The sequence below is a fragment of the Taibaiella koreensis genome, from assembly GCF_003545715.1.
Taxonomy (GTDB): Bacteria; Bacteroidota; Bacteroidia; order Chitinophagales; family Chitinophagaceae; genus Taibaiella; species Taibaiella koreensis.
Map to the genome: position 1 here is coordinate 1 of NZ_QVNU01000005.1, position 57,671 is coordinate 57,671.

The following is a 57,671-nucleotide window of genomic DNA, read 5'->3' on the forward strand; positions in this document are numbered from 1 at the left end:
AGGTTACGGCAAAGTAGGTCTCTACGCTGATCTTAAGGTTGTCCTGGTTGGCCAGCACCAGCGTGAGCCGCCGTAGCTCGGGCAGGTTCAGTGGCGGCGGGGTAAACCGGGGATGGAAGCCGCCCACCGACAGCAGGAAGGCCGGCTTGTCGCCCCAGTACAGCCGTAGCGCCATATCCCCGAACAGGCCGAAGGTCAGGATCTGGGAGTCGTACAACGAGGCGTCGAACGACAGGTATTTGTTGGTAAAGTCGATAATGCCCAGGAAGTTCACCTGGATCTTCACGATGGCATTGTCCTTGCTCGGCAGCAGGGCTTTAATTACGCCCAGGATTGCCAGCCGGATGGGTTCTGGGAATTCCACAATAATCCCCAGCTCGATGGTGAGCAAAGTAGGCGTACCCCAGCCGATCTTGGCCATGGGGCCCATCAGGAACTGTCCCTTTTGTACCGGGAAGGCCTGGCCTATGTTACTGATAATGGTTTTGGCATTGCTGATAATGTCCTGCGGGAACAGGATATAATCCAGGGTATTATCGCGGATGCCGGTACGCAGCACATCGGGGTTCATCGTGCGGTGTAATCCCAGGATACCGCCCAGCCCATTGAGCGTAAAGCCCATGCCCAACGGAATAGGACCAAAATCGACGGTAAGGATCACCAGCAGTGAATAACCGCTCTGCCCGGCCGGAAGCTTGGTCGTGAGGATACCGATGGCATTGATACCGATCTTTTCCTTGAACGAGAGACTTAAGGCGCCCAGGTATTCGCCATCGCCGATATACAGGTAGCCGCCGCCGCTGATCACATTGCTCTTGATCTGCACACCCACGCCTTGCGGCCCAATGAAATCAAGATCTACTTTGAAGGGACCGATATTGCCGCCGGTGGGGGCGCTCTTTACCTGGATGCTCGCCCCAAACCCATCGACGCTGCCCAACAAGGGACCTACAGAAAAGCTGACGCCCTGCAGCAGCGCGTCGAAGTTCATGCCGGTATTACCAGGCTCTGTGGTCACCACCAATTTCAGGTTGTCTACTTTGAACAACCCGCTCCCGATGTCGACATGCAACGGAAAAATAGCGGTGATACCACTATTGTTATCGCCTTCGATTACCGCACCGCTGGCCCATTCGATGTGGAAATCATATTCCAGCGTGGCGCCATCGGAGGTGAACAGGAAATGATCGATATCGAATTGCTTGGGGAAGATCTTGGTGAGCAGGGGCAGCTCGCGCTTCATAGTGAAATGCGCAGCAAATCCGATACGCCATACCGTATCTATACGGCCCAACTCGAGGCCGTTCAGCGTGATCAGCAGGTTATCGTTGTTGATCACCGGCAGCCCGCTGGTAGAAGGTACCATCACTTTGATCAAAAAGCCATCTTCGATCGTGATCTCGATATTGAGCGGATTGTATTGGAAGGAAGGAATGGTAAGGGTGCCGTGAACACTGCTGCCGGTAACACTGCCTTCGAAGAAGGTGATGTCGAAAGAGACCAGCTCAATGGTAAGACCATTGACAAAGGTATATTGCAGGTTACCATTGCCTTCGATCCCTATAATGCCGGAAAAACCGGTCTCACTATCGATCACGATATTCCGCCCTGTAATAGCCGGATTGCCGCTGTTGCCCTCGAAGATGGAAGGCAGACCTATCTCCACCTCATCAATGGAAATCACATTATGGTACGCCGACGTTGCGCCTTCCCCTTCCCTGCGGACCATACGATAACGGGCATTTTCAAAATGGATGGTCAACGGTGTATTGCCGATCTGAGCTTTGTCATGAGGTGGCCTGAAGTTGAGCTGGATATTGTCGTCAAAGCCTATCCGGCCCTCTCTTGAGTCGAAATAGACCTGGCCGGCATCGAAGATCAGCATGGTCTTTATGTTCTCATCTTCTTCCACCTCATAGCCGCCGCTGCCATCGGGCTTCATGGGCAGCAATACGGAGCGGGGTATCTCCAACCCCAGGCTGAGCGCCACGGAAGCATAGAGGTAGGGAACAATCAGCTTCTTTACCTCTGATTCCAGGTCGGCATGCAGAAAAGAGTCGAAAAGGCCGGTGATGGAACCCCAGAAAGCCTCCAGGTCGGCGGTAAGGCCCAGTAGATAATCTTCGAAAATGATCTGGCGCAGCGACAGGCCGTTGGTTTCTAATGCTGTAATGATGGCGACCATTGCCGTTTCAGGATCGGGATCCAGCGGTAGCGGGATGCCTGCGCCCTGTGTATTGGCCTGGGTGGCAAAGGTTGTCAGAGGATCGGCGCCCCCGATCAGATTGGTTGCCAGCGTGCCCAGCAATTCCGTACCGTTGATGTTGAATATCTTCAGCACCAGGTTAAAGATGTTTTGCGGCGTAAAGCTGAACGAACCGGGATCGAACAGGTTGACATACTTTAATATCCCCAGGGAAAAATAAAACTGCAGGGGCAATATGGAAAGCGGCGAGCCCGGCGCCGGATCGGGATTGAACACCAGACGAAAGCCGCCGGTGCCCGGTATGTCCACGCCGGCGCTCTGTCCCAGCAGCAGCTCGATCTCCAGGCTGAAGGAGGCGCCGTCGGCGCTCCTGATGAGAATGAGGTTCTGGTAGTAAATGTTTGCCAAAACAGACGACAAGCCGTCGCCAAGAAAACGCAGGCTTTCGGGAAAATCATTTGCGGTGATAAGGTCGCCCAGGCTGGCATAAGTCTGGTATTGTGCCATAATCCATAGTTTTATTCGGTTCTTGTTATTGGTACTTCTGCCTGCGGCCCCTTCTTCCGGTGATTACGGCCTGCCTTTTTCTTCGGTCAGCAATATTCCCTTGTTATCGTAAACCCTCCAGGCGATAAGTTTATTTTGCTGCAGCAATATTTCAAATGTCCCGGCAGTAAAGCGATAGATGATCCATCCGGCCTTCTTCCCCACGCCCTGCTCTTCCCCGAAGGTCCCTGGTGTACGATACGTTACCTGTGCTTTCGATCGTTTACCCCGGCTGTATTCCTCTTCTCTCACCATTACCCCTTCCAGCCAGTAGCTGCGCCGGGTAACCGCTCCGCTTTTATCAAAATTTTCGCCCAGCAACATCTGGTCATCTTTGTAATAAGCCCGCCCTTTCATCTTCTTATCAGGGGCAAACACTTTAAGCACGCCGTTCCTGCGCCCGTTTTTATAAGTCGTCGTCTCAACATCAATCCCATAAAACCGGGTCCACAGGCCCGTTTTTTTCCCTTTGCTGATCGTTCCTTTCAGCTCCAGGGTATCGTTCCTGTATATCTCGTATCGCCCGTCCGGTATGGTTTCCCTCAACTCGTAGCTGAACCCGTATTTAGCGCCCATATCTTCCCGGTGCGTCATGCGGACATATTGACTATCAGACGGTCGTACCAGTGTCAGCGGCTCGTTTCCGGCCTTGCTCCTGTCAAATGCCAGCCGGATAATCGTTTGGGCCTGGGTACAATAACCCTGCACTGCCAGCAGCAGCGTAAGCAGCACCGTGAGGCGCCTTCTACTGCTATTGTGGCACACCGGTAACGCCATTATTGATGGTATTTTTGACAATGGTCAGCATCGTAAAGGTCTTGGCCCCGCTAAAATCTTCATTGCTTACTTCCTGCAGCATGGCGATATGAAAATGCCCTGTAGGCAAGGTATTCCGCTTCTCTTTACGCAGCCTGGCCACTCGGTAGAATATCTCGTTGGACAAATAGTTGCTCCCGGAACCGGCTTCCATCTTCCGGCCTGCTTCCGGCGCCTGGCCCGGAACGGATCCGTCCCGCTCCTCGCCGAATGTATACGCATACTTCCAGTAATAGGCTGCCGGCGGCAGCTCAAAGGCGGGCGGCAATGTAGTAATGATCCATTCCAGGTTCGGATCGGAGATGGGGATCGCACGGCTGTACTGCAGCCTGGTGAAGCCCTGGTTATCCGACGAGCCGCCACGGGTTACGGTGGCATACTTATCGATGTTGTATTCGTTCGGCAACGACTGGCTCACGGTAATGATCGCCTGCACCTTATCGATCCAGGGTCCTATATACCGTTCAACAATACCCAGTCCCGAACCTTCCCGGGGATCGGAGCTGCCGTCGAAATCTTCGTAGCGTACCGGTGCGATAACGGTCTGTATATATGCCTGCCCGTTCGCCGTGGTGGTACCATGCAGGTTCAGCGCTACACAGCCCGAAGGATTGCTCTGCCTCCGGTTGTTGTCCAGCTGGAACGGATCGAAGCCGGTCACCAATATCTTCTTTTTACCGGCGGCCGCTGTAAAGTCAACACCAAGATAGTTACGGCTGGACTCTTCAAACTGCAGCAGCAGGCGCTTCACCAGCTTATCTTCCGGCAGGTAGCCGAAGCCCTGCATCTTCTCCTTGAACTTAACGCTCATTTTGATCCGTGCCCAGTAGAAAGGGCGATCGTCCAGGTCTTCGTGACCGGAGCCCGCATCAGCTTTTGACTTGGCCACTGCCGTATCAAACAAAGCCTTGCCCTGCGTTTTTACCAGGTTCAATGCATTGGTATACAGATTGGCGTCGTCGGCCAGAGGAGTCAGACCATTTTCAAAAGCCGTCACGACCGTTTTCATCGCTACGCTCATGGCTTTGGGCAGATCAAGGAAATACTCCTCCAGGCTCTTGCCACCGGTCTTACGGCTTACGCTCATATTTTCCTCGTAGTTGCGCTGGTAAGGTCCCACCACGATGTCGTTCAGCGTCTTGAATTCTTTGCTGCTCCAACATAGCTTGTCGGTGCTGTACACATAGATCGCAGTGGCCGGGGCGACGGTTTCCTCATGCCCGTTCTTCCCTTTGCCGGTGATCACCAGGCGGCATTTGTAGTAGGTGGTAAAATTCTTGTCTACATCTGTTCCCCCGCCATAATCCCTTTCAGGGACCAGGCTGATATAGCGACGGGTGCCGGGGGCAAAATTGGCGTGGGTGAGGGCCGCGAGTGTTGTATACTGGTCATTTTTAAGGCAAAGCAGGAAGGTGCGGTAACCGTAAGCGGTCCTGATATCCGGCGCGTTGATATAGCCTACCCTGAAGGTTGCCGGCTGCGTAACGCCCACGCCTGCCAACCTGCTGCTGCCGATATTCAGGCCTTTGGCCTTAAACGGCATATTGCTGAACAGCCCCAGGTTTTTCAGGCCGCTGCTGAGCGGGTAGGCAACCTTACCGCTATCCATGGTCTCAATATCCTTACCTTCTGCATACAGGATAATATCGTCGGTGTTCTGCACATAGCTCACCGTAACCGTATACCCGAAGGGCGTCTCCGTGCCCGGTACGGTACCCGATACATATCCGTTCTGCGACAGGTTCCCGGGCTTCTGATCATTGTTGGTCTTCGCCGGAAGCGGGCCAAAGCAATCTTTCAAAGTAAATGCCATAATGTTTTCAATGGTTTAGTCGCATACTGTTGCCGGTAGCTTAAAAAGGAAATACCGGATATATCCGAAGCGGTTAACGATACACCATACGCGTTCTTCATCGGAAACCTGGCGTATGGTCTTATCATAAAAATTATCTACCACGCAGCCCTCAGCAGTAACCGGGTAAGGCAGCTTTAGTTTACTATCCAGGAAGGCCCGGAACCGCGATAGAAAAGCCACCGTGCGGTCGTTGCTATCGCAGCCTGCATAGGAGATCCGGCTAATGACCGGCTGCTGCAGCGGCGCTACGGCATAGCTGATGCCACGCACACAGCGCAGCTGCCCGCAATCTTCCGGATATTGCTCCCCGAAACGCGCCACATACAGCTTCAGGGTATCGTTCCAGACATCTGTATTGGCCGGTGTAAGGCGGATCAGCGGTGGTTGTTTTGCCGCTATACCGTCAAAGGAAGTACGCTCATTTATCCGTATGCTCGTCCTGCCCTCCCTGCAAAGCGCCGGCGCCACGGCCTGCTCCAGGAAATGCTTCAGCACAGCAGCAACGGTATCCGAGAGGTGCTTGTCTTTTCCCTGTCGCTGTACGGTTACCGTCATTGCTCCGTTGCGCCCGCCATAAGCGATCACAAAGCCGAAGCTCCGCCGCTGCATCAGCGCCAGTTGTTCCTTTCCGAAAAAACGGACAATACCTTCCTTTAACGCCTCCCGGTTTTGTTGCGCACACTGCTCTGCCGCCCGGCTTACGACAGCCGGCGATGCCATGCACCACAGCAGCAGGCTATTCTTTGTAAGCCTGCTCAATACCGTAAGGATTCTGCTCATTTTTCACTTTATAGGTCGTATGCTCTGTATTCTGAAATGCTATACTGAAGGCATCGGCTTCCTGCCGGTACTTGATCCTGAAATTATCCGATTGAATATCGGACAACTCGGGTATAGGTGAGTAAGTAAGGTTCATAAAATCATACATATCATGAACAGCCGTCGGCACACCGCCGATGCCCTGCCCCACCTGCAGCAGCACGATGCAATTGAATACCTTGGCTTCGAACTCCAGGTTGACCAGTTTATCTTTTTCATACACCGTTTCCAATACCAGGTTCTGGTAGGCATGGAAGAACTCCTCGATCACGGCATAGTCGTCTATGCTTTCGTCCCTGTATTCGATGTCGCCGCCATTAAGCCCCGGGCGGAACAAGCCTTCTGAGTTGATCGCGGGATTTACGCTGACGGGGAACTGCTGCATACGGTCCAGCTTGCTCATTACCGCATCGAACAGCGGACTGCCGCTGCGCAAAGCTTGTATCCGGCTGATGAGACCGGCGGGCAGCGCCGTCAGATCGATACCCACCTGTTGCTTGTAATAATAATTGAGCCGGATATAGCAGGGCACATTGGCCTTGCTGCCGCCGGTGGCAACATTTGGAAAGCTCAGGCGCAGCTCGCGCATCCAATTGGCATCGGCCGGATCCTTTAATTCGGCGGCATGCAGAAAAGCGCTTTCTTTCGCCCCATCCAGCAGCGACGGGACCGGGATATGCAGCAAAGGCTGCTTGTCCGACGCCATGGTGCGCAAGCGCAGCCGCAACGTATTGGAAGCACCTGCGGCACTTTGTGCAGCCGTATACCAGGTCAGCGGCCAGGATTGGGTATCATAAGATGCTTCGGTCAAAGGATCGGTAGTTCCTTGTGCTACTTTGATCACGCCTGCCGGCGGGTTGGCGAAGTTGCCATCGTAATTGTAGCTGTTGCCATTATCGTCCCTCAGGTCAAGGTATACCCTGTTCAGGTTAAGGTTGAAGCGGCTCAGGATATTGTTGTACAGGTTGGCCCCCGTCTCTTTTACGGGCCCGCCACCCTGCCGCCGGGAAACGCCCTGGTCGTAGAAAAGTCCGTAGAAAGCTGCCGGGTCTATAAAATAGTGTATGTCTTCCCTGGCAGGTTTCTTATCGCCGGCTGGCAGGCTGCCCACATCAATCACCGTATCGCCCTGTCTCAGGAAAGCCAGGTCGTTAAAAGCATGGGCCTGGCTCAGCACGATCTCGAAGCCGCCACCATTGGCAAAGTTCCCTATCCACTCTCCTTCAAGCAGCTGATAGACCTTCAGTGTTTCCCGGTTGTCGAAAATATCGTTCAGCAGGGTGTTGCCCGCCAGGTTGCCGAAACCGATCGCTTCGGGTGTAGGCATTGGTTTTGCCGGTGGGTTGGCGCTGTTGCCGGCATTGAAGCGGGTAACGAAGCGGGTTAGCAGCTCTGTACCAGCTCCTGCATTAATGGTCTCGCTCCCAGGGCTACCACTGAGAAAGCTGCCTTTGTTCAGCCCCCGGTATATAAAATACTGCACTTTCAGCGACCCGAAGAAGACGTCAAAATTGGGCTTCAGGGCCAGGTTGACCCTGGTGGCATCTGTCGCCTGCTGCTGGACAATAAAATTACCCCGGAGCACGCCATAGGCCTTATTGGCGCTGCCAAACTGGAACTTTGACGTGATCCGGAACTGGTCGGTAGTCAGGGGACCAAAGCCATCGGTTTGGATAACGGTAGTATCCGTATCGGTAAAGAAATGCATAGTGATTGGTGGTAAGATTAAAAACGCCTGCCTGCCTCCGGGATCATCGGGATATTTCCTTTATACGGCGCTACCGGATTCAGCTGCCTGGTAAAGTTCTCGAATACTCCTGTTACCACATTCAGGAAAAAGCCAGCAATCTTCCAGGCTTTTACCTGTTAAATCTCCCGTAAGGCTTACTGTCCACCAGCCTTCTCTTAAAGACCATTTGCGGCAGAGAATCCATAAAAAGGGTAAAAGGGACGACGGGCAAAAACGCTCGCAATAAAATCCCAGTCTTCGGGAACATATTTCAAGCATTTTTTCGTTACCAAATAATAACACCAGGATACCCATGCCCCAAACCCGGAAATAAAGCCGCACCTGCGGGAAACAAATATTGGCCCAATACGAAACACAGAAAAACATCATAAATTATAGAAAACAACCAATAGTTTATTCCGTTTGTAATTTTTTAAATAAAGTCTTATTTTCATAGAACCCAAACCCTAAAACACCATGAAGATCAATAATGAGAATAGCCCTGTCCTTGTGGCTTATGCCGAGGATCATGTGGCTGTGCGCAAAGGCATTACCTCCTACCTGCATTACCTGGGCGATGTAAACATCATTATCGAAGCCAGCAACGGTAAAGAGCTGATCACCAAGCTTGAAAAAAGCGATCGGTGGCCCGATATCTGCCTGCTGGATATCAAGATGCCCGAAATGAACGGCTTTGAAACAGTATCGGTGATCAAAAAGAAGTGGCCCGATATGAAAATGCTGATCCTGAGCACTTTCAGTGAAGAATTATATGTCGTGAGGATGATACGCGCCGGTGTTAACGGCTATCTTTCCAAATCCTGCGAACCCACGGAGATCAAGAAAGCGCTGATCGCCATCAGGGACAAAGGCATTTATTATTCCGATCTTTTCCTTCAAAAAATGACGATCGCAGCACAGGAGCACAAGCTGAAGACTGCGCAGCTTACCGAAAAGGAGCTGTGCTTTTTAAAGCATTGCTGCAGCGACCTTACTTATATCGGTATTGCAAAGCTGATGAAATGTACGCCAAAAAGTGTGGAAGGCTACCGGGACAGCTTGTTCAGGAAGCTGCGGGTAAGCAGCAGGGTAAGCCTGGCTTTGTTTGCCGTACAGCTGGGCATTATATTGATCGACAACGGACCGGCCAGGTAGGCGTTTCCGGTATAGCCACAACATCCAATCAGGCCAATCCTAGTAGGTAACAAAGCCAACAGTAAAGCGGACCATCTACCGGCCCGCTTTACTTCATCCTGCTGTAAAGTCTGCCATCAATTACCTGCGATCCTTTTCATAGGGAAAGTCTCTTTACGCGCATTGCCCTTAGCCTTGCCCGATATCTCCGCGATAAGTGCATCCTTACCTGTCTTCCGGTAAGTAATGACCTGCGGAAAATCGTGCTCCGGGTTTTCGAACACCAGTGCTTCACCCTCCGTGTTGATCATCCGAAACTTTACCGGCTTCCCTTCATTCTGGTCCTTTACGACCGGAATATAATACCATTCCCGGTCTTCGCGACATAGCCTTATAGTCTCCAGGACCATCGTATCTTTTCCATGGAGCACATAGCTTCTCCCGGCCAGGGTGCTGTCGTTGAGCCGCAGCCATTCCTCAAAAAGACTTCCCCTGCTGGTCTTGCTTTCCCAGGTACCGGTTAGCCAGGATACTTTTGCCATCGGGTCGGGTTTACCGGGCAGCCAGCTGCTGCAGAGTAGCAGCGCGGCGATACCGGAACAAAGGGTGAGTTGTCGCTTCATATGCATATAGGTGATTTTACAGCACAAATGTATCGTACGCACTGACTGCAGAATTGTACAAATGCGACGGACGCTATTGCTGCCCCTGGAATAACCGGGACAATTCCAGGCGACCATTATAGAACTGTTTCGGCGTATAGCCGGTAAACGCCTTAAAATCGCGGATAAAATGCGCCTGGTCGTAATAATCCCGGTCATAAGCCAGGTGGGTGAGGTTGCTACCCTGTCCTCTAAGCAATAATTGTAGCGCGGCCTGCAGCCTTATGATCCTGGATAGCTGCTTGGGGCTAAGGCCGACAGCAGCGGCAAACCTGCGCTCAAGGCTGCGCCTGCTGATGTCCAGGTTCCGGGCCAGCGCGCCAACAGGCATGCTGCCATCCAGCTCCAGGATCGTGCTTGCTGTGGCCCTAACGATCCGGTCAATAGTGGCCGGGTCGGCAATATGCTGTCTCAGGAATTGCTCCACCAGTCCTATCCTTGCTGCTGCGGTGCCTGCCGCCAGCACAGAACCGGCCAGTAATGATCCCTCCTTTCCGAAAAGTGCGTCCAATGCTACGGCCTTATCTTCGAGCGCCTGCACCGGCTGTGTGCAAAAGGGCATGAACCCGTCGGGCTGAAAACGGACAGCGAAGATTCCCGTCTTACCGCTTGGTTCAATGGTCAAAGGCGCTGTGAGCTGTCCAAAGACAAAGCAGCGCGGCTGCAGGAAGCTATCGCCTGCGGCCGTGTACTGACGATACAGGTCGCCGTAATGAAAGATCATCTCCATGCAGCCATCGGGCACGATAACCTGCTGCTGCGGTTGTTCCTGCTGTTCTGCTTCCAGGGTCCAGCAACATTTGATAAAGCCGGCAAGATCGCCGGAGGGTAAATAGGTTGTATAATGCATAGCCGATGCCACTAATAAAGGCAAGTTAAAACATCCGGGCCATACCGTTGCGGCACTACCATTTTTAACCTAAACCCTATATTTGAATGAAATAAACCTGCTATCGCTTCTGCCATGCGCCGACGTATCTATTTTATCCTGCTTTTCATCCTGCTTGCCGGCATTATTGCCACCGGTATTGTCCTGCACCTTGACGGCCGTTACTGGATATGGAGCATCGCGGGTCTGGTGCTGTATATCTGGTGCAAAGATGTGTTTACCGGCAGCTCCTGGTTTCCGCGCAAGACGCCGGCGCCGGTCCGGAATCCCGGCATAACGGAAGAAGCTTACCAGCTACAGATGAGCAACTATCCTGTGGTTCCCGGCGCCGAAAAGGAGGGCTACCAGGCGCTCACCCGGCTTTGCGTTGCGGAGGCACGGCAAGCGGAGCTGCTGACTTTCTTTGAACAACTGAAGGATTTTTCCCGGGACGAAGATTATGGCGCCACCCTGAACTATGTACAGGAATACCTCGACGATCATCAGATCCATTTTATCATGGGGCTCGACTGGCGGGCAGCCGTCGAAGACCTGGAATGGCGTGTCAGCGCGGCCCTCAACGACAACTTCGGGATACAGCTTTCCCTTCCCCGGCCTGAAGATTATCCGCCACGGACCTCCGTTTCTTACGATGGTGTTTTCAGCGACTACGATGCGCCGCTACGTGCGGCCGGCTTCCAGATCGGGCTCATCAATACCGGCTCCGATGAATACATAGTGCTGATCCATCGCATAGGAGATAAGGAAGCTGTGGCCAGGGCTGTAGGACAGACCGGCTATCCCTATATGGAAATAATACCGCTGCGCTGAGCAGGATAGCGCGTCTCCCCTTATCGAGCTGCCTGAGTCCAATTCCCGCCCCGGTTTCATAAAATGAAAAGCGCTTAATCAATATTTCAGCAGGGAATATCGCTTGGTGAAATATTTCGCGCCAAATCTTTGCGCTCTTTGCGTACAGCTTTGCGACCTTTGCGGTTAACCACCTGCGGCCAGATTTTTTTGTTCGAGCTTAATACTTACCTTTTACTAAAGGTGATCTGTACTTCGCCTTGGTACTTGTTTCATTTATTACCGTTTGCCTCGATGAACATTTGTCTCTTTCTCTAAACCTAGATTTCATATGATTACAAAGGCGGGAGTCTGAACAATATTTTCAACAATATTAAAGTCCGCTGTATCGATTATCATTGCCAATCTCATACTCAACCGGCGATATTTACTTACAGCAATTTGCACAAATGCAAAAAGGTACCCAGCCAATAGCGGATACCTTTTTTTATTACTGGCAGTGGGTGCCAGCCGTGTACTATCGCAACAGGGTTACATTGCCGCTATATTGCTCGGTACGGCCGTTGGCCAGCACCACATTGATCTGGTAAATATAAACGCCTGTAGGCTGCTCCTTATCGTTGAACCGACCATCCCATCCGCGCCCGTTGCGGTTGGATGTCTCGAACACTGACTGTCCCCAACGGTTGAAGACCTTCATCGTAAAGCCGTTCACGCTCTTGCTCAGCAGCTGCCTGGGGAAGAAGTAATCGTTATTGCCGTCGTTGTTGGGTGTAAAGGAATTGGGCACATCGATATAGCAATCCTTGTTTATCACCACGGCGTCGGTTGCGTTACAGTCATAAGGATTGGTCACCGTGAGGCTGTAGGTACCATGGTGGGCGATACGCAGCACACGGGCGGTATCACCGGTGCTCCAGCGATATTGATCGCCGGGAGCCAGGGGCGCCAGGTTAGAAAGGAAGAACGGCGCATTGTCGAGACAGATCGTCGTATCGGGCCCCAGGTTGACCAGTGGCAGCGGATGCACATTGACCGAGTCGCGCGCGCTTTGCTCTTCGCATACGCGGTATTTGGCCTTAAGGGTAATAAAATAGGTTCCCGGCAATTCATAGGCATGCCCGGCAGGATTGATATCGGTGGCAGGGCTGTTGTCGCCAAAATCCCAATCGAGCCCTGTATTACCCGAATGGGTATAGTGGGCCGTTACCTGCACCGATTGCCCGGTACAGATATCATACTGGTCCGGGACAATATCCAGCTGCGGCGTGCTATCGACTACTATGGTGCTATAAAGCGTGTCGCGGCAAGGCAAGGTGTCGTTGGCAATCAGTCTTACCCGGTAGGTACCGGCAACCATATACTGGTGCGCGGGATTCTGTAGCGTGGAGCTGCCGCCATCGCCAAAATCCCAGGAATAACCGGCGGGCTGCAGCGTTACAATAGAGCTATTGCTGAAGCTCACCGTTCCCGCCTGGCATATGGTATCGCGGCTGGACGTAAAGGCCGCCTGCAGCGGATGCCTTGTGTCGACGATCTTAATAGCGCTGTCTTTGCACAGGTAATTGCTGGCGATCAGCTTGACCTGGTAGCTACCCTGGTCGGGATAGAAGTGACGGGGCGATGTTACGGTGTCGGTAACGCCATCGCCAAAGTTCCAGGAGCTGTGTGTGCTGCGTACCGAAGTGTTGACAAAAGATACGGTGTCGCCGTTGCAACCGGGATGAAGCGTGAACCGGTAATCGGGCAATATTGACTCATCTTTTATTTTGATCCGTACAGAATCGGTAAAGGTGCAGCCGCCATGCGCCGCATCTGTGGTCACAGTGATCTTAAAAGTCGTATCCGCTGTTGGATTCACAACAGGATGTACTGTGGTGCCTCCGGAAGAGATGATGCCCGCCGGGGTCCAGCTGACGGCATAATCGACCCAGGAGCTCGTACCGGTAAGGCTTCCGTCCAAGGTACCGGTGTATTTGCCACAGCCAAATAAAGTGTCGTCGGGGCCGGCGCTCACAATCGGCGGCGGTGTGAGCCAGAACGTATCGATCGCATTGCCACCCGATCCGCAGGCCGGCGTGGAAGAGTACAGCACCACGGTGGTAAAGCCATTGGGTACTACAGAAAACTCGGGACCAATGCCGCTGATACTGGCGCTGCCGTTGAGGACAACATGCGAATAAGGTTCACCGCCGCTTGCTCTTATTTTAAGCGTATCGGTGGCCTTACACTGATACAGGGTATCGGCTACGATAGGCGCACCGGTAAAAGGACAGCCACCGAAGTCGATAGCAGAAGGAATATTACCCAGGGAGGTAAGATTGACAGTTGTAGAAGTTGGATCCACTGTACCGGCATATACGGGACTGCTGCCTACAAGCAATTGGTTGCCCGACAGGGAAAAACAGATCGCGGAAGGCGGCCCGCCCAGCACAGTCCATTCGTACAGCAGCGTACCTGAGGAATTATATTTCCGCAGGAAAGCGGAGCCACCCAGGTCAAGCACATAAAAATTCCCTTCACAATCGGCAGCGATATCAAAAACGTTTACTGCCGCAGGTATGGTAGTGATCATAATTGCGTTGCCGGTACCATCGTAACGGAAGATCTGGTTGCCGGTTTTTCCATAAATATAGCCACCGCCGCCGCCTATATCGACCGAACCCGAAGTATGGCCGGTATTGACCCAGGCTGTGCCATCATAATAAACATAATTGGCGCCTACTACAGCATAGAACGTGGGAGAAGGGCCTGTTGCCGAGTTCAGGTTGGGACTTACCGCAAGTGAAATGCCACCGGGAGGAGGAAAGGTATTGAGAATGGGGTTGGTGGCAGATATGGGCAAATAGGTATTCAGGTTGTAGATGGCGCCGTTGTAGATGAAATAAACCATACTGTCACAAACCGGGAATTGCGCCTGACTGTTCTTATGAGCGGCTGTAAGCAGACAACAACATAAGACAGTCCGCCATAGGTATTGAAGCATGTACTTTTTTTTCATAGGCCTTTTCGCTTTTTTCATGATCCTTATCGCTTTCTTGATTATAATATTTACGCCGCAACCGCACCCTTTCCAGGGGCAGGTGTACCATCAACAGGGTCAGCAAAGGGAATTGTATCCAGGTAGCAGCTGGAGTTGATTGCCCGGGTAAATAGACAAGACCACAAAATAATCGGTTTGGTTTGGAAATCCAAGTGATTTGTTCCATGTAGTGAGCAACCGACCTGCTTTCCTTTGTCGCAAGGCATAAACAGCCGTTTGAATTGCCTACTTTTAGTTCATGAATATTATTTTCCACGAAAGGAATGGCTTCAGCATTGCGGAGATCAATGCAGATGGGATCCTGATCGATAATGTAGACGAGGCCCTGCAACTGTTTATGGACCTGAGTTATCAGGGCACTGACCGGCTTGTCATCTATGAACGGAACATCACACCGGCGTTCTTCGAGCTCAGGTCGGGCTTTGCCGGCGCCCTGCTGCAAAAATGCGTCAATTACAAGATCAGGCTGGCAATTGTCGGAGACTTTGATCATTACCCCGGCCAAAGCCTGCGCGATTTTATTTTCGAAAGCAACCAGGGCAACCAGGCTGGCTTCCTGCCTACTGTTGCAGTGGCCATAGAAAAGCTTTCCCGGTAAACATCATCCTGCGGTTACAGCAAAACCGGATATACAAAAGCTGCCTGCTCAACAGCAGGCAGCCTCTTTTTTTATTGCGATCAAACACAAAAGATCACGGTACAGGCGATGCCCAGGGAATGGGTGGTGCAGCCGTACTGGTCGGTATTACCCTGGCAAAGCGTTTTGTCCTTGGTCAGCTGACAAGCGCTGTCGGTAGCGCCACCGGCGGCGCGCAGCTGTTGGCCGGGATGAAGTGGTGCGATCATTTTCTTGTTCAGGGACAGTTTCCGCTGCGAAAGATGTTGCTTTTTCATAAAAATTGCTGTTTGGGTGGTAAAATGTAAAAGTACCCGCAGCCACTGCATTTTTGATGCAGTAACGATCGTTTTAAGATTTTCTTTAGTCGCTATATTGTTCCGGGCACGACGGGTATTGACACCGGTCTGGCGAATATCGAATAGCCTGTATCGCCAACCGTGGACGTCGTAATATTGAAAACCCCGGGGGATGTCTGAAAGTCCTGAGAATACATCCCGGGAGGCTAAAGATGAAGAAGAACCCTGTAAGCTGGATGGTGCACCTGGCGGTAAGGCTTATTGCCGCGCCCTTACTTTTTGCGATTATTTACCTGCTCATCCTGAACGGCCGCTCCGATCCTATGGGGATTGGCATCGCCTACGCTCTTATCGTGCTCCTGATCGCCGGCATCCTGTACTTGGGTATAGAAGCCATAGTGCTTTACCGGAACAAGCAATGGGACAAGCTCTGCTGCAATATACTGTTGCTGGCTATTCCACTGTATAGCATACCCGGCTTCCTGAACGCGAGATAAAGCGCTATTACAAACCCTTGCTGCTGAAACAAGGCTACGGATATCGGCGCAGTGCCCGTGAATATTAACTGGCGACCGGAAAAACCGCCCATCCGGCCTAATATTGTTCTTTAGCTATCCCCTATAGGAACACCTTAGCTTTTAAAAAAACAGACTATGACCAAACCCAGATTCCTTGTCCCGCTACTACCGGTTATAACACTTGTTCTCCTTGTATCCTGCGGAAGCGGCGCTTCCGGCACCCATAACTATTTTGCCGAAACGGAGATCGGGGCGCCCCATTTTGGTAGCGTCACCGTCAATAAGCATCTTAAAGAATTCGGCATTTACTATAACGAGCTGGCCACTGCCGTAACGGTAAAGAATAAAGAAGCGCTTCCTGAGCTTAGCCGGTTATTTTCCGATTGGATCATTAAGGCGGTATCGTTGCGGGAAACACTTCCCCCGGGCGAGCAAAACGCTTTCGACAGCTACCTGGCCCAAACCAATAAGGTCTGGGACGAACAGAAAAACCAATTGCTATGATCGCTTGCTTATAATGGCCGGAACCTGGCAAAGCTTATTTTTACAGCGACAAAACCAAGATACTGTGCCCTTTCTTAACCGCTTCACAATCGTCATTTTCCTCTGGCTGGGCCTATTGCTCTGCTGCGCCTGCAACAACCGCAGTCCGGAACACCCTGCTGACAGAGGGAAGCTACCGGATACCTTAGTCCGCTACTACAATGAGCTGATCATCGCGATAGATACTTTAAATCAGTCGAAGCAAAAGGCCCTTGTGGAAAGCGTTCTTTCCTTACCCAGGGAGCAGGTTGGCCCTTACTATGCTTATTTCAAAGGCCTGCGCTACAAGCTGGCCGGGATTAAGGACAGCGCGCTGTATTGTTACCGGCTGATGCAGGCCGATACCGCTATACCCGGCCTGTACAGCCTGCAGCAGTATGCTCTTTTCAGCGCCGGTATCAGCGGAGAAAGCATTGTTCCTTCGGACAAGGTAGCCGCCATGCTCAAGGTAATACGGCAGGCGGAGCAAGAAAAGAGCATTTTCGTTTACCTGCTTTACGACCTGCTGGCCCAGACTTACTATATCAACGGCAATATAGACAAGGCCGTCGCTTATACCGACCGCTACTTTCAATACCATCCGTTGCATGGAAGCCCCGTGATACAGCAGCGGTATCATGATATATCCTTTATGCTTGCGGCAAAAAGAGAACATGCGCAAGCGATGAAGCAGCACCTGGAGCAGGCCAGGGAACTGGCCCTGCGCCTGGGGGACAGTATGGCGCTGGCACGCACTTACGACTATGAAGGCCAGCTCCACTCCGTCAAAAAGGAACATGCGCAGGCCGTGGCAAGCACCCGGATTTTTTTCAACTACCTGAAACAGCATAACCTCTTAAAAAAATACGCCTTCAATAACCTGGCTACCTCCTTTGTACGGAACCAACAGCCCGATTCGGCCATCTACTACTATGAAGAGGCCATACAATGGGCCAGGCAACATCCCGGCGCCAGCCTCTTCGGCGAATACCAGGGGCTGGCCGAGGTCTACCGGAAGCAGGGCGATTACAAAAAGCAAGCCATTGCGCTCGACTCGGCTATTAATATCTTCGGCCGAAATGTCGCCACTATTGAAGCTGGGAAAATAGCGGAGCTGCAAACACGCTATGAGACCGAAAAGAAGGACCAGGCGATCGCGTCGCTGCAAACCTCCAACAGGCTCAGCCGGAGGCTGATCACGCAGCAGCGCTGGATCTTCCTGGCCACCAGCCTGTTGCTGGGCACCCTGGCGCTCATTATCTACAATAGTTACCGCAGAAAGCTGCTACTGGCCAGAAATGAAAAGTTATCCCTGGAAAACAGGAAGCTGCTGCTGGAACAGAAAGCCTTGCAGCTGCAGCTGGATCCGCATTTTATTTACAATGCCGTGGCCAATATGCAGGGGCTTATCAGCAGCGACAAAAAGAAGGAAGCCAACGCTTACCTGGTCACCTTTTCCAGCCTCATGCGCAATATGCTGGAGCTGAACCGGCAGGACCTTATCTCTGTAGACGAAGAGATCAACGCGCTGGAGCACTATATACGGCTACAACAGATGCGCTTTGAGAACGTGTTTGACTATAACATCGATACCGGAGACCTCGACACCTCAGAAATACAGATACCACCCATGCTGGTGCAGCCCTTTGTCGAAAATGCGGTCGAGCATGGTTTCAAGAATATAGAGTACAAAGGAATGCTGCAAATTACCTTTACGGAAGAAGAGGGCTCGCTGCATATCAGCGTACGCGACAACGGCGTCGGCGCGATGGAGCAAGGTCGGCCGGAAAAAAAATCTTTATCGGGAGCCATTATCAGGGAAAGGCTGGATGTGCTGTTCAATCAGGAAAAAACGGTGGCCTATTTCAAAACGTATTCTTATACCCCGGAGCAAGGGAAAGGCTATCTCGTAGACTTATACATACCTTTGCTTACTGCCTAAAATGATCTGAAATGACTGTATACCTGCTGGAAGATGAGACCAATATTCTGAAACATATCCTGTCGCTGGTGCAGGACATTCCTTACCTGCAGCTGGTGGGCTATAGCGATACCGTAGCAAAGGCACGCCAGGAGCTACCCCGGCTGAAACCGGAGCTTATCCTGGCAGACATACAGCTCAAAGACGGCAACAGCTTTGAGCTATTCAAAGACAGCGATACAGATGCTCATACCATTTTTATCACTGCTTATAACCAGTATGCCATCGATGCGCTTAACCTTGGCGCCTTTGCCTATTTGCTGAAACCTGTGGACACCGCTGTTTTTACCGATACGGTGCACCGGTGCTTTATCAAATCGGAGGCATACCGTTTCAGCAGGCAACAGCTGGAGCTCTCCGCCAGCCACTATGGCGGCAAGGGATCGCTGCAGCGGCTGGCCCTGAAAAGCCTGAGCTATACCCAGATCGTCGATATCGAAGACATCCTGTACTGCCAAAGCGACAAAGGATACACGACTTTCCATCTCAAGAACGACAAGCCGGTGTTGGTATGTAAGGTCATCAAGGAATATGAAGCCCTGCTGCCGAAGGATATCTTTCTCAGGTGCCATCAATCTTACCTGGTCAATACCCGCCATATCAGCAAATATTACAAGGCGGGCTATATCGAAATGGTAAACGGCATTGAAATTCCGATCTCTGAGCGAAAGAAAAGCTATGTACAGGAATTTATTGAAAGAGCCTTTTAAAAAAATAACGACAGGTACTCCCGGTGTTATTGCTTCTCAGGCAGGTATTTCCAATAACGTTTGGGCACGTGCTGCAGGTGCAGCTTCAGGTTTTTGCGGGCCTCGATATTCGTACTCTTGAAATACTGTTGCCATAACCGCTGAAAAAAGGCATCCCGTTCGTCTAACAGGATCGTAATCGATACCTGCGGCAATGCAATCTCCTCCTCCTTCGTCATCTGTACCTCCGACACGGAACGGGTATCGTAAGCGATACCATAATGGCGGCTTACATCGTAGATCAGCCAGGCCTGGTCGGCATAGCGCTTCCGGAAAAAACCGGTCACCAACGGCAGCACGTTGTAATCCGGCTCAATGACCGCGAAATACAGGCCGTCGTTACTTTTGCTGAAACGGGTAAAGGCTTTCCAGCGATGGCGTTCACGATCCACTTTTTTCAGCGTTTGCGCGAAGTACAGCACATCGGTATCCCCATAATTGCCGAGGATGCCAGTGTCGCCCCTGAATAACTGCAGCATAATCTTATAGGCCGACAACCAGGCTTGCGGATCTTCAGACAGGAACACACGAAAAAAATCGCGGGCGCGCTCCTCCCCCAGTCTTCGGGCCAGGCCCTGCTGCACACGCTTCGCCTTCATCGCATCGGTTAGGACTTCCCGATGCTCCCGGAAAAAATCGCTTTGGAAAACACTTGCCGTTATGGGGATAGTGTCGAACGCTTTCCTTTCAAAGCTTTCGAATACCACACAAAGGAAACCGGCATAGCTGCCGTCAAACACATAATACATCTCTCAAAAAAGGCTTAGCTGCGCCGGCGTTTTATTTTGGTATTTACTATGCGCCTGCTCCAGGATCAGGCTTTTCACTTTGGCCATACAAAGATGACCTAAGGTGATGGGCGTATCGGCGCAACGCATAAAATGCCGGGCCCGGTTAAAGGCGATACCCATTTTGCGCAACTGGTACTCGTGAAGCCGGCCGAATTGACGGGCCTGCACGATCTTCGTCGCCGACTGCCGGCCGATACCAGGGATCCTTATAATAGACTTATATGCCGCTACATTGATATCTACCGGAAAAAATTCAGGATGGCGCAGCGCCCAGCTCAGCTTGGGATCAATATCCAGATCAAGCTGTGTATGACCAGCATCCAGTATCTCTTCCAGCCTGAAATCGTAAAAGCGCAGGAGCCAGTCGGTTTGGTAAAGGCGGTTTTCCCGCAGCAGGGGTGGCGCTGTTCCTACAGATGGTAATAAGGTGTTGTTGTTGTTAATGGGTATATAGCCACTGTAATATACCCGCTTCAGCTGGTAATCCTTATAGAATGTCTGCGCCACATTCATGATCTCGTAATCCGTCTCGGGTGTAGCGCCCACGACCAGTTGCGTGCTTTGGCCTGCCGGAACAAAGTGAGGCACATATCGCGACAAGGCCCCTTCTTCCCGGTACGCCTTTATCTGGTCGTTGACCAGCGCCAGGGGCTTTTTGACGGATTCATGATCCTTTTCCGGTGCCAGCATCTTCAGACCCGCTTCTGTAGGCAATTCCAGGTTGATGCTCATGCGATCGGCATATAAACCCGCCTCCTTTACCAGTTCTGCGCTGGCTCCGGGAATCGTTTTGAGATGAATATAGCCGTTGTATCGCTCTTCGGTACGCAGCTTTTTTACGATGCGTAATAAACGCTCCATAGTAAAGTCGGCGTTCTTAAAAATACCCGAGCTAAGGAATAAGCCTTCGATAAAATTCCTCCGGTAAAAATTCATGGTGAGGTCCACTACCTCCTCTACGGTAAAAGCGGCCCGCTTTATGTCGTTGCTTTTGCGGCTAACACAAAAAGCACAATCAAAAATGCAATGGTTCGTCAGCAGTATCTTGAGCAGGGAAACGCAACGACCATCTTCTGTATACGTATGGCAGATACCTGAAACGGAGGCATCGCCTACACCACCGGTATTTTTTCGTGTACTGCCACCTGAGCTGCAGCTAACATCATATTTAGCAGCATCCGCCAAGATCTTCAACTTCTCTTCTATTCTGTCCACACCTGTTTCTTTAAGGTAAGCAACATCTGCTTATTGATCCAAATATACCATCGCCAGAGGTAAATTCCCGAAGATTTTTCCCCCATACGCAGCCATTGATACCCGCCGAAAAGCCTTCACCAGAAAGGATTTCATCTGGCGAAGGTATTTTATAAAAGCGTAAAATATCCCATGTATTTCTTACAGATTCAGATCTCCCTCCCGGCCAATATCCAGCTTCGCTCCCGAAACGGCGCTAACGGCTACTTTTAAAATGGTGACCAGCTTATTGGTTTTATTGTCCCAATAATGCGCTTCCTTCGGAACCACCTTCAATACCCTGATGCGCTGGTCTGCCCTGCCTTGCTCAAACCATGCCGCGATCATTTTGTTCCAGTACTTGTCTATCCGGGCCTCATCGCGCGATACTTCCGCCACGCCATTAACAGATAAAAAATTGTAGTCCCTGGTATCCGAGAACAGCAGGCTTACTTTATCGTTTTTCTGAAGGTTTTGAAAACTATCGCTATCCGAAGAGAACAGGAACCAGATATTGCCTTCGTCGTCCACCTCCTGCCGGCTCATGGGGATTGCGTAGACATAGTCGTCATCTGTCAACCGGGAGCAAAGCATACCAATATCGATCTTATCGATCATTGCTTTTAGCTTATCAATCGCCTCGCGATGGTGCAAATTTTCTGTGCTCATAATTTTTTTAGCTATAAATCGTGAAATGAAAGTGCTTATAAAAAGAACAAGCTATGCGGCAAAATGTTTCGGTCTCCAGGACTGCCGCGCTATATAATGATCAAAACTTACCGATTGTTCCAACCAAATGAGAACACTTTATGTTATCCAAAGGAATTTGTTAAAGTACCCGGCAAAAAGCGTTTGGTCTTCACAATCAGTCGTTAAAGCACGTTTTATTATTTTCCTTTATTCCCTGTCGGTTAGTAAGTTTGCGTACAGACTGCGCTATCCAGAGCCAATGGCAGACAACATGAAAAAAACCGATCCAAGATTGAATTTCCTTAAAGGCGGCGGGGAAACAGGAGCACTTTTGCGAACGCTGGATTGGGAGCAAACTTCCCTGGGAGATCCGGCATATTGGCCGCAAAGCCTTAAAACCTGTGTCCGGATCATCCTTACCTCACGGCAACCCATGTTTGTATGGTGGGGCAAAGAACTGATCAATATCTACAATGAGGCTTACCGGTCGATCGTGGGTGGCAAACATCCCTGGGCTATGGGGAAGCCGGCCAGGGAAGTGTGGCGGGAGATATGGGACCAGGCAGGGCCCAGGGCCGAAACCGCCCTGACCACCAACGAAGGCACTTACGACGAATCGCTACTGCTGATCATGGAACGTAACGGTTATCCGGAAGAAACCTATTATACGTTTTCCTATAGCCCCGTACCCGGCGACGATGGTATGCCGCAAGGTATTATCTGCGCCAATACCGACGATACCGAACGCATACTCAACGACCGGGAGCTCCGTACCCTGAAAGACCTGAGCAAAGGCTTTATCGACAGCAAAACAGATGAAGATATCTACAACAGCACTATAAAAGTAATACAGGATAATCCCTGGGACTTCCCCTTCGCCTTACTCTACCGTGTGGCCGAGGAGCAGATTCTGTGCACCATGCATACCGGCAATCTTGCTGAAGGTACTTTTCCAATGGCCCTTTCGCCGGGCGAAGCGTCATCCTTTCAGATCGGCGAAGTGGTCGCCGATCTGAAAGCCAGAACAATTCCGGTACAGGATGCTTCATTGCCCGGTGGCGCCTGGAGCATCCCGCCCCATCAGGTGCTTGTGCTGCCTATAGCACAAAGCAGCAAAAAACAGGCCTATGGCGTATTGGTAGTCGGTATGAACCCTTACCGGCTGCTCAATGAGCGGTATACCAGCTTTTTTGAGCTGCTCACCGATCAGATAGCTACCGGCATCAGCAATGTAAGAGCTATTGAAGAAGAGCGCAGGCATATTGAATCGCTGATGGAGATCGACCGGGCGAAAACAGCATTTTTTAATAACGTCAGCCACGAGTTCAGAACGCCGCTGACCCTCATGCTAGGGCCGGTAGAAGAGCTGATCAAGCTACAACATGAAGCGCTGCCGCCGTTTTTCGGAGCATATGCCGACGCGATTTACCGCAATGCGCAACGCTTGCTGAGGCTGGTCAACAGCTTGTTGGAATTTAGCCGTATCGAAGCCGGACGGATACAAGCACGGTTCTGCCCGGAAGATATCGCGACCATCACACGGGACCTGGCCAGCGGCTTCCGTTCCGTGATGGAGAAGGCCGGCCTTGCCTTCCGGGTACAATGCGATACAGTAAGCCTCCCGGTGTATATCGACTATGAAATGTGGGAGAAGATTGTGCTTAACCTGCTCTCCAACGCATTCAAGTACACGATGGAAGGCAGTGTGACGCTTAGCTTGCAGGAGAAAGAGAGCATGATTGTCCTGCGGGTGCAGGATACCGGCATCGGCATACCTGAAACGGAGCTTCCCCGTATGTTTGAGCGTTTTCATCGTGTTGAGGGCAGTGCCGGACGCACCCATGAGGGCACAGGCATTGGCTTGTCCCTCATTCATGAACTCGTTAAGATACATAAAGGAAATATACGGATCAGCAGTACCGAGGGCAAGGGCAGCACGTTCACCGTTACGATACCGTCGGGCAAAGAGCACCTCCCACCAGAGCATGTAAGAGAAGAAACAGCGGTAGGCTACCAGGGGCGGAATTCACTCCTGGCAGGGACATTCATCAACGAAGCGGCTTCGCTCCTGGGTGGCGACAAGGCCATGACCAGCACCCCAGCAGACAAAGAGCCATCGGATAAAAATACGCGGATACTAGTGGTTGACGATAATGCCGACATGCAGGCTTATCTGAGACGGCTGCTGGAAGATCATTATACTGTGTTTACCGCAGGTAATGGTCTCGAAGCCATAGACCAGTTGGATGATATACGGCCCGACCTGGTGATCAGCGACATCATGATGCCTCATATCGACGGGCACCAACTGGTCAAAAAAATACGTTCGGACGTGAACAAGCTGCGGCTACCAGTCATCCTGTTGTCGGCAAAAGCGGGTGAGGAAGCAAAAATGGAAGGCCTGGAAACCGGCGCTGACGACTATCTGGTAAAACCCTTCTCTGCCAAAGAATTGCTGATTAAAGTACGCTCGCAGATCAGCATCGCCAGAGCGCGCAATCATACCGGGGAGTTACTACGACAGCTTTTCATCAACGCCCCTATGGCTATTACTATCTTACGGGGCCCGCAATTCATTATCGAGCTGGCCAACGAGCTTGTGCTCCGGATCTGGGACCGGCAGCTGGAGGAGGTGCTTTTTAAACCCCTTATGGAGGCTATGCCCGAACTGGAGGGCCAGGGCTTCGATCTTTTGCTGCAAAGGGTTTATTATACGGGAGAGCGTTATGTAACCAACGAAAAAGAGATCGCCATAAAGCGCAAAGGGAAATTGGATAAGCTTTTTGTCAAGTTCATCTATGAGCCTTTGCATGAGCCCGACGGATCTATATCGGGCGTTATTGTACTGGCGCATGAGATTACAGACCTGGTCAATGCGCGCAGCAGGGCGCAAAAGAGTGCTGCAGAAATGCGCGAGCTGGTCAGGCAAAAGGATGAGTTCCTGAGCATTGCCAGCCACGAGCTCAAAACGCCGCTCACCAGCATGAAGGTCATTATCCAGATATTGGAAAGATCAGAATTTCTTGATGATACGCTAAAAGGCTTTGTGGGTAAGGCTGCCAGACAAATGGACCGGTTGGTCCTCCTGGTCTCCGATCTGCTCGATGTGTCCAGCATCCAGGCCGGTAAAATAAAGTTTTACCCCGAACAATTCTCCCTGGGGGATATGCTCGACGATATTATAGAGCAGCACCACCGTGCTCAGAACAGCCACAAAATACTGCTTCAGGGCGACACTTCGATTAACATGATTGCCGACAGAAGCAGGCTCGAGCAGGTGTTGAACAATCTTATCTCCAATGCGATCAAGTACTCGCCGGATGCTGACACTGTTTATCTCAGGGCCGAGACCAGGCAAAACAATTTACATATCTCCATTAAAGACGAAGGGATCGGTATCCCTGCCGATAAATTACCTATGGTATTTGAACGGTTTTTCCGCGTGGATGAATCCGGTAAAAATTTCTCGGGATTGGGCCTCGGTCTTTATATTTCCAAGGAGATCATCAAAAGACATCGTGGCGAGATTGGCGTGGAAAACAACAAAGATAAAGGCTCACGCTTCTGGTTCACCCTGCCTCTTGCGGGCAAGGAGTCCTGAACCCGGATTAATTGTCGCCATTTCCCCTTTTGCCGGCATACAACAAAAATCCCTGGCTATTATGCCAGGGATCTTCAACATAGCCACCAACACACCCCGTGCCCGGTGATTTCCGGAATGCACTTATGAAAACGATACGGATCACGCTATTGCTTCAGGAACTTCAGCACCTGCTGCGCGCCTTCTGCCGGAACGACCCGGATAAAATACATACCTCCTGCAAGCTCTCCGGTTGCTATGGCGCCACGGTCTTCGAAGCTACCCGATGCCACTTTGGTTCCGGTTACGGTACTGATGCTATAGGTATATCTTCCTTTCTTTTCTACCATTACATGCAACATGTTCGTAACCGGATTGGGATAGATGCTGATGACTTCATCTGAAGCCGGGATCTTTGCCGATCCGGACTTGGCCTCGGATGCCTCCCCGGTGGTAATGTCTTTGCAGGTAAGGTAGCTGGATTCTATTCTCACAGTGGGTCTGTTTCCCCCAATGTCGAACTTAATGTTATTGATCGCAAACTTGAATGCAGAAGGCGTCAGATCCACCTGGCTGCTAAGCGATACCTGCTGGTAAGGGTTACACTCTGCTTTATCGGTAACAAAACGGAAACCGGAAACGGTAGCGTGATAGCGCGGGAATATTGCGGGCACGGTATCCAGCAGGGCGCCGGTAACAGCCGCATCATCATACTCCGGGTGCCGGTTGAGGAAGCCTATATTAGGTGTCGACGCTATGGGCAGGCTGCCGTTCTCAAAAGGCCTGAAGTAGTCTACCGTACCTGCGGGCGCATAATCGGAATAGCCGGCGCTATAGATCTTTTCCAGGTTGAAATTGCTCAACAGGGTACCGGAATGGCTCACTTTAATGGTATAAGGATGGACGTAGTCGCCTCCCATCGATTTATCGTCGCCTACCCTATAGCCCATGATCACCAGCTCATCGGGCGCATTCTGGCTTTGGTACATACTAAAAGCCGGCAGTGGCGGAGTGTTGTTGGTATAATATACATTCTGGAAACCAATGGCGCCCGATGCCGGTTTCATCTGCATCAGCGTAAAGGCCTTTTTGGGATGATAGTAGCCCAGCATGTACAGGTAACCGTCGCTACCCAGCACACTTCGTACATTGGCTTCCCTCTCGTCGAATGAATAGACATAAGAAAAAACAGTGGGGCTTACCACTGAGCTGCCGCCGCCGTTGTAGTGCATCAGGGCATAGTAGGCATGACGGGTCAGCGGCGGATTAAGATCGATCGAGCGTCGTGGCGGACCTCCTTTATGTCCCAGCAACAGCAGTCCCAGGCCCGGTATCTCTTCCACATCGGAGGTAAGATCGAAGGTATTGGGCTCGTCGCTATTGGTATTGGTGCCGTGGAATACCTTCAGGTATTTGGTCTTGATGGGAGAGCGCGCTGCGGGATTCCTGTCGAAAGCAAAGCGCCACACAAAGCTCCGTTTACCCGTCCCATACTCTGTAACGGAAGGTTTGTCACTGAGAAAGCCGGTCACTACGAAGTCGCCATTCTGCGTACTATCGGGATCGGCCTTTACCTGGAGTATATCCAGGCCGTAAAAACTGGGGAACCGGAACGAAGTGCATAAAGAGCCCAGGCCAATCTCTCCAGGCCCCGGGAAGTAGCTGCAGGGTATACTATCGGCCGATAGATTAAAGTCTTGTATCACGTTACCCAGCGCATCGACTTCCATCAGCCAGAGGTCGTCCCTGTTGGTCCTTAAGTTGGCCTGGTATCCGGTGAGCACATAGCTATTGAACTGTGCATTGTAGCTTATGGCAAAACAACGCCGCTGCTGGCCCACAACCTCGCTTTTATACACCTTGCTCCATATGAGCGTTCCGTCGTGACGCAGAGCGGTTAGTTTCACAGCGAGTTTATTCTCGGTTACATTGCTTGCCATAAGATAATCCAGCGAACGGCTGGTGCCGATAGTCGAGCTATAATAGCGGGTAATGATCATATTGCTATTATTGTTTGCCGTCCTGGAAAGGGGCAGGCGGGAAGGATAAGCGTCGGTAAATGACAGGTCCTGCGCGACAGCAGGCATAGCCCCGGCAAAAGCAAACAACAGTCCTAGCCGCATGGTGCGAAGATTGAATTTGATGTTCATAATTTTTGGTTTGGTTGAAAAATAGTGATAAATGGTAAGTGTGTCTTTGCTGTGCTGATTATTGTTTTACTCAAAAAATAACATGGCAAAAGACAGGAAAGGGCAATAGAAGCAGTAAGCAGATCGGTCCTGGGTATTGGGGTCGTCGGTGGGCGTCGTGTTGGGTATTGGGTATTGGGTATTGGGCAATGAGTAGTGGGTAATGGGCAGTGGACAGTTGGCAATGGGCAATGAGTAGTGGGTAGTGGGCAATGAGTAATTGGCAGTGGGCAATTGGAATTTGAACCTTTGGAATTAGAATTTCCCAAAATGCTAAATTAAAGCAGTACGCTGCAGATTTCATACAGTGGCCGCCGCTGTATGTCCCGGTCTGCGATGGGAGCAATCATCATTTCCGGAGCCTTAGTAGACTTCCCTGTTGGTCTTGTATTTGCGCAGCCTTTTCTCTGCCCGGTTCAACTTGGCATGAATAGTATTTTTTTCTTTGGCGGTCAGGTAGCTATCCCCCTCTGCTCTTTCAATCGCATAGCCGATCTCTTCCTGCTCCCTGGAAAGCTTCTGGTATTCTGTTTCCGTGATCTTTTTCTTTTGGTAGGCTTGCTTTATCGCCACAGACAAAGCCTGCTGCCTTTGTTTGAACTGCTGGGCATACATCGCCGCCGGCGCGGCAAACAGGAGGACCACAGCAAAGAGGAAAGTTCTGGCTAGCATATTCGGTTTAGCGGGTTTAGGTACGATATTTATGCTCATCAGCGGTAAAGAACGAACCACTAATGTCGGACAAAAACAAGATGCCGGCAATAAAGGGAAACCGCTATTTTAAGCACTCCATAGAAACCATGAGTGTTGCCGGCATAAGCCCCTCTCTTTCCTTTAAAAAATAGTGTGGTGCAAAAAAAATTTGGATGGTACGAAATTTATCGTACGTTTGCTACGAATTAATTCGTACATTTTAAACCCTAACAATACCAGGTATTTAAACTTCAAAAAAACCAATCGCCAATTTTTTAAAAACCGACCATTTATTTACAGTAATTCAGTGTCACAACAAGGCCGCTTACCAGCGAAGGACATCAACCATCAGGCTGCGAACCGGCAACCATTTCTGAAAGGGATTGCATCAGGTATGCTCATGACAGCTTCCCTTAGGTATCGGTTTATGACAAGGTCAATTGCTGTAGGTAGATAGTCATATCCTGAAATTCAAATCAAAAAACAGATGACAAATACCCCGTTCCTATTGCTTTTACTCCTCCTTCTTTCCACGATCTGCTCCGGCCGGCAGGAAAAGCAAGCGAAACAGCTTGACAGCATTTTTTCCCTACTCCACACCCAGAACCAGTTCAACGGCAGTGTACTCATAGCCGAAAAAGGGAAGGTTATTTTTGAAAAAGGCTATGGCTTCAATAATGAAACCGGCAGCCATCACGACAATGATCCGCAAACTATATTTGAGCTGGCTTCCTGCTCCAAACCCTTTACAGCAATGGCGATCATATTGCTCAAAAGAGAGGGCAAGCTTCGTTATGAAGACCCGGTTTCGAAATACCTGCCCGAGCTGGCCTTCTGGGATAAGGTAACCATCGCCGACCTGCTGCGGCATACCAGCGGTATTCCCAACGACTACACTGCAGACCTCGTCAAAAACCGGCAGGAAGCCCACATTGCCACTAACGAAGATGTGATCCGCTATTGTGCGGCTAGGAAAGACACTCTCTTGTTTGCCCCTAAAAGCAGGCACCAATACAACAACAATAACTACGTCTTCCTCGCAAGCATCATAGCGCGGGTATCCGGCATGAGCTATAGCGATTTCCTTTCTAGGAACATCTTTACACCACTGGGCATGCGGCATACCTTCGTCTACAACCGGCGGCAGCAGCCGCAGAGCATTAAGAATTATGCCACAGGTTACATCTGGGACAAGTATTCTCTTACCAAAGTGATATCAGAAAACGCTGCATTCCCTGACAGTACGGCTTATTTTGCCGATGGTATCGTAGGTGCTGCAAAAGTAAATGCCAATGTCGAAGACCTTTACCGCTGGGTTACTGCATTAAAGAACCATACGTTGCTTACTCCGGCCGAGTTTGCCGAGATGACAGCCATAACCCAAACTACTGGTGGCGAAGCTATCGCCTATGGCTTCGGACTTAACCTCTCCAAAGGCGAAAAGAAATTTTCCTTTGGACATACCGGAAATTGGGATGGCTATGTATCACTTATTTCCCATAATATGATCAAAGACAGGACGATCATTATTCTTGAAAACCTGCAAACAGGCGTCTTTCCCTTTGAAAATATTACCCAGATACTGGACGGGAAACCGGTAACAGGCAAGTACCGGAGAAAGATTGCGCTGCCGGAAGCCGCCATCCAAAAGTTTACCGGCGTCTACGCAGACGAACAAGACAAAGCAGACGCCCACATCATCACCTGTCATGACGGTCACTTATTCTATAATGCCAAAAGCGGTGAATGGGATATGCGCTTTTTCCCCGTTGCCGATAACGAATTTAGTGCGCTCAGACCCAACGGGGCAGACGGGACCATGCGGTTTACCATGATGGCAAATGGCGGCATGAAGCTTGAAATGCTGCAGGGCGGTACCGTGGTGGGTAGCGGTATAAGGAAGGTTGGGGAATAATAATAACTGAATGTACGTAAGGCCGGTCCTGGTCAACAACCGTGGACCGGCCTCGTATCTTTATATTATTCAAAAATAGTCCCGTAACTTTAGGAGGCCTAAACCAAGACCAATGACCGTTGCGCTCAAAAGCCGCGAAGGCGCCTGGATCATGACCGCCGCCATTATGGCTTCTGCCATGGCCTTTATCGATGGTACCGCGCTCAACGTGGTGCTTCCCTCCCTGCAAAGCGGTCTCCACGCTACCGGTACCGATATTTTCTGGATACTGAACGCCTACCTGCTTATGCTCGCATCGCTTATCCTGGTGGGCGGATCGCTGGGCGATAAGCTGGGCCGCAAGAAGGTTTTTATGTATGGCATAGCCATATTTGTTGCCGGTTCGGCCCTCTGCGGCTTTGCCGGCAGCGTATTCCAGCTCATCCTGTTCCGGTTGCTGCAGGGGCTGGGCGGCGCCTTCATGATCCCGGGCAGCCTGTCGCTGATCTCCTCATCGATACATGAACAGGAAAGAGGAAAGGCCATCGGTACCTGGTCTTCGGTAACCACGGCAGTTACCCTGGGCGGACCTATTTTAGGCGGAGCCCTGGGCGATGCGGGGCTCTGGCGCTATATCTTTTTCATCAACCTGCCTATCGGCGCCGCGGCACTGCTGATCTTATGGAAAAATGTAACAGAGGTCAGGTCAACAGATGAGGACAAGGCTATCGACATAGCCGGCGCCATAGCGATAGCGTCGGGCATGGCATTCCTCACCTTCGGGTTTCTGCGTATGCCCGCTTTGGGGCTAGCGCACCCACAGGTATACCTGAGCCTGGTTGCGGGTATCCTCCTTTTTATTACGTTTATCTTTATCGAGAAAAAAAGCCGGCATGCGATGATGCCGCTAAAGCTTTTTGCAAACCGGGTCTTTAGCGGCGTCAACCTCCTTACCTTCTTCCTTTATGCAGGCCTGGGCGCCGGTATGCTGTTCCTGGGACTTAACCTGGTGCAGGTGCAGGGCTACAGTCAACTGCAATCGGGGCTTACCTTTTTACCTTTTACCTTGCTGATGATCCTGCTGGCACGGTTTTCCGGCAATCTTGCCGACAAATACGGCTCCCGCCCCTTCCTGATCGCCGGTCCCGCCATTGCAGGCACCGGCTTGTTGCTGCTTTCCTTTGTGGGGCAAACCGCAGGTGTAAAGGATTATTGGACCAGCTTTTTCCCGGGTATATTCGTGTTCGGCTTGGGTATGGCGCTTACAGTGGCGCCGCTTACGGCCACCGTCATGGGATCGGTAAGCGATGCCTATTCCGGTGTGGCGTCCGGTGTCAACAACGCCCTCACGCGCATCTCCAATGTCTTTGCCAATGCGGTCTTCGGGGCCATGGCCGTCCTCCTCTTCAACCATGCGCTGGCCCGTCAGCTGCCGCCCGACGCCTTCAGTAAGGCCGAGCGGGTGGCAATCCTGGCACAAGCAGCCAACCTTGGCGATGCCCGGGCCCCTGCTATCCTTTCCGTGCAACAGCAAGCCATCGTACGACAATATTATCACCAATCCTTCATTGCAGTCTATTCCCGCATCCTGCTCATCTCGGCGCTGGTATGCTATGCCGGCGTATTGTGCGTCATACTGCTTATACGGAAAGTGCCCGTAAAAGATAATAAAAGCACCTTACCCTGATGATGGGCTGCGGCCGGAAAAATTTTATCTGCGCTTAACAATCGGTTGGGTTGGCTTCCACCAGGTTCGTATTACTTTTGTGGCGTTCTTCATTGGCTGCCATGACCTTCAACTACAGATTTCAAGCTTGTATCCTGCACCTGAAACAGGTTTCAGCGCTGCTGGCATACCTTTCTGTATTTGTGATACAGCTGTCCGGCATCTTGTTTTCGGGAACAGACAACAATAGCCAGGCTTCTTTTGCCTGCTGGCAAAAAAGCGAAGCCAGCAAAATGGGAAAAGCTTTGGTCCTTAGCCGGCACGATGGCGGAGCAAGTCCACACAAATGTGTTTTCCGACCGAACAAACGTTTTCAGCCAGAATGCATGACGCTTCCCGGACGGCAATACACGATTTCCCCTGAAGCAATTGTATATACTGAGCCTGCCAGGATAGGCCATCCTACGACCTACCTGCTCTTCAATGTGGTGCTGGCACATACGATGCGTGGTCCACCGGTTGTTGCCTGATCCGGACAATAATCATTTTCATTTCTTTTTCCTAAAAACCCCTTATGCACGCTTCCCCTGCATGGAAGTGCTGTATGGTAGCCGGCATCGGATTGCTGCTGTGGAGCAGGGCCTCCGCACAAAGCATCTCAAGCCTGCAGGATCTTGTGCGGGCCGCCCGGAGCAACCGGCCTGCCCTGCTGCAAAAGCAAGCGGTCATAAACCGCATGCAGGCTGCCGTTACCGATGCCCGGCATACAGCACTCCCTTCGATAAAAATACAGGACCAGGTTTCGCTGGCTACGGCCAATAGCGAACCCGGGACCTATTTCCCTACCGGCGCGATCTCGACCTCGGGCGCCATACGCGCCGGCAACAATTACGAGGCCGCTTCCGGCAATATCGCTATGCTTTACGGCGAGTACGAGCTCGCCAATTTCGGGCTCAATAAGGCCAGGACCAGTAATGCGCAGGCCGGGGTACAACTTGCCGGCGCCGACCTGCTGCGCGAACGCTACCTCCTGACCCTGCAAACGGCACGCACTTATTTTAGCCTGCTTAAAGCCTATCAGCAACAGACCATAGAGCAGGACAATGTCGCACGCTATGATACCTTGCTAACGATCATCAGGGCGCAGGCCAGGGCCGGCCTCCGGGCAGGATCGGACACGGCCCAGATGCGGACGGAGCTTTCCAAAGCAAGAATAACCCGCAACGACCGTAGCGGCGATATTGCGCAGCTCAGACAAGAACTGTCGTACCTGACCGGGATACAGCCCGAAAGCCTCTATATCGATACCAGCCTTGAGCGATACGGCACGCAGCAAAATGCCGGGACCATATACGGAACACCCGACGTTGAAACGCATCCGCTGCTTGACTACTTCCGGAAAGAACAGGCTTCCCTGCTGAGCCGGGAGCGCCTGATCCGGAGGAGTTATGTACCCCGACTCCTGCTGGTCGGCGGACTATGGGGGCGAGGCAGCAGCATTGATGCACACGATACCTACGGTACGCTTACTTCGGGACTTGTGTACAACCGCCTTAATTATGGTGTGGGCCTGGCCCTGACTTATAACCTGACCGATATCATTCACCGCCGCGATAAGCTGGCGATCAACCATTATCAATGGCTGGAGGGAGATTACGCGCTCCAGGAACAACAATTGCAACTCCAGACCACGCAGGCCAAAGCAGAAGCAGCTATATCGGTGATCGACCGGAATATAGCGGAAATACCGGTACAGCTGGAATCGGCCGGCGCATTGTACCAGCAGAAACTCGCACAGTACCGTGCCGGCATCAGCAACCTGGTGGACCTTACCAACGCAGCCTATTTGTTGCGGCAGGTGCAAACCGACAAGATACAGATACTCACCGACTGGTTCCTCGCCCGGCTGGACCGGGCGGCCGCAGCCGGCAATCTCGATCCCTTTATCCAATCCTTAAAATAAGAACATGGTACGTACCGCATTAAAAAGACCGGTTACTGTACTGGTGCTTTTCTCAGGCTTGCTGCTTTTTGCGTTGATGGCCTTAAAGACAATCCCTATAGACATTTTCCCTAAGCTGAACCTGCCAACGATCTATGTGATCGAATCGTATGGCGGCATGTCGCCGCAACAGATGGAAGGATTCTTTGCCACAAGGCTGCAGGACCAGTTCCTGTATGTAAACGGCATAAAGAATATAGAAAGCAAAAATGTGCAGGGGCTTACGCTCATCAAGCTCTCCTTTTACGAAAGCACCAATATGGCGGAAGCCTCGGCCCAGGTAGCGTTGCAGGTAAACAGGGCTTCCAAATTCTTCCCACCCGGCGCGCTGCCGCCGCAGGTGATCCGCTTCGATGCTTCTTCCCTGCCCGTAGGCCAGCTGGTATTCAGCAGCAAAACCAGATCGCTGAAAGAGATCTATGATCTGGCGGCGACACGCATCAGGCCTTTGTTTGCTACGGTACAGGGCTTATCGGCCCCACCGCCCTTTGGCGCCAATTCACGCTCTGTAGTCGTGAGCGTGGACCCGGCAAAGCTGCGCCAGTTCAATGTTTCGCCCGACCAGGTGGTTGAAGCTATATCAAAGAACAACACCATGACCCCTTCCGGTAATCTCCGGTCAGGTAACCTGATGTATGTGACCATCGTCAATTCCCTGGAAGAAAGGGTGAAGGACTTTGAGGACATACCTATAGCTACCAATGGCCAGGCGACAGTCTTCGTACGTGATGTAGCCGTGGTAGCCGATGGCGCCGACGTTACCGTAGACTATGCACTAGTGAACGGTAAACGCTCGGTATATATCCCTGTGGTCAAAACTGCCGATGCTTCCACCTGGGGCGTGGTACAGGCGCTCAAGGCCAAACTGCCGGAGATGAGCAGCCTGCTTCCCGACGATGTACAAGTCAGCTATGCCTTTGACCAGTCGGTATTCGTGATCAATGCCGTAAAGAGCCTAGCGACGGAAGGTCTGCTGGGCGCTGTGCTCACCGGGCTTATGGTGCTGCTCTTCCTGAAAGACTGGCGCAGCAGCCTTATCGTGATCATTACGATCCCGGTATCGGTGCTCAGCGCTTTGCTGTTCCTGAACCTCTTCGGACAAACGATCAATATCATGACACTCAGCGGCCTGGCACTGGCTATAGGCGTATTGGTCGACCAGGCTACGGTAACGATCGAAAATATTCATCAGCACCTTGAAATGGGCAAACCCAAACGGCAGGCCATACTGGATGCCTGCTCCGAAATATCTTTCCCCCTGCTGTTGATCCTGCTATGCATCCTTGCCGTATTTGCACCTTCTTTCGTCATGAACGGAGTGCCGGGCGCCATGTTCCTGCCTTTGTCGCTGTCCATCGGCTTTGCTATGATCCTGTCGTTTGTCGCCGCGCAAACCCTTGTTCCCGTGATCGCCAACTGGCTGCTGAAGGAAGAATTGTTCCGGAGCCATGCCCACGCCGGACTGGCGCTGGATAAAGAAGAGTATGCAGAGATCGACCGGCACAGGGAAAAGGACCAGGAAAAGCAACCGGACAAAAAGCTGTTTCCACGCCTGAAAGAAGGGCTTATTGAAGGGCTTAGCCGCCGGATGCGCCGGCGCAGACCGATCGTGATGCTGTACCTGCTGGGCATGACAGCAATAGCAGCTCTTTGCTTCATCTTTATCGGGAAAGATCTGCTGCCGAAGACCAACGACGGACAGCTGCAGCTGCGCATCCGCGAGCCTGATGGCACCCGGCTGGAGCAAACGGAACGGACGACCAAAGGAATCTTGTCGCTCATCGACAGCATCAGTGGAGGACGGGTCGCCATCAGTTCGGCTTATGTGGGTATCATTCCCAGCAGCTACGGTACCAGCAATCTCTACATCTTCAACAGCGGCACCCACGAGGCCCTCGTGCAGGTAAACCTTGACGAAGGGTATAAGCCGGACCCAGATGCTTTCAAAGACCGCTTGCGCCGGAGCATACGGGAACATTATCCCGGGGTCGGCATTTCCTTCGAGCCCGTAGCGCTTACCGAAAAGATCATGGCGCAGGGCGCTGCTACGCCCATTGAGATCAGGGTCGCCGGTAAACAGTTTGAAGCGCTGAAAGACTATGCAGAAAGGCTTGCCGGCAGCTTAAAAAAGGTTCCTTTCCTGCGTGATGTCCAGATCGCCCAGCCCCTTCATTTTCCGACGCTAAAGATACAGGTAGACCGTTTCCGGCTGGCCCAGATGGGTTTAAGCCTGAACGAGGTGGCCCGCAGCATTACCGATGCTACCTCTTCCAGCCGCTTTACTGAGAAAGTCCAGTGGCTCGATAGTAAGGTCGCCTATACCTACCAGGTGCAGGTGCAGGTACCCGAATACCTGATGAGCTCGGTGCAGCAATTGCAGTCCATTCCCCTCGTCAAAGGACAGGACCGGCCGGTATTGTCGGATGTAGCACAGATCATGACAGACACTTTGCCCGGTGAATATGATCGTTCAGGTCCAAGGCGCTTTCTTACAGTAAGCGCCAATATTTACAAGAAAGATCTTGGAGCGGCGACCGAAGCCGTACAAAAGGCGATCGACAAGATGGGGGCCCCATCCAAAGGGCTGGTTACCGAGATAAAGGGCATGTCTTCCTTGCTGAACGAGACCCTGGAGGCACTACAAAAAGGACTGTTGGTCGCCATTGTTGTAATACTATTACTGCTGGCAGCCAATTATCAATCCTTCGCTGTAGCCTTTTCCGTATTGGCTACCGTACCCGCGGTGCTGGCGGGAGCAATGCTCCTGCTATTGCTTACAGGAGCTACGCTCAATCTCCAATCCTATATGGGCATTATCATGGCAGTGGGGGTATCGGTAGCCAATGCGATCCTGATCGTGACCAATGCGGAGTCGCTTCGCCTCGAATATAAAGATCCCTTCAAAGCGGCTGCCGTTGCAGCGGGAATACGTCTTCGTCCCATATTGATGACGAGCCTGGCTATGACAGCCGGTATGATACCCATGGCCAGCGGCATGGGTGAGTCGGGCGATCAGAGCGCGCCTCTTGGCCGCGCCGTGATCGGAGGATTGGTAGCATCTACTTTCGCCGCATTGCTTATTGTACCGCTGGTTTATGGATGGGTAAGGCAAAAAGCTTCCTTCCAACCGGTATCGCTGTTACCCGAAAATGATAATTTAAAATGACACTGAAAATGAAATCATATTTCACCGGCGCATTGGCCCCAGGCCTGTTGCTGTTTGCAGCCTGCTCGGGCCCGCAACAAAAGCCTGTATCCCATAAAGCAAAACAGGAGCATTATTCCCTGGCTACGGTGCACAAAGGTGGTCTGGCGGCCAGCCTCAGGCTCCCGGCACAGTTGGCCGCCTACCAGGAAGTCAATATTTTCCCGAAAGTGAACGGCTATGTAAAGAAAGTGTATGTCGATATCGGCAGCCATGTGCGCACCGGAGACCTGCTGATGACGCTGGAAGCCCCGGAGCTGGCTCAGTCCGCAGCCCAGGCCCGTGAAAAATATGCAAAGGCTGCGGCCGAGCTGGCTATAGACAAAGAACATTACCAGCGCCTGCTCGAGGCTTCGGGCACGCCCGGCGCCATATCACCGCTGGATCTTTCGACGCTCAAAGCCAAAATGGATGCGGATAATGCTGTGTGTCACGCGGAGCAAGCCAGTTGGCAGATGCAGCAGACTATGCAAGGCTATCTTGAAGTGAGGGCTCCCTTCAATGGTGTAATTACCGACCGGAACATTCATCCCGGCGTGCTGGTGAGCGCTGCTGAAAAAGGGGTACCCATGCTGGAGCTAAAGCAGACCGATGTGCTGCGCCTGCAGGTAGAAGTGCCGGAAACACAAGCGGCTACCCTGAAACAAAACGATACCGTATCCTTTTCGCTCGGCTCTTTTCCCGGCAAAACCATGACCGGCATCATCAGCCGCAGATCGGATAATGTCGATACCCGGTACCGGAATGAGCGGATAGAGATCGATGTGCCCAATAAAGAAGGTAGGATGAGCCCCGGCATGTATGCCGATGTAACCCTCAATACAGCCGGCGATACCGACGGGCTGATCGTTCCCCGGACAGCCGTAGTAAGCACAACGGAGGGAAAGTATGTGCTCAGATCGGTGGCTAACCACATCAGCAGGATAAATGTGATCGCCGGCAGCGTTTCGGGCAACCTGGTGCAGGTATACGGTGCACTGCAGGAAGGCGACCAGGTGATCGCCCCGGCCAATGAAGATATTGTACCGTCGGCGCCTTAGCCGGTCAACGGAACAAACACAAGGAGCACTACGGAAAGTGCTCACAGCAGAAAGGGAATCCGGCAGATCCGGATTCCCTTTTTTTATGCTACCCGGTATCTTCAGTGTTCTTTCCAGAAGATCTTAAGCTCACTTTGCTTCGTGCCTAGACCGAGCCGGGATTCTTCACCTTGCAAACATTGACAGATACTTCCGGGTTACAGGGGAAAAGGCTGTCGACGGGCTTTACAACACAGTTCGCAGGAATAGGAAAGGTGGGCATATGCACTTTACAAAGCGTGTCTACCAAGCTGCAACCATTGGAACCGCAGCCCAATCCCGTGTCCGCTCCTCCCCTTACCTGCATCCTTTCAATGCCGCTCAGGCTCATAATTTCATTTTTACCAAGAGACAATCTTTTCTTCAATACGATCTTCGTTTTTTTCATGATCTGACAATTTATTTTTTTGATTTCTCCCCTGTCTTTCATCCGCCTTGGGGCGATTGTTCGGCGTGCTTGCCCTGAGCTGCTATTGTTTTATAGCGAAGGCATCATTTACGGTGCAAGTATCCACTCTTTTTAGTCATCGGCATAGTACCAATAAGCCGGTAAGCATTTTCAGCTAATAAGTGCACAGGATTGACGGATCGGATTACATCACCGGTAAGCATAGGTAAAAACACATTGCATTTTATATGCATTTTCTCTATTATTGCCTTATAAAGTCGATTTCCATGGCGCTGCAGCGGCTTCTTTTAGCGATTATCTTATTTACCGGCAACCCGCTATCGGCGCGCCAGCCGCTCCTGCGCCACTATACTCTTGCAGACGGTCTTCCCAGCAATGTGATCTATGACGTGTACCAGGACAGCAAGGGCTTTATATGGTTCTGCACCGACCAGGGGATCAGCCGGTTTGACGGCAATACCTTTCGCAATTATTCCATCAGGGACGGGCTCCCCGATACGGAAATATTCAGGATAAGGGAAGATGATCAACATCGTTATTGGCTCATCTGCTTTAACAACAAAGCCTGCTACCTTAGGAACGGTAAAGTCTACAACGGGACCAATGACACTCTTTGCCGGAGAATAGAGGAAGCCGATATCCGGTACGACGACTTGTTTGCCATGCCCTCCGGCTATGCCCTGGCAGGTAAGCGAATGGCGCTGCTCCATCCACCCGGGATAACTGTCCGTAGCTTAACCGGCGATGAACGCCCCTGTCGCGTATACTATTTTCGTGAAGGATATAATGAGTATTTGGTAAAATACACCTATTTATACCATCTCAATTCCGGCCGCAGGTTTCAGATATCAAGATCCCTCCTGGAAGAGTGCTTCTATGATGGTTCTTACCTTTTTCTTTATACAAATCGGGCGGAGCACTTCTTCCTGGAGCAGTGGCAGGTAAGTGATAGCGGCGCCAGGTTATTGAAAAAAACGGCGGCGCCATCGCGGATACACCAGATCAGTCCATTCCGGCCCGGCCAACTGTTGTGCTGTACAGACAAAGGCGTATTTCTTTATTCGATATCATCCGGACGTTTCGCCAGGGATGAGGCATTCTCGGATGATGCTCATTTCAACCGGGCCCTGAAAGACAGGGAAGGCAATTTATGGGTGACTACACTGGACAATGGCGTTTACTTTAAACCCAAAACGGATGCGACGCTTATCGATCAACGCTCCGGCCTGCACAGGAAAAATATTCTTACCTTAACGCAGGCCAGTTCCGGAGGACTTATCGCAGGCGACGATCGTGGCAATGTTACCCGGATCGACCGGCAGGGCATACATCGATTGTTCGTCGAAGAAAAAGATTTTACCAATCGTATTCTCTTCCTTAATGACCAGGGCCGGAACAGGCTGGTGATAGGCTGCGATGCGGGACTGTTTAGCCTTGACCGGCACAGCAGCAGGCGCCGGTGCCTTTACCGCAATACGTTCAAGGCCGGCTTGCTTAACGGAGACCAATTTTTTGCCGGTTTTTCAGGAGGATTGCTGGCCTGCAATATCGAAACGGGCACTGCAGCCCTGCTAACGCAACAAAGGGTCACGGCAATGGCGATGGACAATACAGGTGTGTTATGCCTGGGAGGAACCAGCGGGCTTTCGCTTTATAAAGAAGGGATGCTGCAGCCATACCGTTTTAACCACTTGCTCCGGCAAAGCCGTATCACCTGTATGACACGAAATGAGCAGGGGCATTTATTTGCAGGTACCAGTAATAACGGCTTGTTCCTTATACGGAATCCGGAAGGACCTCCTGTGCAATTGCATCGAGCCGGTAAAGGAGATAATGTTTTCTGCAAAAAATTATTCACGGCAAAGGACAACCAGGTATGGTTATGTACCGAAGAAGGCCTGTACCGCCTGCTGCCCGGTCTGAAGGGAGATTATACAGCCCGGCCTGTTTCTTTACCAGGTGCGATCACAGGCAACAAGATCAATGATTTTATAGAAGTGGGCGGAAAACTTTACCTGGCTACAGCCGAAGGCATTGTTGTATATAATAGCCTGGATACTACCGGAGAAAAGCCCCCGGCGCTGTACATCGAGACCGTCAACGACAGCGTGCTTTCAGATAGCCGCCCAACAGTCATGACCTTTCCCTATAAGAAACAAAACACACAAATATCCTATACCGCTATTCATTTCGCAGGCAAGCCCGTTATATTGTACAAATACCTGTTACTGGGAGGAGCGGAGGACACTGTATATACCACCGCAAGAACGATCAATTTTAATACATTAAGTCCGGGTACCTATACCCTGTTGCTTTGGGCACGTAGCACCAATAGCGCCTGGTCGTTTAAACCCGCATCGCTTACTCTGCACATACAGCCGCCCTGGTGGCGGCATCCCTTATTCCTGCTGACAACAGGATTATTGATCGCCGGAGGAATCGCATGGGCTTATCGTGCCCATCTCCGAAGCACAAGCAAAAAGGCCGTTGCGGCAGCGCATAACCGGCAACAGCTGGCTGAGCTCGAGATGAAAGCGATAAAGGCCCAGATCAATCCCCATTTCATTTTTAATGCCCTTAATGCGATCCAATCTTACTACAGCCAGCACAGCGAACGGGAAGCCAACCATTACATGACCGCATTTGCACGGTTCATACGGCTTACCCTGGAGAATTCCCAGTCGCACTGGCTGCCGCTCAGTGAAGAGCTCGCGATGCTGCGTATCTATATCGAGCTGGAGCAAATGCGGTTTAAGCATATGTTTACTTACAGGATTGAAATGGAGCCGGGCATTCAGCCCGAAGGCATACAAATTCCGGCCATGCTGTTGCAGCCTTACGTTGAAAATGCGATCAATCATGGTTTACGGCTATTGCAAACGTGTAAGGGCTTATTATCGATCCGGTTTATGTTACAGGAAGAGGCATTGGTTTGCAGTATAGAAGACAACGGCGTGGGTATAAGCTATGCTTCGGGTACCAGGACCCGTGGGCATAATTCTTTTGGAATGCGCATGAACAGCCAGCGCATCGATGCTATGAACCGGATGTATGATCTATCCATAAAAGTGACCGTCAATGAGCCACAGCCTTCCGCCCATCCGGAAGGTACACTGGTTGCTCTTTACATACCCCTTTTTAATCATAAAAACAATGCTGACAACCTTAATTATCGATGACGAAGAAAACAGCAGGATCACCCTTAGGAATTTCGTGGCACGCTACTGTCCCGGGGTAACGATCGTTGCCGATGTTCCTTCTGTTGCCGCGGCGCTGCCTGCTATTGAGCAACATGTGCCCCAACTGGTATTGCTGGATATCGATATGCCCATCGAAAACGGTTTTACCCTTTTTGAGCGGATACCAAAGCCCGGTTTTCATACCGTATTCGTAACCGCTTACGATACTTATGCGCTGCAGGCGATTAAACAGCATGCTTTCGATTACCTGCTGAAGCCGGTTAATATTGATGAGCTGATCCATACGGTGAACAGGGTCCGGCTACTTTGTGAACAACAGGTGAAAGCCCAACGTTACGACAAATTGCTGTCATCGCTGCAGCCCCCGGCAACCAGGTCCAGGATCGGATTACCTACCGCGCAGGGATATGAGTACGTTCCCGTTGCCGATATTATCCGGTGCGAAGCCGAAGGCTGCTATACGATCTTTTACTTTGTGACGGGTAAAAAGATGATCGTATGCCGCACGCTGGGCTTTTTTGAAGGTATTTTAAACGAATACAACTTCCAGAGGATACATCACAGACATTTGATCAATATCGAACACGTGCAACAGTACGAGCGTGGACGCGGCGGTACTGTAACTATGAGCGATAAACAACAGATCCCGGTATCGCAACGTAAGCGGGACGATTTTTTGAATGCGCTCAAATCTATGTAGTTTGTAGGCCCACTCTCCGGCGGTGGCCATTCCGGAACGCGTAGCAAACCAGCCGGGGACGACAGCGCTCCGGGTATGACACAGGGTAAGGTCATCCTCCTTCCGTTGCCATGCGGTAATGGGTTACTATTTCCCCTGGTACCATCATTTCATCTGCCGGATTCAGCGTCAGCAATCCTTTCGTTAAGCCATACCAACACTATCAGTGAATGTGAATAAGGAGCAATAATACCAGGTATTTCCAGGTTGAAAGGGAGGAAGGAATAGGAAAAGGATCTGAAAAAGCGGTGATACAAAAAAGGCTCAGGCCACGTAGATGTACGCAGCCAAATACAGGATTTCCCCTCTTGTTTCCAGCCTCTTCCATTGCTATTTTTATCATCAGATTTGAAAGTCATTATCAGCTCTGGAGATGCCGCACTAATGCGTCCATGGCTTATGTAAACGTTTCCCCTAAATTGGTATACCATCATGACAGAAGAACAAAAAGATGCCATCAAGGATAAGTATAAAACATCCCTGCAAAAGACATCCAGCCTCAACACCTGGCTTTTGGTCATCAACCTGACCCTTGTCGTCACTTTTTTCCAGCAAGAACTGCAGTTAGGAAAAAGTAAAAAAGAAGTCGATATCAATACAGCCATCCTTCATCAACCCTGGGACAGCCTGAAAGTGCTTTATGATCTGACAAATGGACCGCTGGAAACCTACCTCGAAAAGAAAGCGGTACCCCGGTACCAGCAATGTCTTGCAACCAGCCTGGAGAGTATGCGCCTTAAAGCTTCCCTGCCCGGTAGCGCTGCTAATAAAACGCTCGATGCGACAATAGGGCTCATTTCCTATAGCGTCAGGGTATTGGCAAGCTATAATGCAGATCTGCGTAACGTAGCCTATGCACAAAAAGCGGGAAAAAGTTTCGAATCGCTCGACCGCCGGTCCTTAAAAGCCCTTGTGCACACCTTTTCATTCGGGAAAGGGATCAACCTGGATAGCTTCGACAGAGGGATAGGAAAAGCCGATTCTGCAGCCCTGTTGCTGCTTTTCCTGGACAAGCAACGCCAGGCTGAAGGGAAAGGCACTTATTCGGCAGAATTCCGCCAGACGCTTTCCTTTTCCGACAGTGCTGCTTCTTTCCGGGACTTTAGTAGTGAAATGCTATTACGCGATATGCGGACATTCGGGGACGACCGAATCGGCGAATCAGGCCTGAATGCCCTGAGCCATTACCTGGACAGCGCAACCTTTGAAAACCTGGGGTCAGTACAAAGCAGGCTCAATACGGCAAAGGAAAAATTGGCCGAGATAGAAGCCGGCCAGTTTTTTGAGCTTCCGCTGGTGAAAATTCAGATCTCGCTGCTACAGTTCATCATCTTCGGCGGCATGATCAATCTGGTTATCCTTTTAAACCTTTTCGCCATGCTAAAACAATGTCGTCATTTCTGGCAGCAATACCAATCAGGGGTAGACCCGGCGGAAATTGAGCCGTTGCGTTCGGTTTACTTCTATGGCTGGACATTCGGCATAAAGCATGCGACGCTATTTTCGGTATTGTATGCCTTGTTCCTTTCTTTTGTCTCTATTGCCAGCCTGATTTTCGCATTGGCAATGCTGAACATCACCAGGCTGAACTGGCCGGTCGCACTACTGTTTGCGATAATCAACTTGCTGCTCGCTTTTTACTGTGCACGAAGATACCGGCAAATTCCGCTTAACAAAGGGAATGTCCCTCTACGGCCTTCTGCCAGCTGATGCACTCTGCTAATGTCGATGCTTTATGATGGCCAAATCAAAAAAGAGGTTGTCTCAAAAGGCCTCAAGCCTGTCACATTGAGCGCAGTCAAAATGTAAACAGGCTTGAGAAATAATTTTTGTCGTATTTCGACTGCGTTCAATAGGACAAAAATTATCCCTTTTGTGACAGCCTCCAAAAAACACATTATATATGATTATTGCCTGATCACCTTAAGCCTCCGGCTTATGCTGCCCTCCCGGTATATCAGCAGGTACAGGCCGGGTGACAAGCCTTTCATAGAAAAGAGGGTGCGGCCATCGCCGCTGACGTTCCGGCGATCGATAAGCCTGCTGCTGGCATCCATCAGTAGGAGCATGCCTCCATTCCGGCTGCCGGTCAGCGTTACGGCCAGCTCATCGCTTACCGGATTGGGAGCCGTTGTAATCAGGAGCTGCCCGTTGCTCATACGTACCTGCACCACTTTGCTGTAAAAGCTACGGCCATCATTATTCCTGACCTTTATCCGGTAATAGTTGAGTCCGGCTATGGGTTCCTCATCTGTAAAATGATAGCTGCTGCCGGCCGCACCCTGCGCAGCGATACTACCTATAGCAGAGAACTGTCTGCCATCGGCGCTGCGTTCTATCGTAAACATATCTCCCCGCGCCTCCATAGTGGTATGCCAGTCAATACGGTTGACGACCCCAAGATTGATCGCTGTCACGTCGCCCAGCCGCACCGGCAGCGGGCTACCGTTCAGGTTGGTATGCGCAAAAAAGCCGGAAAAGCTATTGGTATGGAAGGTCACTTCCCAATAATTGCCGGTAGTATGGTGCACGATAGCCGAAGGAACAATCACCTCAGCACCTGTAGTATTGTATCCCTGGGGACCAGTACCGGCACCTGGGGTATGGTAAGCAGTGATCTGGAGATTTTCACCTGCCGGACCTATTGCAGGGAACAAGCTGTTTCCTATTGCCGCAACCGTGGTATTATAATGGTCGAATTCGGCATCTTTAAAATAAAGTGTTACCATACCACCGGCATTGTTGCCTGCCGTGATATCATAATAACGCCCCACATAAGGCTGACCACCTTGTATCATCGTCGAATCCAACACGCCTACCTTTACCGTAACAGCACCAAGACTATCATTGGTCGTCTGAATACCGGCAATGAGCTCGCAGCTATTGCTGATATAGGCCACCGATACGCCAGGGCCCTGGATATCGGCCTTCGTTATGCTGCCCGTAGCGATGCTTGCAGGTGAGGCAGCGCCGGAGAGTGTAAGCGGGCCCCAATAGTTGGAAGCACAACTGCCTGCAATCTGTATACTATCGTAAACAGCCGGCGTCAGCCCCGATAGGGTAAGCCCGCCTGCATCCGGAACAGCAACAGCCGTGGACCATATACCATTCCGCCGGAAATTAATCTGAGCTGTGCCGGGGTTAAATGTTCCCATCAGCCGGACGGAGCCACCCGAACCTGCACAACCTGGTGTTGTCAGCACGTTTAGTCCTGTAATAACTGCCGGAGGCAATACACCCGGCATCGTTATCGTCGTTATCGTATCGGAAGGGCAAAGCTGCGGGCTTACGACATAAATCTGATCATAATTCCCCGTGGGTAAGCCGGTGATCCTGATCTGCTGGTTGCCATCGGGCAGGCGGCTGCCCTGCAATGTTCCATTATACCATATCTCATAAGAAGCACCGTTGACAAAGCCTGTAGACGAGACCGAGATAGCGCCATTAGGCGTGGCACAACCGCTATTGGTATCGCTGACAACTACATTGATCAGCGGCCTTTCGATCTCCGGTATAATAACCGGACCGGCGGCCATACCGGTGCAACTGTCGAGCGAAACGGCTATCCCGCTGTAGAAACCGGGAGAAAGGTTGTTGAGGACAATATGCCCCAGGGTATCGGCAGGCATCGCCACGGAAACATTTTGCAGGTTGTCTTTTGTATATGCAACATTATAGGCAAGACCGGAGATCAGGCCTTCGAGGGTTATGGTGCCATCGTTGACGCCGCAGGCAGATGGACCTGTATGACTGACATTTGATATAGCGACCGGATAATGGAACCCGTAAGTGCCCAGGAGCTTGTTACAGCTTGCCGGAGCGTCCGTTGCTCCGATCCAGACATCAAATGAATCGGGAGCGGTCAGGTTGGTAAAGCTACCGGCCGTCTGCCAGCTTGCGGGCAGTTGCCCGGAACCGCCGGGGCTAAGACCAAAGACGAAGTCCTGGCGTGTATACCGGATGCTGAGCTCGTCAATGGCAAACCGTAAAGCGTCGCCGCCGGTAAAGGCCGAGAACAGGTGCTTCCATTGAGATTTGTTGGCTGCGGCAAATGCCGGCGGCAGCTGGATGTGGTTAAAAATAATATTGCCGTTATAGCTTAGCGTCAGCTTGCTGTCCTCATCAATGATGATGCTGACGGGCTTATCGGTCTGTACCTTCCAAGACATATCGGAGCTATAGGCCAGCACGCCGGTGGAAGCAGGCCCCATCTGTGTATTGGCCGTGTACCCATAGGTAAGATAGATACCGGCAGTGTTCCCGTTTTCTGTACCATTGTTGGCCGCGTCGAATACCAGCCGCAGTCTGGAGCCGGCGCCATTGGTAATAGAAGAAGTAAAGCCCGCATCATCTCCGAAACTCCAGGCGATACCATCGGCGCCACCGGTACCGAAGTTATTGATGGGCTGGTCGGCCGTGAGCAGGAAGCTCAGCGCAATCGTTTTCGGATTAGCAGTACCAAAGCCGGCGATGGTCATACCCCCCTTTTGCGAAGTTGCCGAAGGGGTGATCACGGCACGGCCGTCCGCTACCAGGGCCCCGCCCTGCAAGGTAGTACCTACAGGTAATGCAGTTGTACCGAAGCTTTGCTGCCAGGTATCGACCTGCACGCTGGCGCCCTGTGGGTCGCCGACAACGAGCATATTTCCCGTACCTGAGCAATTGGTCACTACACCTACATTTGCGGAAAAACCATAGAACACGTTTACGGTGGCGGTATCTGCATCCTGACTGCAAGCCGAAGCACGGGCCAGCAACAGGTATTTCAGGTTGCCCGCGGTTGCAGGTGTGAACACAAATGTCGCAGCGCTTTGCCAGGGGACAATCACATTACCCGCGGTATCATTCAATTGATAGAGCATAGCGCCTGCAGAAGGTGCATTACCGACCGTCACAGTTACCGGCGTGCCGGTGCTGCAGCTTATGGCGGGGCTGACCATTGCGGTGGGCCTGAAGGAAGCGACAGGAGCAACCTGTACCGATGCCGTATCCTGGCAACCGTTGGCGTCTGTTCCGGTAACGATATATACCGATGGCATTGCCGGGGTGGCCAGTATGGTAGCACCGGTGTCGGTATTCAATCCTGTAGCCGGGGCCCAACTATAGCCGCTTGCGCCGGATGCCGTAATCGTTGCAGCAGCGCCTGTGCAATAAATCATGCTGGCGCCATTCACAGTAACATTGGGTCTCGGATTTACGGTCATTATAACGGGGGTCGAGCTACCCGTATTGCTTCCGCAGGACAATAGCGCCCGGTACCAGGTAGTCGTACCCGGCATGGCCTGATAGTAAGGATTGGTTGCGTTATTGATATTCTGCCAGCCGTTAGTTCCGTTTGCAGAAGACTGCCACTGGTAGCTCATTCCGGAAAAGGCGGTATAGTTATTTTGCAGGCTAAGCTGGCTGGCATTGCCTTCGCATATTGTACCGCTTGCCGCCAGGGTAGCTCCGGGTGCAGGCGTGCCGGAGCAGGGCTGCTGTACAAAATCGAACTGTATGTTATTGGCGCTGCTCAGCAAGCCCGAGGCTGCGGGTGGCGATGCAGGGCTGGGATCGATGCCATCGCTCCGGAAGTATATAGCACGGTTCTGCAGCGTGCTTGTTGTACGCCAGAAGTTGTTGTTGCTGGTGAAGTTGGGCGTATTTTCATCTACTGCTACAATGAGATTGCCGGTACCGTTCCAGGAAAAAGGCGCCGTCAGCGCTATTTCCATCCAATTACCATTTGCCGGGAAGCTAACCGTTCCGCTGAAGACCTGAGTCAGGTTACCTACAGCCTCCCAATCCGTATTGCTTACAAACTGTGTCTTTGACGAATGACCTATATAAACGGTCCAATCCGAGCTATTGGTAACTGCTGGTCCGCTTTCCAGGTAGAAACGGACCTTTTGGATATTAGCGCCGGCGATAGCTCCTGCGGCATTGAGATCCGGTACCGTATAGATCTGTTGAGAATAAGAATAGCCGTAACGCGTGGTCAACGGAATATTGGCGCTTGAGGTAGTGCCATTGCCCACTTGTGCCGTGACCGTTTGTGCGTGACCAGCCAGGGTATTTGTCAGAAAAGCAAAAGTGATTCCCAGCTTCAGCAAAGAAAATTGCCGCAGCCTGAAGTAGCGTAGATTCATGGAGATATATTTTAAGCATGGTGGCGAGGCACCTCCAGGCAGGCCAACAGGTCTGCCGGTTTTATTGGTCGGCCGCAAAAATGGGAATTTTATCCCGGCAATGCAATAAGTCTACCTGCCTGATTTATGCATAGCCTCTTATAGGATAAAAGCAATTTGTCCTTTGATCGCATTTCTGCTTTTAACGATGGGCCATAAAAGGTGCTGATACCCTTATCAATGTTAACCGTATGATCATCAGGATGATTCCCGTTAACTTCGCTTTCCAAAAATGCGCCGTTATACTATTTTCCTGTTTATCCTGCTGCTTTGCTCCGGCTTGAAGGCGTCGGCCCAATCCGAATGGCGGTTCCTTACAGAAAAGGAAGGCATAAAGGTCTATTCGAAAGCGGTACCCGGATCCAAAATAAAGGCGCTCAAGGTCGAATGTGTCCTCTATGCAACGGCTTCTGCTTTGGTTACTTTATTGCTCGACATACCCGCTACGGTACAATGGGTATCGCATACAAAGTCCTGTGTATTGCTGCGGCAGGTCTCCCCTGCCGAGCTCTACTATTATTCGGAGGTAAATCTGCCCTGGCCGCTTGAGAACAGGGACTTTGTGGCTCATGTAAAAGTATCGCAGGACAAGATCAGCAAGGAGGTTTCGGTAAACGCGCCCGCAATACCCGGCTGGGTCGGTCCTAAAAAGGGGATCGTCAGGGTGAGCCAATCCATTGGACTCTGGACCATTTCGCCCCTGGATAAAAACCGGATAAAGGTCTCGTATAGTCTGCAGGTCGATCCTGGCGGCGTTATCCCGGCATGGGCGGTTAATGCACTTTCTTCCCAGGGCCCTATCGATAGTTTTATCAAGATGAAGCAAAAACTTCAGCTACCGGTCTATAAAAACGCCGCGCTTGATTTCATCCAGAATTAAAAGCAAGATGAGGCGCTGCTGTATTTGTGGGGCGTGCAGACTATTTGAATTTTTTCTTTACGTTTTCCGGTAGTTTAGCCCACCACTGATTCAGCCTGCTTTGAGCAGTCTTTATCGTACAGAAGTATAGCTTATTGCCTTCTAAATAGTACTGAACTCTGCATCCGATCTGATTATAATTAAAAGGACTTCCGGGTTCTATATTCAAGCTACTCAATAGTTCCCGGATGCTTAATGCGCTTGATAATTGGATTGTATAATGTGGGGCCAAATCTTCATCATACAACTTTTCTTCTACCCCGATGATCTCAGGATAGCGGTTATGAAACACCCTTAAAGCCTCCTTTATTTGTGCGTTGAAATCAAAACCGGGTTCAAGCGTATGCTCATCTTCGATAGTAAGCTTTATCTCAAGATGATTTAAAATATCTGGTAGTAGGCTGTTAACAGGATTTCCTTGGATATGGTACCGGTTCAAAGCATTAACAATAGGCCAAATGACCTTATCGTCCTTTTCCTCTTTTAATATTTCAAAAAAACGGGGAATATCGGAAGGCCAGGGATTCCTCATTAATAATCCTACAATAGTATAGACATAATCTTTCTCGTTCAGTAATCCGAGCAAGGCCGATCTGGCTTTAGTATCGACAAATCGTTCTACAAATCTTCCGGCAATTTTCCGTTGAATACCTATCAGGTGCAGTGTGTAAAGAGCACCTACCTTTCCTTGTCTTTTGGTTGTTGTCTTGAAAAAATGTACCAGGGCCGAAATTGCGCCATCGCCCCTGCAGGCAATTGAAAACATATCGTTGGTATAACCGATCCAATATCCCTTACCTGTTTCAATAAATTTCCAATCGTCATTTAACCGGCCTATTAATTCATTCAAAGGGGTAATGCTGTCAATTTTCATTTCAATACCACCTCCCTCAACCGGTAAAATGTTCGTTGTCCCCGTCGGAGCGCGATCAACGATCTGAGCATCCGGGCGCAGACTTACCATCAGTATTACGAACAAGCAAGCAAGGCGTTTTTGCATAAGCGGTATTCATAAAAAAAGGTTTTCTTAGCTTCTTTCAGGCAGACGCTTTATAAGCAAGTATTCCATAATGTCCAATAGGATAAACGGGCAATTCATGGTCATAATATTAAATAAAGTGAGCCCGTACATCCAGGAGAGGACCTTCCCAGAACTCACATGGTCAATGGGCTCCACTTAGGTGCATGGTACCATTTATACTTTACATTATCGATCTTCCAGACGCCGGCTTCTTTCAACAGCACGAAAAGATATTCGGCATGAAAGGCATTGGCGGTTTCAAAATGAACTTCTGCCCTGTTTGGCGATTTTAAAGTCGTCTTCCCGTTCGTCTCTTCATTGATCCCGTCATAACGGGTGGGCCGGCCGTAGCTATTGGCCTGACCGCCATAAACCCTCTTTTTGCCGGTAGCATATTCCAGGAAGACCGGTTGATACAGTTTCCGGTATTCTTCGAAATAATCTTTGAGCCCTCTGCTGTCCGCTTGGGCCAGCTCAAAGATCCGGTTCTCAATTTCGTTCATCGCAATCGCATAGGCCCTGGCGATAGCAACCAAATGGTGCTCCAGGCTTATCCTTTCTTCCATAAATTTAATTTTAAGTAACCATCCAGATATGAGGAAACAAAGCTTTGTATTTCTACAAATACTACCTATCACGCTTCACTTTACCTGTCTTTTTATTTGGTCTCAATATCTTTTTCTTTTTTGCTCCGCCAAAAAAGAAAGAAAAAAGGCGGCAAAAAAACAATGCTCCGCTGTTTTTTTGTGGCCAACGCACCCGGGCTTAAAAACAGATAGCAACTTTAATGCAGCATTACCAGGCATATTACTATAGATCAACATTTTAATAACTAACAATTTAATCTTATTGGTTAGCGTGCACTTATTCTTTCCTTACTTAAAGGTAATGCAAAGCCCGCAGCACCAGACAGAGATAAAGGAAAAGAATATACCCGGGAAGACTCTTTCCCCGGTGCTTTCTTAAATTTCATGTCCATTTTAACTTAAGTTAAAAATTGGCGCCGTAGTCATTCCGAATTTTGGCCCTTTTCCCCTTGGAAAGCCGCTACGATATATAATTTTGCCTCTAAAACCAACCGGCATGGATAATAAAAATGAAATACTGACGCAATACCTGCAACGTTTTGCCGCCTTATCGGATAAGGATATTGCCGAAAGCCTGAGCTTCTGGAAACCGCGAAAGATTGCAAAAGGCGATTTCTTCAATATGCAAAGTATGGTGTGCACCGATCTGGGGCTGGTTGTAAAAGGCATCTTCCGCATCTTTTACAGCGACCCTGCGACCCAGGAGGAAAAAAATCTATTCTTCTTTTCAGAGAACCAGTTCGTCGTTTCCTTCAGAAGTTTCATCTCGCAAAATCCCTGCTGGTACTATATTGAAGCCCTGGAAGATTCGGAAATCATCCAGATCGCTCACCGGGATCTTAATAGTCTGTATGAGCGGAATCCGAATTGGGGAAAGTTTGGCAGAGTGCTGGCAGAAACATTTTTTGCCTATGCACAATCACGGGCAGAAGCATTTCTGTTTTTCTCTCATGAGAAAAGATTTCTCAAGCTAATGGAAGAACATCCCAATATAATAGAACGTATTCCGGCGTATCATATTTCTTCCTTCCTCGGTATTACCAATCCCTCTCTGAGCCGCATCAGGAAACGATTAAAGAATAACCAGGCCTGAACATCACGGTATATCGCGCCCCGCGTTTACCGGACGCTTTAAGCCCCGACTACGTTGACGGTCTTAGACAATCTGAAAGCGGACAGCAAAAAGTAAAACGCTCCGAAAGCAGCGTATCCTGCAAGCGTTGTAATACCTTGATCCGGCGCGTGCGCCATTGCGATAAAGGCGCCACCTGCCAGCATGGACTGTCCTCCGCTAATGATCATGGGCCATTGACCGCCCAGCTGCCTGCGTCGGCGCAAGCCTAAGATGAGTTGTATAAGCCCGGTTACTATGGCCCAGGCGCCGAAGACGATCAGGGTCTGCGGGATACCTTTTTGCAGGGCCAGTATAATACCAGCAGTAGTAAAGACACTGATGGCCGCATTGACATACTGCGGCGTCCTGCTGATCGTGGTGGGGTTGGACCGGATATCAAAATAGGTTGCAAGGGCGTCCCATGCCGGGTAAATAATAAACAGCGCCGTTGCTATAGCGGCATTGGTTTTGGCGAAAGCCGCTACCAGTATGATCCAAACGATGGAAAAACCGGCACGCAAAAAATACAATCTCCGTAATGATCTGGCTGTGGCAACAACCTGGCTGGATACGCTGAAAGCGGATGAATTCATTGAAGTCATGATACGATGTTTTAATTCCGGATCAAAGGTCGCTGCTGTGCCGCTGCTATTTTTTCACTTAAGTTAATCTGGCTATCTTTTTATGAGCGTCGAAGCGGGGCAAAAATTTCCGGCATCTTAGCCAGCCCCTTCATGGTTCGACGCCGCTCACCATGACACAGCCGGCAGCAACCATAATTGTTTACAATAATATAATAAAAGGGCGCCACACCAAATTCTACTTTTGCCCGGAATTCAGGGGACCGATATGGGGGCAATCTTTAATGAGCAAGCAGCGGCTACACTTTTGTCTGAAGGCAATATTGACGCTTTCGACTTCTATTATCATAATTACCATCAGTCCGTTTATGCCAATATCATAAAGATTGTGCAGGTACCGCAATCGGCCGAAGACATTCTACAGGATGTCTTTCTCGCATTCTGGGAGAACAGGAACAAATTTACAGGACAGGCATCTGTTGCGGGCTGGCTCTTTGTGGTAAGCTATAATAAGTCGCTCTCCTTTCTGAAAAAAAAGCTGAAAGAATCCACCATTCTGCTGGAAGATGCTTCCGTAGTCGACAGGCTTATGGAAGCACCTGTTGTTGATGAAGACTTTTACCAGAAACAGCTGGAAATACTGGAACGCGCTGTGAGCACACTCCCCGAACGGAAACAGAAAGTATTCCGTCTTTGCCGTTTTGAGGGAAAATCAGTAGAGGAAGCAGCAAACATTTTAGGAATATCCTCCAGCTCTGTAAGAGACTATTTAAAACAATCATCCCGGCTTTTAAGGCAGTATGTGCAAAAGGAACATGCCTCAGAACTGGCGCTGCTAGGCCTTTTGGTTGTCTCATTATCCCTATAGCACATCCGGAAATTCATATAAGGCCCGGCGGAATTCCTTTCAGCCAGACCTTTAGTAATAATTTGGTAACACCCAAAACCATCCCCATTTTATCCCCCCGGAGTATTTAGTCTATACCAGCTATGGACAACTACAAATTACTATTAGAGAAATTCTGGCGTGGCGACGCATCAGAGACGGAAAAATTGCAGCTCTATAAAACGATCCTTAAAGATGAAGAAGCGATAAGAGCCGCTTTGCAGCAGGAATTGATATCGGAAAAGAAGGAGCTGTTGTCGCCGGAAATATCGCTAAGCATTCTGGAATCACTACACCGGGAAATTGGCGCGCGGGCATCCCACTCAATAGAGCGGCCGCGGAAGTCACTGAGCTTGTTTAAATGGGCTGCAGCCTTGCTGGTAATGGGCCTGGCTTCGTTTATAGGATGGACGTTGTATACCACAAAGAATGACGGCAAGCAAAATGCCGGCAGCACCACCACATATGCTATCATGGACAATAACGGGAAGGATATTAAGCTTGTTGTACTGGACGATGGCACCGCGGTCGAGCTCTATCCGGAAAGTGCCATCCGCCTGAAGCAACCATTCAACCGGCAAAGCACGAGAAGCATACGATTGACGGGAAAAGCGAGTTTTAAGGTGAAGCATGACGCTACCCGGCCTTTCGAAGTAATTGCAAACAATATAAAGACCACAGATATAGGGACCGAATTCTATATCGATGCTCCCGATCTGAACACGTTTAAAGTCGCGCTGAAAGAAGGAAGCATCCGCGTAGCGGCCATGCCCAACAGCAGCATCAGGATGGAAGAGACGACACTGGAGCCGGGAGATGAAATGCATTGGGACCTGACCAGTAAAAAAATGATCCTGACACAGACGGCCCGGCAGAAAAAAGCGGAAACGCCAGATCACAATGTCGCTACACCTCCTGCTATGAGGGAGAGGCTGGTATTTGACAAAACGCCACTGGATAAAGTTTTTGCAAAGCTTGCATCCCAGGCATCGGCGCCTATCAGGTACAATGCAGCAGAGATCAAAGAATTGACTTTTACGGGAACAATAGAACCATCCGATGATATAGGGACGGCACTCGATATTATCTGTAACCTGAACGGGCTCCACTACCAAAAAAAGAAACAGGCTTTCATCGTAGCTAAAGATAAATAACCACGAATATCTAATCCATTTTTATAATCGCTTGCAAAAGCGAACAGGGCATCTTTTGCCCCAAACAAAGCAGGTACATTTATGAAAAAACAATTTTACGAGACCGGCAGGCAAAGCGTCAGGTGGCTATTCCCGCTATTGCTTTTGAGTGGCCCGGCTTTTGCCCAGACCAAAGTAAAGGGAACCATCCTCGACGAAAAAGGATCAGGCATGCCTAGCGTGACTATTTCCATTACCAGTAATGCCGACAATAAGCAATTAAATGCCATGTCGGAGGGAGACGGGACCTTTACTTTAGACAATATTGAAGCCGGCGGCTCTTATAATTTTATATTCACGACAATAGGCTATGAGAATGATACCGTCAGAAATTTTAAGGTAAATGCCGGGGACAACAATTCTTTGCTGGTAAGAATGAAGATTTCGAACAAAGCGCTCGGCGATGTAATGGTAGTAGGCTATGGTACGCAAAGCAAGTCGAGGGTAACCAGCGCCATTTCACAGATCAAATCGGCGGAGCTGAATAAATATCCCGGGAGTAGCTTTGCTTCGCAGCTGGCCGGCAAAGTAGCCGGTGTCACCATCAACGAGGCCTCGGCTATGCCTGGTACCGACCCACAGATCATCATCAGGGGTGTAAGTACCTTGACTGCGGGCACCAATCCGCTAATCGTGGTCGATGGCTTTCCGCTGAGCGAAGGCAGCTCTCTCAACGCCATTAACCCACAGGATATTGAAACGCTGGACATCCTTAAAGATCCTTCTTCCGCGGCCATCTATGGTTCCAGGGCGGCCAACGGCGTTATATTGATCACCACGAAAAGCGCACAGAAAGACAAAACCACCATTAGCTTTGATGCCTACTCCGGCTTTCAGCAAAGGGCAGATAAAGTGAAGCTGATTGACGGTTATCAATATGCGCAGTATTCTACCGAAGCGCGGAATTGGGGATATGTTTCCAAAGATCCTAAAAAAAGAAACCTGGATGATGACGTGGCTACCCGTAAGGCCAATGGGGCTACAGCGAGGGATTACAGGCTTAACTATATGGACCCCTACCTGGCCAATCAGCCGGGCTTAACCAATACCGATTGGCTGGATGCGATCACGCAAACGGCGCCTATCAATAGCTATACCCTGGGCATATCGGGCAGTACCGGCACTAAAAGCAATTATTACCTTTCCGCCAATTACTTTAATCAGCAAGGCATCGTATTGAATACCGGCCTGAAACGGTATAGTGCCGATATAAAAGTAAATACGCATCCGTTTAGCTGGTTGAAAGCCGGCCTGAGTATGGTCCCATCCTACAATCAGCAAAAGTATTTCAACAACAACGCCGACCGGAGTACCGATCCCATTAGCTCTGCGTTGGTCATGTATCCGATGTTCAGTCCTTATAACGACGACGGGAGCCTGGCGATCAGCAAGCAAATCAAGGCCAACACGCCGGAAGACGGCGCCCTGATGGAAAACCCCGTGGCCATTTTAAAGATGAATACCTATAACCGGAATTTCTTCAGGAATTTCGGCAATACCTTCCTTGAATTCAGGATCATCGATGGGCTAACGTTTAAAACCTTGCTGGGCGGCGATTTCCAATCCAGCTACATCAACTACTTCTCCCCCTCAACAGTAGGCGCGTATCGCACTACAGCGCCTAAACCCGCCGTAGCTTCGGAAACGGATGGTTATGTATGGAACTATATTTCGGAAAATACCCTGACCTACGCCAGAACATTTGGCCATCACGATATCAATATCCTTGCGGGCTACTCCTTCCAGAAGGAAAACGGGAACAGCACCCTGATCAACGGTTCCAGTATCCCCGACGATAACCTGGAGAATATCGCCGGCGCTGCCAATTATTCGGTGGTAAAAACGGGTTATACCTGGGCACAGCTATCTTATTTTTCCCGGTTCCAGTACGCCTATAAAGGTAAGTACCTGCTGACAGCGGCGATCAGGCGCGACGGCTCTTCCCGTTTCGGCTCCCAAAGCAAGTATGGGAATTTCCCTTCGATCACCGGTGGCTGGATCATCAGCAACGAAGACTTTCTGCAAAAATGTACCTGGCTGGATCAGCTGAAGCTACGGGCATCCTGGGGCAAGGCCGGCAATAACCAGATCGGCTCTTATGGCGCCCTGGCTTTGGTCAACCCGGATAACTATGTTTATGGCGGCAACCTAGCGCCCGGATATGCGGCCTCGGCAGCGCCCAATGCCAACCTGGGCTGGGAAAGCAAACAATCGCTCAACCTGGGTTTCGACCTGGCTACTTTTCATATGTTTACCTTATCGGCCAATTTCTACAACACAGTCACCTCCGACTTGTTGCTGAATGTTCCGGTACCGGCTCAATCGGGCTATACCAGCTCTTTGCAAAACCTGGGCAAGGTGCGTAATACCGGGTTTGAATTTGAATTTTCGGGCAGCAATATTCACCTGGGAAAAGTGAATTGGTCCTTTAGCGCCAACCTTACCACCAACAAGAATACAGTGCTTGCTTTGGCGCCGGGCCAGACACAAATCATCACAGGTTCCAACAGTGCTTTCCTGACCAAGGTGGGCGGCCCCATTGCTGAGATGTATGGCTACGATGTGATCGGGATCTATAAATCCCAGGCAGAGATCGATCGCTCACCGCATACAGATGGTACGGTAGTGGGAGATTATATCATGAAGGACCTGGATGGCGA

43 protein-coding genes (1 of these 43 running past the window's edge) are annotated in these 57,671 nt (G+C 50.7%); 22 read left to right on the plus strand and 21 right to left on the minus strand.

What is annotated here, in order from left to right; all coding sequences use genetic code 11:
- From DZK30_RS16455 to DZK30_RS16475, 5 genes are all read right to left on the minus strand, one after another.
- On the minus strand, window positions 1–2,713 hold a 2,713-nt coding region (locus tag DZK30_RS16455; RefSeq protein WP_205529473.1), incomplete at its 3' end, for a DUF6603 domain-containing protein.
- Between the two features lie 63 nt (window positions 2,714–2,776).
- Window positions 2,777–3,529 (minus strand): toxin-antitoxin system YwqK family antitoxin, encoded by a 753-nt coding sequence (locus DZK30_RS16460; RefSeq protein ID WP_118975271.1) that lies wholly within the window; start codon window positions 3,527–3,529, stop codon window positions 2,777–2,779.
- On the minus strand, window positions 3,504–5,381 hold the full coding sequence (locus DZK30_RS16465) for a C15 family peptidase (RefSeq protein WP_118975272.1): 1,878 nt from the start codon (window positions 5,379–5,381) through the stop codon (window positions 3,504–3,506). The genes DZK30_RS16460 and DZK30_RS16465 overlap by 26 nt, the downstream gene beginning before the upstream one ends.
- 15 nt (window positions 5,382–5,396) lie before the next feature.
- Complete coding sequence (locus DZK30_RS16470; RefSeq protein ID WP_118975273.1) at window positions 5,397–6,203, minus strand: hypothetical protein; 807 nt, start codon at window positions 6,201–6,203, stop codon at window positions 5,397–5,399.
- Window positions 6,160–7,950: a hypothetical protein gene (locus tag DZK30_RS16475; protein WP_118975274.1), complete on the minus strand. Its 1,791-nt coding sequence runs from the start codon at window positions 7,948–7,950 to the stop codon at window positions 6,160–6,162. The genes DZK30_RS16470 and DZK30_RS16475 overlap by 44 nt, the downstream gene beginning before the upstream one ends.
- A 498-nt stretch (window positions 7,951–8,448) precedes the next feature.
- On the opposite strand from DZK30_RS16475, the gene DZK30_RS16480 reads away from it, so the two are divergent.
- A complete protein-coding gene (locus DZK30_RS16480; protein ID WP_118975275.1) occupies window positions 8,449–9,126 on the plus strand; it encodes a response regulator transcription factor in 678 nt (225 codons plus the stop codon).
- A gap of 116 nt (window positions 9,127–9,242) precedes the next feature.
- Here DZK30_RS16480 and DZK30_RS16485 read toward each other — a convergent pair whose 3' ends face one another.
- Window positions 9,243–9,728 (minus strand): DUF6265 family protein, encoded by a 486-nt coding sequence (locus tag DZK30_RS16485; protein WP_162903156.1) that lies wholly within the window; start codon window positions 9,726–9,728, stop codon window positions 9,243–9,245.
- A 73-nt stretch (window positions 9,729–9,801) separates the two neighbouring features.
- Complete coding sequence (locus DZK30_RS16490; RefSeq protein ID WP_118975277.1) at window positions 9,802–10,617, minus strand: helix-turn-helix domain-containing protein; 816 nt, start codon at window positions 10,615–10,617, stop codon at window positions 9,802–9,804.
- Between the two features lie 114 nt (window positions 10,618–10,731).
- On the opposite strand from DZK30_RS16490, the gene DZK30_RS16495 reads away from it, so the two are divergent.
- Entirely contained in the window at window positions 10,732–11,466 is a 735-nt protein-coding gene (locus DZK30_RS16495; RefSeq protein WP_118975278.1) for a DUF6630 family protein, read from the plus strand.
- 496 nt (window positions 11,467–11,962) lie between these two features.
- Here the strand turns inward: DZK30_RS16495 and DZK30_RS16500 are convergent, their stop codons facing one another.
- On the minus strand, window positions 11,963–14,338 hold the full coding sequence (locus DZK30_RS16500) for a PKD domain-containing protein (RefSeq protein ID WP_162903157.1): 2,376 nt from the start codon (window positions 14,336–14,338) through the stop codon (window positions 11,963–11,965).
- Window positions 14,339–14,372: 34 nt separating this feature from the next.
- Window positions 14,373–14,744, minus strand: a complete 372-nt coding sequence (locus DZK30_RS25910) for a hypothetical protein (RefSeq protein ID WP_162903158.1) — start codon at window positions 14,742–14,744, stop codon at window positions 14,373–14,375.
- Here DZK30_RS25910 and DZK30_RS16505 point away from each other — a divergent pair.
- Window positions 14,727–15,086 carry a DUF4180 domain-containing protein gene (locus tag DZK30_RS16505; RefSeq protein WP_118975280.1) on the plus strand — a complete coding sequence of 120 codons (360 nt, stop codon included), beginning with the start codon at window positions 14,727–14,729 and terminating at the stop codon, window positions 15,084–15,086. The genes DZK30_RS25910 and DZK30_RS16505 overlap by 18 nt on opposite strands.
- Window positions 15,087–15,166: 80 nt before the next feature.
- On the opposite strand, the gene DZK30_RS16510 is transcribed toward DZK30_RS16505, so the two are convergent.
- A complete protein-coding gene (locus DZK30_RS16510; RefSeq protein WP_118975281.1) occupies window positions 15,167–15,382 on the minus strand; it encodes a class I lanthipeptide in 216 nt (71 codons plus the stop codon).
- A 233-nt stretch (window positions 15,383–15,615) separates the two neighbouring features.
- Between DZK30_RS16510 and DZK30_RS16515 the strand changes: the two genes are divergently transcribed.
- From DZK30_RS16515 to DZK30_RS16530, 4 genes are all read left to right on the plus strand, one after another.
- Window positions 15,616–15,900 carry a hypothetical protein gene (locus tag DZK30_RS16515; protein WP_118975282.1) on the plus strand — a complete coding sequence of 95 codons (285 nt, stop codon included), beginning with the start codon at window positions 15,616–15,618 and terminating at the stop codon, window positions 15,898–15,900.
- Between the two features lie 156 nt (window positions 15,901–16,056).
- Window positions 16,057–16,425, plus strand: coding sequence for a hypothetical protein (locus DZK30_RS16520; RefSeq protein ID WP_118975283.1), 369 nt, complete (start codon window positions 16,057–16,059; stop codon window positions 16,423–16,425).
- 64 nt (window positions 16,426–16,489) lie between these two features.
- Entirely contained in the window at window positions 16,490–18,385 is a 1,896-nt protein-coding gene (locus tag DZK30_RS16525) for a histidine kinase (protein ID WP_162903159.1), read from the plus strand.
- 11 nt (window positions 18,386–18,396) lie between these two features.
- Window positions 18,397–19,134 carry a LytR/AlgR family response regulator transcription factor gene (locus DZK30_RS16530; protein WP_118975285.1) on the plus strand — a complete coding sequence of 246 codons (738 nt, stop codon included), beginning with the start codon at window positions 18,397–18,399 and terminating at the stop codon, window positions 19,132–19,134.
- Window positions 19,135–19,160: 26 nt separating this feature from the next.
- Here DZK30_RS16530 and DZK30_RS16535 read toward each other — a convergent pair whose 3' ends face one another.
- The 3 genes from DZK30_RS16535 to DZK30_RS16545 form a co-directional block, all read right to left on the minus strand.
- On the minus strand, window positions 19,161–19,922 hold the full coding sequence (locus tag DZK30_RS16535) for a TIGR03915 family putative DNA repair protein (protein WP_118975286.1): 762 nt from the start codon (window positions 19,920–19,922) through the stop codon (window positions 19,161–19,163).
- A 3-nt stretch (window positions 19,923–19,925) separates the two neighbouring features.
- The gene (locus DZK30_RS16540; RefSeq protein WP_118975287.1) at window positions 19,926–21,179 is read right to left on the minus strand and encodes a putative DNA modification/repair radical SAM protein; all 1,254 of its coding nucleotides are present in this window, start codon (window positions 21,177–21,179) and stop codon (window positions 19,926–19,928) included.
- Window positions 21,180–21,359: 180 nt separating this feature from the next.
- A complete protein-coding gene (locus tag DZK30_RS16545) occupies window positions 21,360–21,866 on the minus strand; it encodes a pyridoxamine 5'-phosphate oxidase family protein (protein ID WP_118975288.1) in 507 nt (168 codons plus the stop codon).
- 292 nt (window positions 21,867–22,158) lie between these two features.
- Here DZK30_RS16545 and DZK30_RS16550 point away from each other — a divergent pair, with 292 nt between their 5' ends.
- Window positions 22,159–25,488 (plus strand): ATP-binding protein, encoded by a 3,330-nt coding sequence (locus DZK30_RS16550; RefSeq protein ID WP_162903160.1) that lies wholly within the window; start codon window positions 22,159–22,161, stop codon window positions 25,486–25,488.
- Window positions 25,489–25,634: 146 nt separating this feature from the next.
- On the opposite strand, the gene DZK30_RS16555 is transcribed toward DZK30_RS16550, so the two are convergent.
- The 3 genes from DZK30_RS16555 to DZK30_RS16565 form a co-directional block, all read right to left on the minus strand.
- Window positions 25,635–27,617: a T9SS type A sorting domain-containing protein gene (locus DZK30_RS16555; RefSeq protein ID WP_118975290.1), complete on the minus strand. Its 1,983-nt coding sequence runs from the start codon at window positions 27,615–27,617 to the stop codon at window positions 25,635–25,637.
- Between the two features lie 66 nt (window positions 27,618–27,683).
- Window positions 27,684–27,890, minus strand: a complete 207-nt coding sequence (locus DZK30_RS26280; RefSeq protein WP_205529474.1) for a hypothetical protein — start codon at window positions 27,888–27,890, stop codon at window positions 27,684–27,686.
- A 129-nt stretch (window positions 27,891–28,019) separates the two neighbouring features.
- Window positions 28,020–28,328, minus strand: a complete 309-nt coding sequence (locus DZK30_RS16565; RefSeq protein ID WP_162903161.1) for a hypothetical protein — start codon at window positions 28,326–28,328, stop codon at window positions 28,020–28,022.
- 508 nt (window positions 28,329–28,836) lie between these two features.
- On the opposite strand from DZK30_RS16565, the gene DZK30_RS16570 reads away from it, so the two are divergent.
- From DZK30_RS16570 to DZK30_RS16595, 6 genes are all read left to right on the plus strand, one after another.
- Window positions 28,837–30,264, plus strand: coding sequence for a serine hydrolase domain-containing protein (locus DZK30_RS16570; protein WP_118975292.1), 1,428 nt, complete (start codon window positions 28,837–28,839; stop codon window positions 30,262–30,264).
- 112 nt (window positions 30,265–30,376) lie between these two features.
- A complete protein-coding gene (locus tag DZK30_RS16575) occupies window positions 30,377–31,930 on the plus strand; it encodes an MFS transporter (RefSeq protein ID WP_118975293.1) in 1,554 nt (517 codons plus the stop codon).
- Window positions 31,931–32,112: 182 nt separating this feature from the next.
- Window positions 32,113–32,439: a hypothetical protein gene (locus DZK30_RS16580; protein ID WP_162903162.1), complete on the plus strand. Its 327-nt coding sequence runs from the start codon at window positions 32,113–32,115 to the stop codon at window positions 32,437–32,439.
- A gap of 44 nt (window positions 32,440–32,483) precedes the next feature.
- Window positions 32,484–33,872: a TolC family protein gene (locus DZK30_RS16585; RefSeq protein ID WP_118975295.1), complete on the plus strand. Its 1,389-nt coding sequence runs from the start codon at window positions 32,484–32,486 to the stop codon at window positions 33,870–33,872.
- Window positions 33,873–33,876: 4 nt separating this feature from the next.
- Window positions 33,877–37,077, plus strand: a complete 3,201-nt coding sequence (locus tag DZK30_RS16590; protein ID WP_118975296.1) for an efflux RND transporter permease subunit — start codon at window positions 33,877–33,879, stop codon at window positions 37,075–37,077.
- A gap of 8 nt (window positions 37,078–37,085) precedes the next feature.
- Window positions 37,086–38,156 carry an efflux RND transporter periplasmic adaptor subunit gene (locus tag DZK30_RS16595; RefSeq protein ID WP_162903163.1) on the plus strand — a complete coding sequence of 357 codons (1,071 nt, stop codon included), beginning with the start codon at window positions 37,086–37,088 and terminating at the stop codon, window positions 38,154–38,156.
- Between the two features lie 145 nt (window positions 38,157–38,301).
- Here DZK30_RS16595 and DZK30_RS16600 read toward each other — a convergent pair whose 3' ends face one another.
- Entirely contained in the window at window positions 38,302–38,583 is a 282-nt protein-coding gene (locus DZK30_RS16600) for a hypothetical protein (protein WP_118975298.1), read from the minus strand.
- Between the two features lie 248 nt (window positions 38,584–38,831).
- Here DZK30_RS16600 and DZK30_RS16605 point away from each other — a divergent pair, with 248 nt between their 5' ends.
- The 3 genes from DZK30_RS16605 to DZK30_RS16620 all read left to right on the plus strand — a co-directional run bounded on the left by DZK30_RS16605 (window position 38,832) and on the right by DZK30_RS16620 (window position 44,253).
- The gene (locus tag DZK30_RS16605; protein ID WP_118975299.1) at window positions 38,832–41,783 is read left to right on the plus strand and encodes a sensor histidine kinase; all 2,952 of its coding nucleotides are present in this window, start codon (window positions 38,832–38,834) and stop codon (window positions 41,781–41,783) included.
- Window positions 41,758–42,504 (plus strand): LytR/AlgR family response regulator transcription factor, encoded by a 747-nt coding sequence (locus DZK30_RS16610; protein ID WP_162903164.1) that lies wholly within the window; start codon window positions 41,758–41,760, stop codon window positions 42,502–42,504. Before DZK30_RS16605 ends, DZK30_RS16610 begins: the two co-directional genes overlap by 26 nt.
- Before the next feature lie 471 nt (window positions 42,505–42,975).
- Window positions 42,976–44,253 carry a hypothetical protein gene (locus tag DZK30_RS16620; RefSeq protein ID WP_118975302.1) on the plus strand — a complete coding sequence of 426 codons (1,278 nt, stop codon included), beginning with the start codon at window positions 42,976–42,978 and terminating at the stop codon, window positions 44,251–44,253.
- 197 nt (window positions 44,254–44,450) lie between these two features.
- Here the strand turns inward: DZK30_RS16620 and DZK30_RS16625 are convergent, their stop codons facing one another.
- Window positions 44,451–48,671, minus strand: coding sequence for a hypothetical protein (locus DZK30_RS16625; RefSeq protein ID WP_162903165.1), 4,221 nt, complete (start codon window positions 48,669–48,671; stop codon window positions 44,451–44,453).
- Between the two features lie 271 nt (window positions 48,672–48,942).
- Here DZK30_RS16625 and DZK30_RS16630 point away from each other — a divergent pair, with 271 nt between their 5' ends.
- A complete protein-coding gene (locus DZK30_RS16630; protein WP_118975304.1) occupies window positions 48,943–49,590 on the plus strand; it encodes an START domain-containing protein in 648 nt (215 codons plus the stop codon).
- Window positions 49,591–49,630: 40 nt separating this feature from the next.
- On the opposite strand, the gene DZK30_RS16635 is transcribed toward DZK30_RS16630, so the two are convergent.
- Both DZK30_RS16635 and DZK30_RS16640 read right to left on the minus strand, forming a co-directional pair.
- Window positions 49,631–50,629, minus strand: coding sequence for a hypothetical protein (locus DZK30_RS16635; RefSeq protein WP_118975305.1), 999 nt, complete (start codon window positions 50,627–50,629; stop codon window positions 49,631–49,633).
- A gap of 155 nt (window positions 50,630–50,784) precedes the next feature.
- Window positions 50,785–51,216, minus strand: coding sequence for an NTF2 fold immunity protein (locus DZK30_RS16640; RefSeq protein WP_118975306.1), 432 nt, complete (start codon window positions 51,214–51,216; stop codon window positions 50,785–50,787).
- 517 nt (window positions 51,217–51,733) lie between these two features.
- Between DZK30_RS16640 and DZK30_RS16645 the strand changes: the two genes are divergently transcribed.
- Complete coding sequence (locus DZK30_RS16645) at window positions 51,734–52,330, plus strand: Crp/Fnr family transcriptional regulator (protein ID WP_118975307.1); 597 nt, start codon at window positions 51,734–51,736, stop codon at window positions 52,328–52,330.
- Window positions 52,331–52,368: 38 nt separating this feature from the next.
- Here DZK30_RS16645 and DZK30_RS16650 read toward each other — a convergent pair whose 3' ends face one another.
- Window positions 52,369–52,953, minus strand: a complete 585-nt coding sequence (locus tag DZK30_RS16650) for a DUF308 domain-containing protein (protein WP_118975308.1) — start codon at window positions 52,951–52,953, stop codon at window positions 52,369–52,371.
- Between the two features lie 247 nt (window positions 52,954–53,200).
- Between DZK30_RS16650 and DZK30_RS16655 the strand changes: the two genes are divergently transcribed.
- The 3 genes from DZK30_RS16655 to DZK30_RS16665 form a co-directional block, all read left to right on the plus strand.
- Window positions 53,201–53,800 (plus strand): RNA polymerase sigma factor, encoded by a 600-nt coding sequence (locus tag DZK30_RS16655; RefSeq protein WP_118975309.1) that lies wholly within the window; start codon window positions 53,201–53,203, stop codon window positions 53,798–53,800.
- A 122-nt stretch (window positions 53,801–53,922) separates the two neighbouring features.
- Window positions 53,923–54,972, plus strand: coding sequence for a FecR family protein (locus tag DZK30_RS16660; protein ID WP_118975310.1), 1,050 nt, complete (start codon window positions 53,923–53,925; stop codon window positions 54,970–54,972).
- A gap of 81 nt (window positions 54,973–55,053) precedes the next feature.
- A protein-coding gene (locus tag DZK30_RS16665) for a SusC/RagA family TonB-linked outer membrane protein (protein WP_118975311.1) crosses the window boundary here: on the plus strand, window positions 55,054–57,671 show its 5' portion. It continues 547 nt past the right edge of the window; only the first 2,618 of its 3,165 coding nucleotides appear in the window; its start codon is at window positions 55,054–55,056; its stop codon lies beyond the right edge, outside the window.

Bases quoted from the DNA above. Each gene is read 5' to 3' on its own strand.
- DZK30_RS16460 (WP_118975271.1), bottom strand. From the start codon at position 3,529: ATGGCGTTACCGGTGTGCCACAATAGCAGTAGAAGGCGCCTCACGGTG.
- DZK30_RS16465 (WP_118975272.1), bottom strand. From the start codon at position 5,381: ATGGCATTTACTTTGAAAGATTGCTTTGGCCCGCTTCCGGCGAAGACC.
- DZK30_RS16470 (WP_118975273.1), bottom strand. From the start codon at position 6,203: ATGAGCAGAATCCTTACGGTATTGAGCAGGCTTACAAAGAATAGCCTG.
- DZK30_RS16475 (WP_118975274.1), bottom strand. From the start codon at position 7,950: ATGCATTTCTTTACCGATACGGATACTACCGTTATCCAAACCGATGGC.
- DZK30_RS16480 (WP_118975275.1), top strand. From the start codon at position 8,449: ATGAAGATCAATAATGAGAATAGCCCTGTCCTTGTGGCTTATGCCGAG.
- DZK30_RS16485 (WP_162903156.1), bottom strand. From the start codon at position 9,728: ATGAAGCGACAACTCACCCTTTGTTCCGGTATCGCCGCGCTGCTACTC.
- DZK30_RS16490 (WP_118975277.1), bottom strand. From the start codon at position 10,617: ATGCATTATACAACCTATTTACCCTCCGGCGATCTTGCCGGCTTTATC.
- DZK30_RS16495 (WP_118975278.1), top strand. From the start codon at position 10,732: ATGCGCCGACGTATCTATTTTATCCTGCTTTTCATCCTGCTTGCCGGC.
- DZK30_RS16500 (WP_162903157.1), bottom strand. From the start codon at position 14,338: ATGGTTTATTTCATCTACAACGGCGCCATCTACAACCTGAATACCTAT.
- DZK30_RS16505 (WP_118975280.1), top strand. From the start codon at position 14,727: ATGAATATTATTTTCCACGAAAGGAATGGCTTCAGCATTGCGGAGATC.
- DZK30_RS16510 (WP_118975281.1), bottom strand. From the start codon at position 15,382: ATGAAAAAGCAACATCTTTCGCAGCGGAAACTGTCCCTGAACAAGAAA.
- DZK30_RS16515 (WP_118975282.1), top strand. From the start codon at position 15,616: ATGAAGAAGAACCCTGTAAGCTGGATGGTGCACCTGGCGGTAAGGCTT.
- DZK30_RS16520 (WP_118975283.1), top strand. From the start codon at position 16,057: ATGACCAAACCCAGATTCCTTGTCCCGCTACTACCGGTTATAACACTT.
- DZK30_RS16530 (WP_118975285.1), top strand. From the start codon at position 18,397: ATGACTGTATACCTGCTGGAAGATGAGACCAATATTCTGAAACATATC.
- DZK30_RS16535 (WP_118975286.1), bottom strand. From the start codon at position 19,922: ATGTATTATGTGTTTGACGGCAGCTATGCCGGTTTCCTTTGTGTGGTA.
- DZK30_RS16545 (WP_118975288.1), bottom strand. From the start codon at position 21,866: ATGAGCACAGAAAATTTGCACCATCGCGAGGCGATTGATAAGCTAAAA.
- DZK30_RS16550 (WP_162903160.1), top strand. From the start codon at position 22,159: ATGAAAAAAACCGATCCAAGATTGAATTTCCTTAAAGGCGGCGGGGAA.
- DZK30_RS16555 (WP_118975290.1), bottom strand. From the start codon at position 27,617: ATGAACATCAAATTCAATCTTCGCACCATGCGGCTAGGACTGTTGTTT.
- DZK30_RS16565 (WP_162903161.1), bottom strand. From the start codon at position 28,328: ATGCTAGCCAGAACTTTCCTCTTTGCTGTGGTCCTCCTGTTTGCCGCG.
- DZK30_RS16570 (WP_118975292.1), top strand. From the start codon at position 28,837: ATGACAAATACCCCGTTCCTATTGCTTTTACTCCTCCTTCTTTCCACG.
- DZK30_RS16575 (WP_118975293.1), top strand. From the start codon at position 30,377: ATGACCGTTGCGCTCAAAAGCCGCGAAGGCGCCTGGATCATGACCGCC.
- DZK30_RS16585 (WP_118975295.1), top strand. From the start codon at position 32,484: ATGCACGCTTCCCCTGCATGGAAGTGCTGTATGGTAGCCGGCATCGGA.
- DZK30_RS16590 (WP_118975296.1), top strand. From the start codon at position 33,877: ATGGTACGTACCGCATTAAAAAGACCGGTTACTGTACTGGTGCTTTTC.
- DZK30_RS16595 (WP_162903163.1), top strand. From the start codon at position 37,086: ATGAAATCATATTTCACCGGCGCATTGGCCCCAGGCCTGTTGCTGTTT.
- DZK30_RS16600 (WP_118975298.1), bottom strand. From the start codon at position 38,583: ATGAAAAAAACGAAGATCGTATTGAAGAAAAGATTGTCTCTTGGTAAA.
- DZK30_RS16605 (WP_118975299.1), top strand. From the start codon at position 38,832: ATGCATTTTCTCTATTATTGCCTTATAAAGTCGATTTCCATGGCGCTG.
- DZK30_RS16610 (WP_162903164.1), top strand. From the start codon at position 41,758: ATGCTGACAACCTTAATTATCGATGACGAAGAAAACAGCAGGATCACC.
- DZK30_RS16620 (WP_118975302.1), top strand. From the start codon at position 42,976: ATGACAGAAGAACAAAAAGATGCCATCAAGGATAAGTATAAAACATCC.
- DZK30_RS16625 (WP_162903165.1), bottom strand. From the start codon at position 48,671: ATGAATCTACGCTACTTCAGGCTGCGGCAATTTTCTTTGCTGAAGCTG.
- DZK30_RS16630 (WP_118975304.1), top strand. From the start codon at position 48,943: ATGCGCCGTTATACTATTTTCCTGTTTATCCTGCTGCTTTGCTCCGGC.
- DZK30_RS16635 (WP_118975305.1), bottom strand. From the start codon at position 50,629: ATGCAAAAACGCCTTGCTTGCTTGTTCGTAATACTGATGGTAAGTCTG.
- DZK30_RS16640 (WP_118975306.1), bottom strand. From the start codon at position 51,216: ATGGAAGAAAGGATAAGCCTGGAGCACCATTTGGTTGCTATCGCCAGG.
- DZK30_RS16645 (WP_118975307.1), top strand. From the start codon at position 51,734: ATGGATAATAAAAATGAAATACTGACGCAATACCTGCAACGTTTTGCC.
- DZK30_RS16650 (WP_118975308.1), bottom strand. From the start codon at position 52,953: ATGACTTCAATGAATTCATCCGCTTTCAGCGTATCCAGCCAGGTTGTT.
- DZK30_RS16655 (WP_118975309.1), top strand. From the start codon at position 53,201: ATGGGGGCAATCTTTAATGAGCAAGCAGCGGCTACACTTTTGTCTGAA.
- DZK30_RS16660 (WP_118975310.1), top strand. From the start codon at position 53,923: ATGGACAACTACAAATTACTATTAGAGAAATTCTGGCGTGGCGACGCA.